The following is a 57,671-nucleotide window of genomic DNA, read 5'->3' on the forward strand; positions in this document are numbered from 1 at the left end:
AACCGGAGATTCGTAGTTAGTACCACAGTCCATACAGGCGAATTTCATGATTCAATCCCCATGATAGCCAGACGCTCGGTCAGTGTGGTGTTGGTGATATCAACCAGCTTGTAATACAAGCCTTGAGTGTTGAGGTAGTTAACGAGGCCAGTGTAAGAGCTGAAATAATCCCATTCGCCGGAAATGTAGACAGATACGGAGTGGTCAGGCATTAAGTCGTAGTAGATTTTTTCAGCAGCCATCATTAACGAGCCTCGATTTTTGCGTTAACTGCATGAATAAGGCGGCGTGTCATTTCGCAGTCAGCTAAGGCGCGGTGAGCGCTAAGGTCTGAAACGTCAACACCTTGTTGCTTGCAAGCGTTGGTAAGAGATTGCCAGCGGTAACCACCGTTAACAGTGTCAGGATGCCCCCAAAACTGAGCATACCAACGCATAGCGCAAACACCACCGCCGAAAAAGTGAACGAGGTTAGCAACTGGATAGTCAAATGGGCGTAGAGACTGAGCAAACATGCGATAGTCAAAATCAAGGTTGTAAACGTAGACAGCAGAGTCAGATAGGTAACCTTTGATGTCGTTCCAGACCTTATCAAAGGCAGGCATATCAATAACCATATCGCTAGTAATGCCGTGGATTGCAGTAACTTCAGGAGAGATTAGACATAAAGGATTAACAAGACTGCTATAAAGCTTAATGCCAGTTTGAGCATCAATGATTGAAACTTCACAGATACGAGCGTCAGAGTCTAGGCCCGTGGTTTCGGTATCGAGAATAACAGCGTTTTCTAAATTGAGTGTTTGCATGACAACCCCCTAAAGTTGTTTGAGCGGCCACCCCAGAAGCTTAGGGAGCGACCAGAGCAGCCTAATATCGAATTTTGGATAGTGTAGTTTCCATAAAGCAGGATTGTAAATATGCAAAAAACAGTATTAGTAAGCTAGAATTGAGAAATAAACAGACAGCAGGAGTGATTGAAAATGTATGCCAACGAGCTGCTAGACGCCTATAAAGACGCTAAAAGATACATACAAGATAAGCAAATAGCGCATGATTTGAACTTATCACCTCAAAAGCTAAGCAACGTAAGGAAAGGAATTCGCTATCTCACTGAATCAGAAGCAATTTTTATTGCAAATGAAATTGGAGCAGAGAAAGAAACTGTATTGGTATATTTAGCGGCAGATAAAGCAAAAACGTACGAAGCGAAACAAGCTTGGGCGAACATAACAAAAAAGTATAACGGGCTAGGATTAAGAACAATATCAATGGGTTGCGGAGCATTGGCGTTAGCGATTAGCACGCCTAAAGAAGCGGCATTACAGTGCGCATTATGTATATTATGTTAAATTGCAAATGATCATATTTTAGTGTACGAATATTTCTTTCCTCTTTTCTATCTATCCTCATGATATTAAACATAATCAGTATTTACCATAAAATACCTAATAACTAGTCTGATAATCGAAGATTTCATTCTAGTTATTATTTATGCTGATCAATCCAAGAACCAGATTGGGTTCATGTTTTATTTTTGTAAGAGTTTATATCGAGGATCTTTTTCCAATTATCTTGAAAGTTATAGGTTTATTGGGTGAATTTGGTTGGATTATCCAGTGGTCGGAATGTTGAATAAGTGTTCCATTTGTATGTATTTCTAGTTCAGGAATTCGTGGCCCAATTATGTATTGATTTGGGTTTTTATCATCTTTAATCACTATAATTTCCTGTTCATTTACAAATACAGAACAATTTGGCGTTGGAGTGCAGCTCGTCATGTCGACGTTTTGATAAGAAAAAGTCCTCCAGAAAAAAGCGACCAAAAGAATGAGTGATGTGATTAGTATTTGAGCAAACCTGTGTTTTGTAAGCTTTTCTGAAGCCATGATGCTTCCTTCCTCGTGTAACAAACTTCAAAGTTTTGAAATAAAAGGCCAAATCCTGAACAACTGTAAGGTTACTACTCTGTCATTGAATTGTTAATTGCAGTATAGTTGACGGTTGAAAATGCCACTTTTTTTTAAAGTCAGCAATAGATAGTAACGTTCTGATAAAGCAGTATTTCTATTGTGGATTTGGGGGGCATTACGACATGTGTCGTGTTGGAAGTAAAGTGTAGTTAATTAGAAATTGGAAGCATGCAAATGAGCCAAGAAAAGCAGCTTGAACAAAACTACAACTATACAGTTGTTCGGCAATTTACCTTAGTGACTATTCTCTGGGGTATTGTTGGTATGGCTGTAGGTGTTTTGATTGCCGCTCAATTAGTTTGGCCACAGCTAAACTTTGATACGCCGTGGTTGACGTACAGTCGCTTACGTCCTCTGCATACTAATGCGGTTATTTTTGCGTTTGGTACAAGTGCCCTCTTTGCAACATCTTATTATGTTGTTCAGCGTACTTGTCAAACTCGTCTATTTGGTGGTCCTCTTGTGCCCTTCACCTTTTGGGGATGGCAAGCCATTATTTTATCTGCAGCAATAACTTTACCTTTGGGTTATACCTCCGGTAAAGAATACGCGGAATTAGAATGGCCAATTGATATCGCCATTGCTCTTGTATGGGTATCTTATGCGATAGTGTTTTTTGGAACACTCGTCAAGCGTAAGACGGCACATATCTATGTGGCAAACTGGTTCTTCGGAGCTTTTATCCTTACTGTTGCTGTATTACATATTGTAAATAGCATGGCAATCCCTGTTTCTATGGGTAAATCGTATTCAGTTTACGCTGGGGCGGTGGATGCTATGGTTCAGTGGTGGTACGGTCATAATGCGGTGGGTTTCCTGCTTACTGCCGGCTTCCTTGGTATGATGTATTACTTTGTACCAAAACAAGCTGAACGCCCTGTTTATTCATACCGTTTATCGATTGTTCACTTTTGGGCTTTGATCTCTCTTTACATTTGGGCTGGTCCGCACCATTTACACTACACTGCTCTGCCTGACTGGACTCAGTCACTTGGCATGGTGATGTCGTTGGTGTTGTTTGCTCCTTCATGGGGCGGGATGATCAACGGGATCATGACGTTATCTGGTGCTTGGCATAAACTGCGCTATGACCCAATCTTACGATTCCTCATCGTTTCATTGTCATTCTACGGAATGTCTACGTTTGAAGGACCAATGATGTCGATTAAGACAGTTAATGCACTGTCACACTACACCGACTGGACTATTGGTCACGTGCATTCTGGAGCTCTAGGTTGGGTGGCAATGGTGTCGATTGGTTCGGTATACCATTTAATCCCTCGCCTATTTAACCAAGAGCGTATGTACTCTGTTAGTTTGATCAATGCTCACTTCTGGTTAGCGACTATTGGTACGGTGCTCTACATCGTTGCGATGTGGATTTCAGGTGTTATGCAGGGCTTGATGTGGCGTGCTGTTAACTCTGACGGTACGTTAACGTACAGTTTTGTTGAGTCTGTCCAAGCCTCTTACCCATTCTATACCGTTCGATTCATTGGTGGATTTATCTTCTTAGCAGGTATGTTCCTGATGGCTTACAACACGTATAAAACGGTTTTTGCACCAGATAATAGCTTAAAAGCTATTCCTCAACCGGCATAAGGAGATGAAAGAATGAGTTCTAATAATCGCCATGAAATCATCGAACGTAATGTCGGTTTACTGGCTATTTTCATTATTTTTGCCATCAGTTGGGGAGCCTTGGTTGAAATCACGCCATTGATTTTCCAAAAGCAAACTACTGAGCCTGTTGAAAATCTTAAGCCCTACACTGCGCTGCAACTTGAAGGCCGTGATATCTATATTCGCGAAGGTTGTAACGTTTGCCATAGCCAAATGATTCGCCCATTCCGTTCCGAAACGGAGCGTTATGGTCATTATTCGGTGGCTGGTGAAAGTGTTTGGGAGCATCCATTTGTGTGGGGTTCGAAGCGGACTGGGCCTGATTTGGCTCGTGTTGGTGGTCGTTATTCTGATGAATGGCATCGAGTTCACTTGACTAATCCTCGCGAACTGGTTCCTGAATCAAACATGCCCGGTTTTCCTTGGCTAGCAAAAAATGTGTTGGACGGCAAGCTTACGCAAAGCAAACTTGAATTATTCCGTAATCAGTTTGGTGTGCCGTATACCGATGAACAAATCGCGAATGCAGCAAAAGATGTCGAAGGGAAATCAGAAATGGATGCAATCATTTCTTATCTTCAATCTCTTGGTCACGCAATGAAGTAAGGGGTAGTTATGGATATCGGTACTATTCACAGTATTTGGACCATAGTGCTGTTCGTCTGTTTTATAGGCGTAGTGTGGTGGGCCTATGGCAAAAACCGTAAAGCTCGTTTCGATGAAGCGGCTAACCTCATTTTTGCCGATGAACAGCCCAAATCCTCTAAGGAACAAGGAGTGACTAAACAATGACGACATTTTGGAGTCTATGGGTCATAATCATTACGGTGGGAACTTTGCTGGGCTGTGCGATTCTGCTCGTTTGGTGTTTAAAAGACAAAATGGGAGTGGAAGAAGGCTCGGATATGGGCCATGAATACGATGGTATTCGTGAGCTCAACAACCCTCTGCCTAAATGGTGGACCTATCTTTTTATTAGTACGTTTATTTTTGCCGCTATCTATCTGACCCTCTATCCTGGGTTAGGTAGTTTTAAAGGTGTACTTGGTTGGCAAAGTTCAGATCAAACCATTCGCTCTCTTGATGAGTCCAAAGCCTCGATTGCAAATGCGCAAAACAATAAAGTGTTAGTACAGTATGCAAAAGAGTTAGATGACGCAAACACCTACTTTGGTGAAGCATTTAAACGCTTAGCTTATACTGGCGGCGGTTCGGATTTACGCCCTATTCCTGAAATTGCAGCAGATTCTGATGCATTGAAGGTTGGTCAGCGTTTATTCTTACAAAACTGCTCTCAGTGTCATGGTTCTGACGCTCGTGGTCAAAAAGGCTTTCCGAATCTAACCGATAATGCTTGGTTATATGGTGGTGAACCAGAAGCGATTGTGACCACTATCCGACATGGTCGTATTGGACAAATGCCAGCTTGGAAAGATGTCCTCGGTGAGCAAGGTGTGAAGGAAGTGGTGAGTTATACCCTAAGCCTTTCTGGGCGTTCTGTGAACGTTCGAGAAGCGGAAGCAGGTAAAGCTCGCTTCGTCGTTTGCGCCGCTTGTCATGGTACGGATGGTAAAGGTAACCCTGCGTTTGGAGCACCTGATCTTACTGATAACGATTGGTTATTTGGTGACTCAAGAGCCGATGTTACTCAAACGGTCATGCATGGCCGATCAGGTGTTATGCCTTCTTGGAATGACATTCTCGGTGAAGATAAAGTTCAACTGGTTGCTGCTTACGTGTGGAGTTTAAGCAATACAGAGAACTAATTGCACAACAAAGGCAGCTCTTTATTAGGGCTGTCTTTCTTCTCTTTTTAATAAGCCTTCTTTATTTTGTTGTTGAGAACTTTTTTATGGTAACTCCTTGGTATAAACAATTCTGGCCGTGGTTTCTGATCATCTTACCGTTAACTGTGGTGATATGGACGATTGCAACGGTTATCGTCTTTTCTCAGAATTCAGTGTCATTGGTGACAGAGGATTACTACAAAAAAGGCAAAGGCATTAATATTGACCTATCAAAAATTAACGAAGCAAAAGCATTAAAGCTCAGCTCGGAAGTCTACTCTGAAGGTAATGATATTATCTTCAAATTTAATAAAGGTGAGCTTGAACACTACCCCGCGATTAAAATGATGTTTGCTCATCGGACACTGCCAGACCGTGATTTCACACAACTTGTCGCATCGGATGCACAAGGTATATATCGCATTACCCTGCCTGCCCCGTTACAAGGCCCTTGGTTCATCGAACTCACTCCTCACAATGAGGAGTGGTTAATCCAAGGTCGAGTAACGTTTCCAATGCCAACTTCTACTCAATTAATGAATTAAACTATGTGCAAAGCGTGTTACCACTGTGGTGAAGATGTACCAGCCAACACGGATTATAAAGTTGATATTCTAGGTGAAAGCAGAGATATGTGTTGTCCCGGTTGTGAAACCGTGGCTAAAACCATTGTAGAGAGTGGCCTAGTATCTTATTACCAATACCGAACGACCACTGCAGATAAAGTGGAGCTTGTGCCAGAGCAGCTCAAAGCACTCATTCATTATGATAATGATGATGTACAAGCAGAGTTCGTTCGTAACGACAACGAAACGTCCGAAGTAACGTTATCGTTAGAAGGTGTTTCCTGTGCGGCTTGTGCTTGGTTAATTGAAAAACAACTCTCTCATAAAAATGGGGTAATTTCGATAAGGGTCAATACCACTACCAACCGTGCTTTACTCAGTTGGGATAAGACACAAACACGACTCAGTGAATTACTCTCCACTATTCATAAATTAGGTTATAAGGCTGCCCCTTTTGAAGCAGATGCACATGAGGCAGCCTACCATCAATCAATGAAGCAATATCTTTATCGCTTGGGTATTGCAGGTCTAGCCACCATGCAAGTGATGATGCTTGCTGTGGCGCTCTATCTTGAGGTCTTCGGTGATCTTGATTCTGAGTTTCGCAATTATTTTCGTTGGGTTAGCTTGATCTTTGCAACCCCCGTACTTTTATACTCTGCCCTTCCCTTTTACCTCAATGCTTGGCGAAGCATTAGAGGCAGAACATTAGGTATGGATGTCCCTGTTTCTATCGCTCTTATTTTTGCGTATGTTGCTAGTCTGATAGCGACAGTGACTGAACAAGGCGAAGTCTTTTTTGAATCCATTTCAATGTTTACCTTTTTCTTACTGGTTGGACGATTTTTAGAGATGCGGGCGCGTAGAAAAGCCGCGGCGGCTAGCGGCAATTTACTGAAATTGATCCCTGCGGTTGCAACTACGTTGGATGGCCGTCAAGTACCTGTAAAAACTCTAGCTCTTGGTGATCGAATTCGCGTGTTGCCTGGAGAACACGTCCCTGCTGATGGTCGAGTGTTGAATGGGCGTATTCATATTAATGAATCAATGTTGACCGGTGAATCAGTACCAGTTGTCAAAACAGTCGGTGATGCTGTTTTTGCTGGTACATTAAATGGCGATGAGTCTTTCGAGTTGGAAGTCACTGCATCTAAAGCGGATTCCGTTATTTCCAATATTGTTAGACTGCAAGATGAAGCTCAAATGTCTAAGCCTAAGATTGCAGAAATTGCTGATATTGTCGCGAGATATTTTGTGGCTGTAATTTTGATTATTGCAGCAGCCACTTGGTTTTATTGGCACCAGACAAAACCTGAAGATGCATTTTGGATCATGTTAGCGGTCTTGGTGGCAACCTGCCCGTGCGCGCTTTCTCTTGCCACCCCCACAGCCATCACTTGCGCTACATCACGAATGGGTGACTTTGGTATTTTATTGAGAAAAAACCATGTCTTTGAAACACTTTGCAAAGTTAACCATTTGATTATTGATAAAACGGGAACGTTGACCCGTGGTGATATCGAAATTAGTGACGTTGAGTTGCATGGTGATATAGACGAAAACCATTGTTTGGCGCTAGCCGCTGCTTTGGAGCATCATGCCAATCACCCCATTGCCAGAGCGTTTGCGCAATATCGTAATGACGAGTTTCGTGTTGAGCATGTGCAGAATATGATTGGGTCTGGTATTCAAGGTAAATATTTAGGCGGCGATGTTCGTATCGGCAGCGCCGAATTTGTTTTGAACGACATCAGTGATGATCGAGCAAATCGTATTTATCTGTCGCTCAACGGGCAACACATTGCGACCTTCACGTACCGCGATCCTATCCGTAGTGAAGCGAAACAATTTATCGATCGTTTCCATCATGAAGGAATTAAGATCACGCTATTAACGGGTGACTCTCAACTTAATGCACAAAGTGTGGCCGCCGAAATGGACATCGATATTGTCGTATCGAATGCCAAACCAGAAGATAAACTGAGTTACTTAAAGTCGTTACCAGATGATGATATCACCATGATGATTGGTGATGGCATTAATGATGCGCCAACGCTTGCTGGTGCACACTTATCAGTCGCTATGGGTGGTGGAACCGATGTCGCAAAAGCATCCGCTGATATGGTTTTACTTGGTGATAAACTCGACAGATTATTGGAAGCCAGAAGCTTAGCGTTAAAAGCTCGCAAAATCATTCGGGAAAATTTAGCGTGGTCACTTGGATACAATATTATTGTTTTGCCACTCGCCGTTGCGGGGCTGGTTGCTCCTTACATTGCCGTTGTGGGCATGTCGGCGAGTTCGATTATTGTGGTATCTAATTCTCTTCGACTACTCAAAAATAGGGATAAGTAGATGGAAAGTATTTATATATTGATCCCCATAGCGATCGTTTTGGTTACGATCGCCGTCATCATCTTTTTATGGGCAGTAAAAAGCGAACAGTTTGAAGATTTAGAACGCCAAGGACACAATATTTTGTTTGATGAAGATGAACTTACCTCATCAAAAGAAGAGAAAAAATGACCGCAGATTGGATTGGTGCTTTCTTTATCGGTTTACTTGGAGCTGGCCACTGTATGGGAATGTGTGGCGGGATTGCTTCTCTTTTGACCTTAGGTGAAAAACGCAGTGATCGACTCCCAATACTGCTTGTTTTTTACAACCTTGGGCGTATTGCCAGCTATATGCTGTTTGGCGGTTTATTAGGAGGCCTCGCCGCCTCGCTATCCGAATTTTCTACACTTAATCATGCGTTGATTTGGTTGCGGCTCATTGCGGCAGGCCTAATGATTGTACTTGGATTGTATGTTGGGCGTTGGTGGTTTGGGCTGTTGAAGCTGGAGAAGGTTGGGCAAAAAATCTGGAGTTTTATTTCGCCTTTTGGGCAATCATTGCTCCCGCTTAGGAAAACGTGGTTCGCTCTCCCTTTTGGGTTTATCTGGGGGTGGTTACCTTGTGGGCTAGTTTACTCGGTACTGACTTGGTCTGTGGTGTCCGGTAGTGCACTGTCAGGGGCATTGGTTATGGCCTCTTTTGGTCTGGGAACCTTACCTGCGATGCTTCTTGTTGGTTATGGCGCGACCCGTTTGAAGAACATTCAACAATCACTCATATTTCGTCATTTTGCTGCGATTTTTATCATACTCTATGGTCTATACACGGGTTATGGAGCAGTGAGTATTTTATCATCTACGTGGTAGCTGTCTGATTTATGGCATCTTTTTTCGCTATCCTTTAGGGGTAATGGGTGCTAAAATATTGATGTACATCAAAAAGTGAAAGGTTGTTATGATTTCTGATAAGCCAGCGGCAAAGCGCATTCAATCTGGTGGTTGTGCAATTCACTGTCAAGATTGCAGCATTAGCCAGCTTTGTATTCCTTTTACTCTCAATGAATCTGAACTTGATCAACTTGATCAAATTATTGAGCGTAAAAAACCTATCCAAAAGGGCCAAGAGCTATTTAAAGCTGGTGACGACCTTAAGTCTCTCTACGCTATTCGCTCAGGTACAATTAAAAGTTATACCATTACTGAGCAAGGTGATGAACAAATCACTGCGTTTCATTTAGCGGGTGATTTAGTTGGTTTTGACGCGATCACTGATGATTCTCATCCTAGCTTTGCTCAGGCTCTAGAAACATCAATGGTATGCGAAATACCCTACGAAATTCTTGATGATCTTTCGGGTAAAATGCCTAAGTTACGTCAGCAAATTATGCGCTTGATGAGTAATGAAATTAAGGGCGACCAAGAGATGATTCTTCTGCTATCTAAAAAGAATGCAGAAGAAAGATTAGCGGCTTTTCTTTATAACTTGTCGACTCGTTTCTCTCAGCGCGGCTTTAGCCCTAGAGAGTTTCGTCTGACAATGACTCGTGGTGATATCGGTAACTACCTTGGTCTCACTGTTGAAACGATCAGTCGTCTACTCGGCCGTTTTCAGAAGTCTGAAATCCTTAGCGTTAAAGGCAAATACATCACAATCCTTGACCATGACCAACTGATGGAACTGGCAGGCGTATCTAAAGAAACTAAGTAACTTCAATGAGGTAGCTCTTAAATGAGCTACGTCATACTTCTGTTAAAAACTCTCTTTTTTTCTAAAATTCTCGCTGGTTATGAGCTAAAGTAACTCTAACGCCCTCCTCCATAATTAAGGAGTCGATATGAGTATTTATAGCAAGATTCTGGTAGTTGCTGACATCAACCACGATGAACAACCCGCCCTTGCCAGAGCCATACAGTTAGCGCAGCAAAGCACGTCTTCTAGCCACATTACATTTTTTCTATCTATTTATGATTTCTCTTATGACATGACGTCGATGCTCTCTGTTGATGAACGTGATGCTATGCGACGTGGTGTTATCCATCAGCGCGAGCAATGGATGAGGAAAGTAGCTGAACCGTATATTGATAGTTCGATCCAATTTGAAGTAAAAGTGGTGTGGCATAACCGCCCTTATGAAGCGATTATTGCTGAGATATTTTACGGAGAACATGACATTCTGATCAAAGGGACGCGCAAGCATGATGTCCTGGAATCCGTTATTTTTACACCGACAGATTGGCACTTATTACGTAAATGCCCAACTCCAGTGCTATTGGTTAAAAATTCAGATTGGCCACAGAATGCGAATATAATCGCTTCGGTACATGTGGGGTCAGAAAATCCGGCTCATATTGATTTAAATGATTGCATGGTTGAACAACTAAAAAGCCTCACCACTCGTTTAGGTGCGACACCTTATCTGGTGAATTCATACCCTATTACGCCAGCGAATATTACCATTGAGCTGCCCGAGTTTGATCCAATGACCTACACTGATGCTGTTCGTGGTCACCACTTGATGGCAATGAAGGCATTGCGACAAAAGCATGGTATAGATGAATCGCAAACACTTGTAGAACAAGGCTTGCCTGAAGACGTCATTCCTCAAGCAGCCGAAAAGCTCAATGCGGCGATGGTTATTCTTGGTACGACGGGGCGTACAGGGTTATCGGCAGTATTTATTGGCAACACGGCAGAACAAGTCATTGATAAAATTAACTGTGATGTTTTAGCATTAAAGCCGCATGGCTACGTGAGCCCTTTAGATCCTAAAACCTCTATTTAAAATAGCCTGATCTATCATCGATCCCCCTTGTCATAGACGAGGGGGATTTTTTATCTTCCTTACTTGTTAGATCTGGCATCTGCGCTATTTATCCGTATCATACGCACTCTATTTTGTTTTAAAGATTAAAGACCAGACACTGATGACTGAGCAAATTCAAGAGCGCACCAAAGCTCAACAATATAATTTCAATAAACTTCAGAAGCGTATCCGTCGTAATACGGGTCAAGCCATTGCTGACTTTAATATGATTGAAGATGGCGACCGTATTATGGTATGTCTTTCTGGCGGTAAAGATAGCTTTACCATGCTGGATATTCTAATGAGCCTTCAGAAAAGTGCCCCTGTTAGCTTTGAGCTTATTGCCGTGAATCTTGATCAAAAACAGCCCGGATTTCCTGAACACATTCTGCCGCAGTACTTAGAGCAGCTAGGCGTTGAATATAAAATTGTCGAAGAAGACACGTATTCTATTGTTCAAGATAAGATCCCTGAAGGGAAAACCACCTGCTCACTTTGTTCACGCTTACGCCGCGGCATTTTGTACCGTACAGCCAAAGAACTCGGTGCGACGAAAATTGCGTTAGGCCATCACCGTGACGACATTCTAGAAACGCTATTTTTGAACATGTTTTATGGTGGAAAGATCAAAGGAATGCCACCTAAACTTGTGTCTGATAACGGTGAACATGTGGTAATTCGCCCTCTAGCCTACTGTCGTGAAAAAGACATTATCAAATATGCGAACATGCGAGAGTATCCGATTATTCCATGTAATCTATGTGGCTCTCAGCCAAACATGCAACGTCAAAACATTAAGCAAATGCTAAATGGCTGGGATAAACAGTTCCCTGGGCGCATCGAGACCATGTTTAGTGCAATGCAAAATGTAGTGCCTAGCCATTTGGCTGATTTCAAGTTGTTTGACTTTAAGTCGATTAACCGTGATTCAGGCGTTATTAATGGCGGCGACATTGGTTTTGATAAAGAAGAGATGCCAATCCTAGCGCTCGAAGATGAGGATAGCGTGATGGAGTTTGATCCTAGTTTGAAGTTGGATGTCACCAATCTTTGATGTTCCTACAAAGATAAAAAGAATAAGGGCTGCGAATGCAGCCCTATTGATATTAGCCCAACATGTCTAATGTTTCGCTTTGGGAAGATAAGGTAACACGCGAACCGTTTCTTGTGGTAACTGCATCGATCCACCTTCACCCAGTTGACTGAGATCCACTTGGGCTTTGCCATTTTCTATGTTAATGGTTTCGCCGTTACTCAACTGAATGGCCGAATTCAAATTATTGGCAAATTCGAGTGTGACACCAGAAACATCGGGTGTGAACCAACTCGCAAACATCCCGCCGAGCTCTTCCAGTAATTTTTGCATCTGAGGTAATAAGATGGCGACCTGTTGGTAAGATATTTCTCCTTTGAACTGCTCTTTTGCCATGACAACAGTCGAAAAGTCACAACGCATATCTTGAGGAGTATCGACAAACACTAACGGATTCGCTTGCCGTAAATGATCGTCTAAAGGAAGTAGTAGCTCGTGGTTGCTACTGACTTTCAACGCTTCATAGTGCTTTTCTTTTTCCATCCAAGCCTTCTCTATTGGGCAGAGCTGCTTGGTATTGGCATTAAGGAAATAATAAGCGACTTTGACATTGGGGTACTCTTCTTTCACGTTATTTTTCATTGCTGAAAACAACTTGGAGTATGTAAACATATACTCTTGAGCGTTAACGGGAAATGCGTTAGCAAGGCATAGCGTTGTCAGTAATAAGGTAAGTGTTCTTTTTTTCATTATTATTCTGTCCAGAAAGGCTGATTGTGACGCATCATAGATTGAAGATCTTGCACATAAGCTTCTCCGCGCTCTGAGTATTTCAGTAAGCCATTGGTCATCTCCATGGCACTGTCGGCACTCAATAAATCGGCATTATTTTTTCTTAATCGAAAACGAATCTCTCGTAAATCATGATAAGCGGAGTTGCGGTTAACATTCATGAAGTAACCGTGGATTGACTCTTGAACAGAACCAAAACTCGCCACTTCGTGAGTCATACCTTCCACTCGTTGCAAAGGTACCAACCCACACCCTACACTGTAACACCATTGACCGAAATAGTTGTTTCCTTCAGTTGCAAAGCGAGAGGTTCCCCAAGCCGATTCATTCGCTGCCTGGGTCAAGACTAACGCTTCGGGTAAAACGTCAACTCGATGCAGCATGTTTTCTAGCCATGCGCTAGTGATGCCTTCTGCAGGAATCGGTACTTCATATCGCTTAGAGAGTTTTTGCGCCTCACTATAGTCACTTTTGGCTATCTGATTGCTTAGATGATGTTGTGCAATCCTCTCTAATATTTCACGCTCTCGCAAAACACGTAAATTTTCCCAAGCTATCCCTGGTTTTAAGAAAGAAAAAAAAGCATGCTTTTTCTCATTCACATCATCGATGGCTGAGAAGTCAGGCGCTTTTCCAACAGCTCTAGCACCTTGCAAAGATGGAATGTCGCTTTTGTAAGTCGTCTCAGTTGAGGTTTGCTTGACGTAATAAACGCTGCAGCTCACAACCACGAGCGAGATGGCGGTAAGTAAGATTATTTTACGCATTGAACACCTGAGAATTTGGATTATTGTCGGATTGATTAGTCGCTATGATCTTTAGTTTGATGCCAAACATATTGCGATAAATAATCCCTTTAGCATGGAAGAAGAAAGGTAATACAAAAATGAAACCTATCCCATAAAAGAGCGCGGCGGCAACGAACATCAGCATGATCACGGAATAAATCACGGCAATAGGAACGATTTTTTTATTGACTGCGCGTAAGGATAATAGCAGTGATTGCATAGGTGGAACCCGTTTTTCGCAGATCAATAAGATGGATTGGCTAAACGCAATACTCAAATACATTGATAGCAATGGGAAAATCATTCCTGCTACACCTTGCAGTAATAAGCTGAATAGCGTTGCTAAAATCACTGGGATGGTGAACTGTAATCCCTTACCTATGTGTCTTGGCTGTGTTCTTAACCCAGCGACATGACTCATCGCCATTAAGCTCACGCCAGCATAAATAGGTGCACTAACGACCTCATAGCTAAAATTAGCCACAAAAATAGCTTGTACAATATTGCCTGTGAAAGCTTCTGGTGTTTCTAACGCATCCAAGATTAGTGATGGATCACCCAGTTGCAATTTTAAAGCAATATAGAAGATCGCAAGCTGCACAAATAAAAGAATCACGATGGAAGGAGAAAAGGAGATAAATTGCTTGATCGTACAATCCCATGCCTCTTTGAGCACGGCGTTGACTTTTAGCTCGTAATCTCCCTTGAGCGCATGCTCTACACTACCGCCTAAATTGAAATCTTTTTCAATATCATTATTCATAAAATGTCCTAGGCAACGGAAAAGCAAGTTGCCTGTATTTGGGTCACAAAGTTATTGTCATTATACTGCAATACACTCTAGTCCAAAATCAGAAGCCTAAACTGATCTTGCATTATTATGTGTTTGGTTGATAATTAACCACTTGAAAGCATTGAACAGTTAGTTAGTTCTGTATGGTAATCAATCTTTACTGCTACCTACAAAACTTTTTCTGTATCAATATAAGAAAACGCTTTGAATTCACTCTTTTGGTGATTATGATGCGCGCCTCAATTGTGTATAGCGACAGGTCGTAAGATAGGCATCCCTATAGACCAAGGTGGGAGAAAAACAGACGTTGAACGTAAAAAAATCAGTAGGAAAACCAGTAGTTCGTCTTTCTGGTATCAGTAAAAGTTTCGATGGTAAGGAAATCATTGGCAACCTAAACCTTGATGTTAATCATGGCGAATTCTTAACGATACTTGGTCCTTCTGGCTGTGGTAAAACAACAGTACTAAGAATGATTGCAGGTTTTGAAACCGCAGATCAAGGTTCAATTACTCTTGATAATCAAGATGTTACAAAAGTTCCTGCTGAACAGAGACACGTTAACACCGTCTTTCAAAGCTATGCACTTTTCCCACATATGACCGTATTTGAAAATGTCGCGTTTGGTTTGCGTATGCAAAAAGTGCCAACGGCGGACATTGAACCCCGTGTGATGGAAGCACTGCGGATGGTACGCCTCGACGCGATGGCCCAGCGTAAACCAAGTCAACTTTCTGGTGGTCAACAACAACGTATCGCTATCGCGCGTGCCGTTGTTAATAAACCTAAGGTTCTGTTGCTTGACGAATCTTTATCCGCGCTTGACTATAAACTGCGTAAGCAGATGCAAATGGAGCTTAAGCAGCTTCAACGTCAGCTTGGGATCACCTTTATCTTCGTTACGCACGATCAAGAAGAAGCCTTATCAATGTCGGATCGCATTATTGTTATGCGTGAAGGGAAAATTGAGCAAGATGGCTCTCCACGTGAAATTTACGAAGACCCTAAAAACCTATTTGTTGCTCGCTTCATCGGTGAGATCAACGTATTTAATGCTGAAACGATTGAACGAATTGACGATAAGCGTATTCGTGCACATATCGAAGGTGTTGAAGCGGTGGTTTACCACGATCAAAATGTACAACCCGGACACAAACTACAAGTTTTGCTGCGTCCTGAAGATCTTCGCATCGAAGAGATTAAAGAGTCAGAAGAAAAAGGCATTGTTGGGCACGTGACAGAACGTACCTACAAAGGCATGACTCTAGAATCTGTAGTCGAATTGGAAGAATCAGGCATGCGCGTGACGGTTAGCGAATTCTTTAACGAAGATGATCCTGATGTGGACCATTCTCTCGGCCAGAAAGTCGCTATCACTTGGGTTGAAAGCTGGGAGGTAGTACTCGATGATGAGCAAGAAGCTTAATCTTCAAAATGCTATTATCACATTGATTGTTGGGTGGTTAGTGCTGTTTGTGCTAATCCCTAACGTTATGATCATTGGTACTAGCTTTTTGACTCGCGATGAAGCCAACTTAATTGAAATGACCTTCACGCTTGATAACTATACACGCTTATTGGATCCACTTTACGCCAAAGTGCTCATGCACTCTTTCTATATGGCAATTGTGGCTACCCTTCTCTGCTTGGTTATTGGTTATCCATTTGCCTACATTGTCGCAAAAATGCCACAAAAATGGCGTCCAATTATGCTGTTTTTGGTGATTGTTCCTTTTTGGACGAACTCTCTTATCCGTACCTACGGATTAAAAATAGTGCTGGGTACGCAAGGCATCCTAAACCAAGCTTTAATGGCTTTAGACATCATAGACAAACCACTGCGTATTATGTACACCGAGACAGCGGTAATGATTGGCTTGGTTTACATCTTGCTGCCTTTTATGATTCTTCCGCTCTATTCTGCTATTGAAAAATTGGACGATACCTACATTGAAGCCGCGAGAGATCTAGGGGCAAATAAGCTTCAAACTTTGCTGAAGGTAGTGTTGCCATTGACCATGCCGGGTATCATCGGGGGCTGCTTATTGGTGTTACTGCCAGCATTAGGTATGTTCTATATTGCTGACTTACTCGGTGGCGCGAAAAACCTACTGATTGGTAACGTGATTAAGAGCCAAGTATTGAATGCTCGTGATTGGCCATTTGGCGCCGCGACCAGCATTGCCTTGACTCTGGCGATGGCTGTAATGCTTTATGCATACTATCGTGCTGGTAAGTTATTGAATAAGAAAGTGGAGCTAGACTAATGGGCAAAACAGTTAGATTTAGCTTTATGAGTTTAGTGTATGTATTTCTATACCTACCGATCATAGTGCTGATTGTAAACTCATTTAATGACAACAAATTTGGTATTAAATGGGGCGGTTTCACTACCAAGTGGTACCACGCTTTAGTTGCAAACGACAGCTTAGTTCAGGCCGCATGGCACTCGCTGAATGTAGCGGTTTTTTCAGCCACAGCAGCGACGCTGATTGGCAGTTTAACTGCTGTAGCCCTTTTTCGTTATCAATTTAAAGGTAAACGTGCAGTTAATGGTATGTTGTTTGTTGTGATGATGTCCCCAGATATTGTCATGGCAATTTCGCTACTTGCGCTATTCTTAGTGTTAGGTGCTCAGCTAGGTTTTCTTACTTTGTTGATTGCACACATTACATTCTGCTTACCTTTCGTTGTTGTGACTGTTTACAGTCGCCTCAACGGATTTGATGTAAAGATGCTCGAAGCTGCCAAAGATCTCGGTGCTGGCGAATGGGTGATTTTGACCAAAATCATTTTGCCATTAGCGAAACCGGCAGTTGCGGCTGGTTGGTTGCTGAGTTTCACACTGTCATTAGATGATGTGATCATTAGCTCGTTTGTAACCGGCCCTACTTACGAAATTTTACCATTGAAGATTTATTCTATGGTTAAAGTTGGCATTTCCCCAGAAGTTAACGCTCTGGCGACCGTGATGTTAGTTGTCTCATTGGCTCTAGTAATCACATCACAGTTGTTAGCAAGGGAAAAAGTGAAGTAGAATCGATATCTTGTAATACATTACGCGAAACAGAATGACAAATCGTCATTCTGTTTTTCTATCTAACGCCTAAAAATAGGCAACGTTTGGTTTGGAGCTAACGTCAATGAAAAAATGGGCTACTCTATTAGCTGGTAGTGCATGTGCGCTTTCTTTGTTCTCTGGAGCAGTAACAGCGGATGAAAACAAGGAACTAGTATTCATGAACTGGGGGCCGTACATTAACAGTGGTCTTCTAGAGCAGTTTACGAAAGAGACCGGCATCAAGGTCATTTATTCAACTTATGAATCGAATGAAACCCTGTATGCAAAGCTAAAAACTCACAACCAAGGTTATGATCTTGTTGTTCCATCCACCTACTTCGTTTCTAAAATGCGCGATGAAGGTATGTTACAAAAGATTGATAAGTCTAAATTAAGCAACTTTAAAAACCTTGATAACAACTATTTGAATAAACCTTACGATCCAAATAATGATTATTCAATTCCACACGTGGTTGCTATCACTGGGCTTGCGGTTAATACCGATATGTATGATCCCAATGATTTCCAAAGCTGGGGTGACCTATGGAACCCAGAGTTGAAAGGCCAGCTAATGTTGATGGATGATACTCGTGAGGTATTCCACATTGCCCTTCGTAAGTTAGGTTACTCAGGTAACACTACGGATGAAAAGCAAATTGATGAGGCCTACGCTGAGCTGCAAAAACTAATGCCCAATGTATTGGTATTTAACTCAGATAATCCTGCCGCTCCTTACCTCTCTGGTGAAGTTGGCTTAGGTATGCTGTGGAATGGCTCTGCTGCAGCGGCGCAAAAAGAAGGCTTGCCAATTAAGCTTGTTTTCCCTAAAGAAGGCGGTATCGGTTGGGTTGACAACTTTGCTATCAGTTCTGGTGCCAAAAACGTAGAAGCCGCACATATGATGATCGACTTCTTGCTACGTCCAGAAATTGCAGAACAAATTTCTCGCGACACGGGTTATTTAACCGGCGTGAAAGCGTCTAATGAGAAATTTAAAGACAGCCCTGCTCTTTTCCCATCTCAAGATGATTTAGATCGTGTTGAATGGCAATCTGCCGTGGGTGAAAAAACTGTGCAGTATGAAGATTACTTTATGAAGTTAAAAGCGGGTCAATAATTCCGCAAAAAGTATGAAATAGGCAGCACTAGCTGCCTATTTTCGTTAAAACTGGTATACTTTGCACTTTCGTATCACGCACCCTTGCCTAGTTAAGCTTTGGCACCGACTAAAATGGAAACGTAATGAAAAGCACACTGTATGCTGGCGCTATTTGCGCAGCAACTCTATTCACTACGCCTGCAATGGCTGCAGATCAAGAGCTTTATTTTTACAACTGGTCTGAATATATCCCCCACGACGTTCTCGAAGATTTCACTAAAGAGACAGGAATTAAAGTCATTTACTCAACCTATGAGTCTAATGAAAGCATGTATGCCAAGTTAAAGACTCAAGGTTCCGGTTACGATCTTGTCGTGCCATCCACCTACTTTGTTTCTAAAATGCGTAAAGAAGGCATGTTGCAGGAGATTGACCACGCTAAGCTTTCTCATTTTGCTGATCTTGATTCTAACTATCTCAATAAATCGTTCGACCCAAACAACAAATTTTCTATCCCTTATATCTGGGGCGCAACGGGGATTGGTATTAATACCGATATGCTTGATAAATCACTGATCAAAAACTGGGGCGACTTATGGGATGCCAAATGGGAAGGTCAGTTGATGATGATGGACGATGCTCGTGAGGTGTTCCATATTGCACTGAGTAAGCTTGGTTACTCACCTAATACGACGGATCCTGACGAAATTAAAGCGGCCTATGAAGAGCTTAAAAAACTGATTCCAAACGTGTTAGTGTTCAACTCCGACTTTCCGGCAAACCCTTTTTTAGCGGGTGAAGTTTCTTTAGGTATGTTATGGAATGGCTCGGCGTATATGGCCCGCCAAGAAGGCGCTTCAATTGACATTATTTGGCCAGAAAAAGGCGCGATTTTCTGGATGGATAGCATATCCATTCCGGCTGGGGCCAAAAACGTTGATGCGGCTCATAAGATGATTGATTTCTTATTGCGTCCTGAGAATGCAGCAAAAATCGCATTAGAAATTGGTTACCCAACTCCCGTTAAAACAGCCTATTCACTGTTACCCAAATCTTTCGCCAATGATCCTAATATCTTCCCTCCACAATCTGTGATGGACAGCGGGTTTTGGCAAGATGAGGTGGGAGAAGCGAATGTGTTGTACGACGAATACTTCCAGAAGCTCAAAGTAAATAATTGATCATATTCAATGTTTAGATAACACGCCTACTCTAGGCGTGTTTCTTTTTTGGCATTTCTAACCCTAATATCTCTTCCACTAACCGCGGAACTTCAATACTGGCTTTACCGTAGCGTTTTTCCTCAAACTCACTTTCAACGGCACTCGGTTCTAAGTTGATCTCAATGGTGTGCGCGCCATGCATTCTGGCATCATGAACAAAGCCTGCAGCAGGATAAACAACGCCCGATGTACCGATAGAGATAAAAAGATCAGCCGTCTCGAGTGCTGAATAAATATCGCCCATGCGCAGTGGCATTTCGCCAAACCAAACAATATGAGGTCGCATTTGAGCTGGAATTTGACAGCAATGACAAAGCTCTCCGCTCAGAATGTCGTCTTTATGCTCTATTACTTGGTTAGAAACGCTGCAGCGTGCTTTAAGCAGCTCACCGTGCATATGAATCACCTGTTTGCTACCACCCCGCTCATGAAGGTTATCAATATTCTGCGTAATAATCGTTACGTTTCCCTCTAGCTCTTGCTCTAATTTACCAAGCGCGATGTGGGCGGCATTAGGTTGTATTGATTCAGATTGGAGTTTTCGACGACGCTGATTATAGAAATCCTGTACGAGATCGGGATCACGTGCGAAACCTTCAGGGGTCGCGACATCCTCTATTTTATGGTTTTCCCATAATCCGTCTTGGGCACGAAATGTTTTAATGCCTGATTCCGCTGAAATGCCTGCCCCCGTGAGGATCACGATATTCTTGTAGGGGAAATTCATACTATGTCCTTATTGCACGCTTTTTTGCTAGCTTAGCACCGATGCAATAACAACAGTAGTTTTGAGGGTTAGACCATAGTATAAAATGGCCATTGATTGCTTATTTTCTGTGACATAAACCGAGCTATGAAATAGACCGAAGTACCCCGCGACTTCGGTCTATATGTAATCAATCTTCGTTAATGGCGGAGATTTTATGGATAGCCAAATCCGCGCCGTTAAATTCGTCTTCTTCAGATAAACGCAATCCAGTCAATACATTGAGAGAGCCATAAACGATTGCGGCACCCAATACTGCCACTGAAATACCCAATAAGGTTCCTAGTAGTTGAACGGCGAGGCTGACACCACCTAGGCCGCCGAGTGATGATTGGCCAAAAATACCAGCGGCAATCCCACCCCATGCGCCGCAAACACCATGTAATGGCCATACACCTAATACATCGTCTATTCTCGTTCGGTTTTGTAGTTGAGTGAACAACCAAACAAATAAAGCACCCGCTACCACTCCCGTCACTAAGGCACCCAGTGGGTGCATCAAGTCCGATCCTGCACACACCGCGACTAATCCCGCTAGAGGACCATTGTGGATAAAGCCAGGGTCATTTTTTCCGACAATTAACGCTGCTAAAATACCACCAGTCATGGCCATTAAAGAGTTCATCGCGACTAATCCACTAATTCCATTTAATGTTTGCGCTGACATGACGTTAAAACCAAACCAGCCCACACAAAGAATCCACGCGCCCAATGCTAGGAACGGAATGTTGGATGGAGCAAAGTTGGTGTGCTTTCCTGCACGTACTCTTCCCTTACGCATTCCTAGAAACATGACAGCGATGAGTGCAATCCATCCGCCGACCGCATGCACGACCACCGAACCAGCGAAATCGTGAAAAGCAGCACCGAATTGAGCTTCAAACCAGCTTTGCACGCCATAATTGCCATTCCAAATCACTCCCTCAAACAGCGGATAAACAAACCCGACGGTGAAAAAAGTAGCAATGAGAATGGGGTAAAACCGAGCGCGCTCGGCAATGCCTCCAGAAACGATAGCAGGAATAGCGGCGGCAAACGTCAATAGAAAAAAGAACTTAACTAGATGATAGCCGTTCCCTTGGGCAAGGGTTTGTGCATCAGCAAAGAAATGAGCGCCGTAGGCTATCCAGTAACCGATAAAAAAATAGGCGATCGTAGAAATACCGAAATCGGCGAGAATTTTTACCAGCGCGTTCACTTGGTTCTTTTTACGCACAGTCCCCACCTCAAGAAAGGCAAATCCGGCGTGCATTAAAAACACCATGATTGCACCGAGCAGCAAAAATAGCGTATCAGAACTTTGAGTCAGGGCTTGTACGGCACCTTGAACCTGACTTACGGTTTGAGTCATCTTAGTGATTCTCCATTGAAATGTTGTGCACCAATCCTGTGCTACTTGATTATTTTCTCACCAATATAGTGAGTTATTGGTATTGAACAGCCTTAAAGCAAAATACATTCCAAAATAAACAAATGAATCAATAACTTTTCAATATCAAATAACTTATTGAAATAGAGTGAATTATATAAATATCAAGGGAGTTGTTGCATGATGGAAGAATAAACGCATTCATAAGAAGCGCACCAAATTGGAACGTGCGCTCCATTTTAATGCACTCTATTTTTTGGCTCGTTCCAGATTGCAGGCATTAAAAAGGCCTCCCGCAGGAAGCCTTTTCTTAAGAGTAAACCGTGGATTAGTTTACGCCACGAGATTTCAAGAATTCAGCATAAGTGCCTTTGAAATCGGTCAGTTTGTTATCACGGATTTCAATGATGCGCGTTGCCAGTGAATCCACAAATACGCGGTCGTGAGATACGAAGAACAGAGTCCCTTTGTAGTTCTCCAACGCCGTGTTGAGCGATTCGATCGATTCCATGTCCATGTGGTTGGTTGGCTCATCCATCAACAGCATGTTTGGCTTATGCATCATTAGCTTACCAAGCAACATACGGCCTTGTTCACCACCAGAGATGACCTTAACAGATTTCTTGATGTCATCTTGGCCAAACAACATGCGCCCTAAGAAGCTGCGGATCACTTGCTCGTCATCCCCTTCTTGACGCCATTGGCTCATCCAGTCAAACAGGTTCATATCTTCGGCAAAATCGTGCGCGTGATCTTGAGCGTAGTAACCAATGTTCGCGTTTTCAGACCATTTGTAGCTGCCGCTACGAGGCTCAAGTACACCCGCTAAGGTGTTAAGCAGTGTTGTTTTACCGACGCCGTTTTCACCAATGATCGCTACGCGTTCGCCTACTTCAAAAATGGCGTTGAAGTTACTGAATAGATCGTTTTCAAAACCTTGGCTAAGGTTTTCAACTTCTAACGCGTTGCGGAACAACTCTTTCGATTGTTCAAAACGAATGAAAGGGTTTTGGCGGCTAGACGCTTTAACTTCGTCCAATTGGATCTTGTCAATCTGCTTAGCTCGTGACGTCGCTTGCTTCGCTTTAGATGCGTTCGCAGAAAAGCGTGCAACGAAAGTTTGCAGTTCAGCAATCTGTGCTTTCTTCTTGGCATTATCAGAGAGCAGACGAGCACGCGCTTGCGATGCCGCTGTCATATACTCGTCGTAGTTACCCGCGTACAGACGCAGTTCACCGTAATCCAAGTCAGCCATATGTGTACATACGCTGTTTAAGAAGTGACGGTCGTGCGAGATGATGATCATGGTGCAGTTACGTTGGTTTAGCGTATCTTCTAGCCAGCGAATGGTATCCATATCCAAGTTGTTGGTTGGTTCGTCAAGCAGCATGATGTGTGGTTCAGCAAACAAAACTTGCGCCAATAGCACACGCAGTTTCCAACCTGGTGCCACTTCGCTCATCAAACCAAAGTGCTGTTCAAGAGGAATGCCTACCGCAAGCAACAATTCACCGGCTTTAGACTCGGCCATGTAGCCGTCCATTTCCGCGAATTCAGTTTCGAGATCCGCAACCTTCATGCCATCTTCTTCGGTCATTTCAGGCAGAGAATAGATACGGTCACGTTCTTGTTTAACTTTCCACAACTCTTTGTGGCCCATGATTACCGTGTCGATAACCGTGAACTCTTCGTAAGCGAATTGATCCTGATTCAGTTTCGCCACGCGTTCGTTAGGATCATAGCTAACGTTACCACTCGAAGGTTCAAGCTCTCCGCTTAGAATCTTCATAAATGTTGACTTACCACAACCGTTAGCGCCAATCAGGCCATAGCGATTACCTTCGCCAAACTTAACGGAAATGTTTTCAAACAGAGGCTTTGCGCCAAATTGTTGAGTGATATTCGCGGTGGAGATCAAAACCAGTACCTTAATAAATGTGAATTGTATAAAAAACTGCGCAACGTTACTTGTTCAAGGCTCGAACTGCAAGCGATGTTTTTGTTTCACTGCCCTCGTAGTGCGAGTAACTCGCTCATTTAATGCCTACCTGCCACTGATCATAAGTTTCGAGAGAGCAATCACATCCCCTGCGCTGGTTTTTGATACTTATTGATACATCTGCGACTATCACTGCAAACCTATAGGATACCCGTATGATTTCAGTTGCTTTGGTGGATGACCACCTCATGGTTCGCTCTGGTTTTGCACAACTGTTATCGGTTGAACCAGACATTCATGTCCACAGTGAGTATGGTAGCGCGCGCGAAGCATTTCGTGCGCTGGTGAACGCTTCTATCGATGTGGCAGTTATCGACATTTCAATGCCCGACGAAAGTGGGCTTGTGTTGTTAGAGAAACTGCGCCGCGCTCAGCCGGACTTTAAAGCCATCATTCTCTCTATTTATGATTCAGCGTCCTTTGTCAGTAAAGCGTTAGAAGCTGGCGCTTGTGGTTATTTATCAAAACGTTGTGGGCCTGGAGAGTTAGTGAGCGCCATTCGTACCGTGGCTAATGGTGATCGCTATTTGTGTGCCGATGCCTTAATTAACCTAAGCAATGCTTCAGGTACGCCATCTGTCCTTGAAGGGTTAACTAAACGCGAAAGAGAGGTGTTTGATCACCTGATTTTAGGCAAAGACGTCAAAGAGATTGGTTACGATTTATCAATTAGCCACAAAACGATTCACGTGCATCGGGCAAATATTTTAAGCAAACTGGGGCTTACCAACAATGTGGATCTCATCCGCTTTGCTATTACTCACCAACTGTTGGTTAACGAGACGTTATAGAAGCGACTATGCATTTTCATCATCGATTTTCTGAAGCTTTACCTCGGTTGTCTCTTTCCTCTGGCTTTAGCTATGCATTTGCATGCGTTTTGTATTCAATTGGTTGGTTTTGTTTATGGAACATCAGCCGCTACTTAACTCCTGATTTATTGCTGGCTGGTCTGTTTTTGCCCACAGGCTTAAAGCTGGCCACACTCGCTCTTGCACCACGTCGTTTTTGGCTTGGGATCACTTTATGCGAAATGGCTATAGTGGTGTCGCTCGGGCATGTGTTGGCTATCGCTGCTCATGAATATCTATTACTGCTGTTTGCATTGATCGCTTATTGGCTGGCGATTGCCTTTCAATCTCTCTGGACATCACTGCACGTTTATTGGAAAAAACTGTTGGCGCTTACCGGGTTGACGGTCGTTTACGGCATCTTATGTGGGAGCTCGGTTTTGCTGTTGGTCAAACCGCTCAACCTCGAACTGCATTACGTGGCACAAGCGACCGTTTCAGCTCTGACCGGCGGTATACTGCTCACTCCGTTCTTATTTCTCCTGTACGATTATCTACATCAGCAGATCTGGAGACCACTGTCACCCGATCTTATTCATCAGGACGTAACACTTCGCCCCTCTGCGTTGCTGTGGTGTTTGCTTTTTTTTAGTGGCGGATTGATCGCGGAGTTAACCTTGCTAGAGCAGCTCAAACCGATCGCCCTGCTCATTTTCCTGCTTCCCAATATTTTTATGGCTTATAAATACGGTTGGCAAGGCGGCGTATTGGCTAGCCTAATGAACAGTATTTTGCTTGCTACGGCACGGCAAATGACAGGTTCATTTGAATCCGATATTGAACTACAAAGTTTTATAGCGACGCAGGCTTTTGTTGGTTTAGGGCTTGGTATTGCGATTAGCCGTCAATATTTCTTGGCGCAACGCTTAGCTAAAATTAACCAAAAGCTGGCAATCGAACTCGCGAACAAACAGCAACTGGCTCGGCAATTAGTCAAGGTTGAAGAGCAAATCCGAAAATCAGTTGCACGCGAACTGCATGATGAAATTGGCCAAAATATCACCGGGATACAGATCCAATCCATGCTCGCTAGTCGCTTGGCACAAAATGAAAAACAAACCAACATCGCTGAGACGATCAACACGCTCGCGCTACGAATTCACTCATCGACACGTCAATTATTAACCGATCTTCGCCCTCATGCGCTTGATGAGTTGGGGCTTGAGAGCGCAATTCGGCAGCTTGCAAGTGAAATGAAATTTGCGGAACGACACGTCGATTTTCGTCTGAATTTCGGAATTTTTGCAGAGCGTTTAGATGACATTACGGCCGTTACACTGTATCGAATTATTCAAGAGCTGCTTAATAACGTGTGCAAACATGCACAAGCATCAGCCGTGCAATTAAGCCTTGTTCCCGGTGACATGTTCAGTGTCGAGCTGCGTGATAATGGCATTGGTTTAGCTTCCGATTGGCGCAGCAAAGGCCAAGGCTTACTCGGCATCGAAGAACGCGTCAGCGCACTGGGTGGCACATTTTTAATTGAATCGCAGCGTAGCCAAATACCGCTTGGGACGCGCATAACTGTTAACTTGCCCACAAAACCGCTCACAACATCAACAAACTAGGAAAATTTCCTAGTCACTTATAACTTTGTCTCATTCATTTGGTGAATCACTCCGATACCATCTCTTAGCACTAGGGAGAAACATAGCATGCTGGGTTTTCTGATTTCAAAACCGACATCAGCACCTATAGAACCACAGGACATTGATGCAACCTATCGTTACTGGCGCTTGCATTTAATGTTATCGATGTACGTCGGCTATGGGGTGTTTTATTTCACACGCAAAAGTCTCAATTTTGCCATGCCTGCGATGCTCACTGATCTCGGGCTTGAACATTCCGATGTTGGTCTGCTTGGTACGCTCTTTTACATGACTTACGGTTTGTCAAAGTTTGTTTCTGGCATGGTCAGCGACCAATCAAAACCGAGTTACTTCATGGGTTTGGGGCTGGTTGCAACGGGCGTAGTTAATGTGCTGTTTGGTTTGAGCTCTTCCCTAGCCGCATTTACCGTGCTTTGGACATTGAACGCTTTTTTCCAAGGTTGGGGATGGCCGCCGTGCGCTAAATTGCTCACTACTTGGTATTCCCGATCTGAACGTGGGTTTTGGTGGTCTATCTGGAACACTTGCCACAATTTAAGTGGCGCGCTCATTCCGATCAGCATTGGTTTTATCGCTGTGACTTTTGGTTGGCGGTACGGATTTATTGCACCGGGTTGCTTGGCGATCATCGTTGGTTTAGTGCTCTGCTTTCGCATGCAAGATAAGCCCACAACGTTAGGGTTACCCCCAGTGGGTGAGTGGCGTAACGATGAATTAGAAAAGCGCCATGAGTCTGAAGGTAAAGGGCTGCCATTTCGCCAAATTTTACGTCGTTACGTCCTAGGGAATAAGTACATTTGGCTGTTATGTAGCTCCTATCTACTGGTGTATGTGGTGCGTATCGCGCTAAATGATTGGGGTAATTTATACCTCACTGAACGGCATGGTTATGAGCTTTTTTCGGCCAACGCTGCCGTATCAATGTTTGAAGTCGGAGGATTCTTAGGATCGCTATTTGGTGGTTGGGGCTCGGACAAATTTTTTAAAGGCAATCGAGCGCCGATGAACTTGATTTTTGCGCTAGGCATTTTCATTTCAGTGGCCGCGTTATGGCTAACACCGATTGACAACTTTGTGGTGTTGTCGGGCTGCTTCTTTTCCATCGGATTTTTTATTTTTGGTCCGCAAATGATGATAGGAATGGCCGCCGCTGAATGTTCGCACAAGGATGCGGCTGGAACCGCGACCGGTTTTGTCGGCTTATTTGGCTATCTTGGTGCAGCGTTAGCCAGTTACCCATTGGCTGTCATTATTGAACAATTTAGTTGGGAAGGATTTTTCAGTGTCATTACCCTCTCAGCCGCACTGATTGGATTACTGATTTTGCCCTTTTTAAAAGCGCAACAGCGTGCAGGGAATGCCGTCACTATGTCATAACCTTTCCTCACGTTGTTTTCTGATTTCGCTGTGTCATGCAGCAAAAACGAAATCACAGGAATGTGATGAAACTTAACGCTGCCCTACGTCTACGTTAAGTAATGAAAATAACAAGAGGAAACAGACATGAAAGATAGATTACCTCGCAGTGTACTTGCTACCTGCATTCTCGGTGCTTCGCTTGCCGCGCCTCAAGCATTTGCTGAAGGCCGACTCGTGGTTTATTGCAGTGCCACTAACGCCATGTGCGAGACAGCGACTAAAGCCTTTTCTGATAAATATGACGTAAAAACCTCTTTTGTTCGCAATGGCTCTGGCAGCACGCTGGCCAAAATCGAAGCAGAGAAGAAGAACCCACGCGCGGATGTTTGGTATGGCGGCACGTTGGATCCTCAATCACAGGCGGGTGAAATGGATCTCTTACACGCTTACCAATCTCCGCAGCTTGAATTCATTATGGATGGATTTAAAGATCCAGCGAAACGCAAAGGGAACTACTCTTCGGCCGTTTATATGGGTATTTTAGGTTTTGGGGTGAACACTCAACGTTTGGCTGAAAAAGGATTACCGATCCCGCGCTGCTGGAATGATTTAACCAAACCTGAATACAAAGGAGAGATTCAAATCTCTGACCCACAAAGTTCGGGGACTGCCTACACCGCATTAGCCACCTTCATTCAACTTTGGGATGAAGATAAAGCCTTTGATTATTTCAAAGCACTCGACAAAAACGTCTCTCAATACACCAAATCAGGTGTTACCCCTTCACGTAACTCAGCGCGTGGTGAAATTGCGATTGGTATTGGTTTTTTGCATGACTACTCACTCGAACAATCGAAAGGAGCACCGCTGGAGCTGATTTCGCCTTGTGAAGGTACAGGTTATGAAATTGGTGGTGTGAGCATTATCAAAGGGTCGCGTAACCTTGATAACGCGAAACGGTTTGTTGACTGGGTCATGTCAAAAGAAGGACAAGAGCTGGCATGGAAAGAAGGTCAATCTTTCCAAATTTTAACTAACACTCAAGCGGAACAATCCCCCAACGCCCTCGACCCTAAAAAGTTAACCTTGATCGATTATGACATGGATACCTATGGATCCTCTGATGAACGTAAGCGATTGATTAATAAGTGGGTTAATGTCGTAAAAATGGGTGAATAGCCAACGCATTCCCTTATCTTAGCCTCGATGGGCAGTGCCTACTGCCCTTTTTATAAAGCCAATACCAGGCTTATCACCGTGTGGCTACAAATAACTTTGGTACAGAAAAATGAATGAATTTACAGCAGGCACTGCACCACATCGGCCGCGAAAAACCTCGCATAGGGACCCGATTTTTTATTGGATCCTGACGTTATTGTGTGCGTTTGTGCTGTTGCCCTCTTTTGCACTTGATTACGGAGTGTTTGATTCAACATCGCAAGAGTTTTATGCCGCTATGGGTTGGAGCCGTGCCAATATTTCTTGGTTATGGTTTGCGCTTCCGGGTGTACTTCTCATTCGCCCTTGCTATGCAGGTAATAAGTACGCCAAACACCGTCACTATTTTGATATCGGTTATTCAGCGGCATGCATGTTTTTCGTGTTGGTCAGCTCTTGGTATACCCAGCAAGGTTTAGGTTATTCAACCATTGCACTATTTATTGCCTTAAGTGCTGTCATGACATTGGCATTGGCTCGTCTTGAGTTTTTGGGCGGTGACAGCTTCGTGATTGGTGCTCTGATCTCGATTGTTCTCTTGATCACGATTTTTATTATCTTTCCGAGTATCGCCATCTTTGTACCGATGTTCCAAGATGAAATGGGGAACTTTGTTGCGTGGCAATTCATTGAAATTTTGAGCCGAGCGCAGATCATACAAATTGTTTGGAACTCCGTACTGCTTGGCGTATCTGTGGGTATAGGTGCCACTTTCTTTGGTTTGATCTTTGCTATCTATACCACACGCATTGCCACTCGCTCCGCTTTCATTGCGCGAATTTTTTCTATTCTTCCCATTGTGACTCCCCCTTTTGTCGTTGGGCTTGGGGTGACTTTAATGCTTGGGCGCTCCGGTTATATCACCGAACTCATGGTGGATTGGTTTGGGTTACAACAGACAAACTGGCTGTATGGTTTTACAGGCATTTGGATGGCACAAGTGCTCGCCTTTGCTCCTATGTCATTCATGATTTTAGATGGCGCGATGAAATCCCTACATCCATCATTGGAAGAGGCGTCCTACACGCTGCGTGCCAATCGTTATCAAACTTTTTTTAAAATTGTCATGCCATTGCTCAAGCCTGCTTTGGCCAACAGTTTCTTAATCATCTTTGTCCAATCACTGGCCGACTTCAGTAACCCGCTTGTACTTGGGGGCAGTTTCGATGTGTTAGCCACTCAGATTTACTTCTACATCGCAGGAGCTCAATTAGATTACGCTTCCGCCAGCACACTTGGGGCCGTCTTGCTGCTATTTTCGTTGGCGATCTTTGTTGTCCAATATCTGTGGATAGGAAAGCGTTCATACGTCACCATTTCCGGCAAATCATATCGTGGCGATGTGCAAGCGCTGCCTACCTTACTTAAACATACGGTTTCGGCACTGCTCTATTTTTGGATGGCATTTAACATCTTGCTTTATGGCAGCATCATCTTCGGCAGCTTCACTGTGAACTGGGGTGTAGATTACAGTTTAACGCTTAAAAACTATATTCATCTGTTTGGCATGGGAATGAGTGAAGGTGCTTGGCCATCACTTATCACGACGATGATTTATGCCGGCGTTGCAGCGCCATTAACCGCCTTCTTTGGTCTGTTGATTGCGTATATCGTTGTCCGTCAGCAATTTTACGGTAAGAAAGTGATTGAGTTTGCAACCATGCTTTGCTTCGCCGTTCCGGGCACGGTTGCGGGGGTATCTTACATTCTTGCATTTAATGATGCGCCTATTTACCTCACTGGTACCGCGGCCATTGTTGTGATTTCCATGGTGATGCGTAACGTGCCAGTAGGTATTCGCGCAGGTATTGCAGGGCTAGGCCAACTTGATAAATCGCTCGATGAAGCGTCACTCAGTTTGCGGGCTAACTCCTTTAAAACCATTACTCATATTCTGTTGCCGTTATTACGACCAGCAATTCTCTCAACACTGATTTACAGCTTTGTTCGAGCAATGACGACCGTCAGCGCCATTATTTTCTTGGTGACACCAGAAACACGGGTGGCAACGTCTTACATCCTGAATCGTGTAGAAGATGGTGAGTATGGCGTTGCGATCGCATATGGCTCGATTTTGATTGTTGTGATGTTGGCTATTATTTTAATTTTTGATTTTATCGTTGGCGAGGCACGTGTTTCTCGTTCTAAAGCCAATAACCAAGAATAACCATTGGAGATATCACCATGGAAAATGAAAACTTTGTTGTTTTAAAGAATGTCTGCAAGCGTTTTGGCGATAAAACCGTCATTGGTAATTTGGATTTAGAAATCAAAAAAGGCAGCCTTGTAACACTGCTCGGCCCTTCAGGATGTGGAAAAACGACCGTGCTGCGTTTGGTCGCAGGGCTCGAAAAACCAACCAGCGGCCAAATTTTTATTGATGGTGAAGATGTCACGAGCACCTCCATCCAGCAACGTGACATCTGCATGGTGTTTCAATCTTACGCTCTGTTTCCTCACCTTTCCTTACATGACAACGTAGGTTATGGCCTAAGAATGATTGGCTTGAGTAAAGATGAAGTGAAACAGCGAGTGGATGAAGCCTTGAAATTGGTTGATTTAGAAGGCTTTGGAGAACGTTACGTTGACCAAATTTCAGGAGGTCAGCAACAGCGAGTAGCGCTCGCTCGCGCGTTGGTGCTTAAGCCTAAGGTATTGCTATTCGATGAGCCGCTCAGTAACTTGGACGCCAATTTAAGACGCAGCATGCGTGAAACTATTCGAGAGTTGCAACAGCGTTTTAATATCACCTCTTTGTATGTGACGCACGATCAGGCGGAGGCCTTTGCCGTTTCTGATACTGTGATTGTGATGAAAGATGGCGACATCATGCAGCAGGGCTCACCAACTCAACTGTATAAGCACCCAACCTCGATGTTCATGGCCAACTTCATGGGCGAAGCCAATATTTTTGAGGGTCAATATGATGGTGAATACCTGATCATCAATGGCTATAAGATCCCCGCTAATGATGACAGTGTCACGGCTTTGCCTGCGGGGAATTATCAAATTGGTGTTCGACCAGAAGCTATTTTGCTCTGCGCGGACGGTGATGCCTGCCAACAGTGTCAAATTACCAGTATTGCTTACATGGGGTCGATGTATGAAGTGTTGGTTAAATGGCACAACAAAGAGCTGTTACTGCAACTCAACTCGTCACAATTTGACCCCAGTTACGCTGATCACCCTTACCTGACGATCAACCCCGTGGGGTTATTCCTACTACCTGAAGATGCTTAATACTGCCTAGCTTGACCAAACGCCTCCAAACTAATGGAGGCGTTTGTGTCTTAGTGAGAGCAATGAACAACTTAACGAGAGCAATGAAAAAGATCCACCCGCACAAGTGAGATTGGTTATAATCATCAGCCAGTTAGCACCAAGGCATGAGTTGGGTTATCATCCTTACCTTGGTTTGTCGCCACTAAAAATGGGCGAGTGATGCTCAATCAATGAGTTTAACTTGTCTGTACGGCGCTCTTCTCATCGCACAATTAAGAGACATTTCATGTTACTTCCCACACAAACAAGTTGGGTTATTTTAGCGGGTGGGCAAGCCAGCCGTATGGGTGGACAAGACAAAGGGCTGATTGAACTCAATGGCCAATCTTTGATTCAACATGTCATGAATAAGCTTAAGCCGCAATCTACTAGCCTGACGATTAACGCTAATCGTAACCATGCACAGTATCGTCAGTTTGCGCCTGTCATTTCCGATACCATGGCTGATTATCCCGGGCCACTCGCTGGAATTCAGGCAGGGTTAACCCATGCACAAACCGATTGGGTCGGATTTGTCCCTTGCGATTGCCCGTTGATCAATGACGATCTTGTTGCGCGTTTTTGTCATGCTGCTCAAGACTCGCATGATATTTTAGTCGCCCATGATGGTCACTTCGCTCAACCCGTATTCACCCTTATTCACCAACGTGTGCTGCCAACACTGACTGCATTTTTAGAACGTGGCGAGAGAAAAATCACCCGTCTTTATCAAGAATGCCACACAGATTACGTTGACTTTAGCGACTCGCCAAACTGCTTTTTGAACCTCAACACGCCTCAAGATCTGGCACAATTTGGAACTTTGACATCATGAAATATCAAGCGCCTTCATGCCCTTTACTTGGTTTTGCGGCCTACTCTGGCACAGGAAAAACGACCCTGCTTGAAGCCTTATTGCCCAAGTTAAGGGCAGCAGGCCTAACATTAGGCGTACTTAAGCACGCGCACCACGATTTTGATATTGATAAACCAGGTAAAGATAGCCATCGGCTGCGTAAAGCGGGGGCAAGCCAGATGTTAGTTGCATCGCGCTATCGTCATGCCATGATGACTGAAACGCCAGAAGCCGAACCCGATTTCGAATATCTTTTATCTCGCTTTGATTGCGATAAACTCGACGTAATTTTAGTTGAAGGGTGTAAAAACCTCGCCTTTCCAAAAATTGAATTGCACCGTGCTGAAGTGGGTAAACCTTGGCTATATCCAAATGATGAAAATATCATCGCTATCGCCGCGGATGAAGTTGTGAAAAGTGCTTTACCACAAATGGACATCAATGATCTCGATGCAATCGCGGCATTTGTGATTGAATATGTACAGCGTTGTAAATGAAATATCCTGCGCTATTTCGGTGGTGAAAGCGTGACAATTATCCCACTTAAAGGCAAAATCTAGCACATTACATGTTGGTTAGTCATGTTTCAGCGCAACCAACGCCCCCATTTTCAATTGGTTGATAGTAAGCGATCAGCCTTTGTTTATTTTCCCGAAATTGGGAATGACGATTTTAGAGAGATGATCATGGCTCGCACCATTTTGTACACTTACAAAAATGAAGATAAAACGCTGACTTTTTCTTACGAAAAGCATCACAACATTCAAGAAGCAGTAGCCGAAGCAGAAGGTATTGATATTACTGATTTTTTAAAAATGGAACAGCAGCTGGAAATGATTTCTGACGCAAAAGCGGTACGCAATTACCGCGATAACCACTTTAAAAAGTTAGGTTTTAGCAAGCTAACACTGCAACAAAAAGAAAACGTAGGTGTGGGTAAAAAAGGCGCTAACACCAAATAAACAGAACTTAGGTTAAAGAGTTAACTTTTGACTGATATAAAAAAGGGCCCGTTTGATTATAGGCCCTTTTTGTTTGATTTTATGATTTGATATTAAGGAAAGCCGCACCACGTACGCCGCCTGAATCACCATGTTTTGCTTTGATGATCTTCGGACATTTCGCGACAGAAAGCAGGTATTTCGGTACGCGTTTAGGCATCTCTTGGTAGATCAATTCAAAGTTTGATAAACCGCCACCGAGTGCAACAACGTGTGGGTCATTGGCTGTGAAAATGTTGGCAAAACAGATGGCAAGTAGTTCCATAAAGCGCTCAACATGCTCAACGGCTTTCGCTTCACCTGCTTCATTGGCGTGAATGATATCAATCGCTTTTTTGTGCTCGCTATAATAGTGCTCGTACAATAGCTCAAAACCGCGGCCAGAGAGATAACTGTCTAAGCATCCTTTCTTGCCACAACCACAGCCGAGCATCGGCGCGTTATCGCCAAGATGTAACCATGCATCAAGAGGCAGACGCATATGACCAAACTCCCCTGCTACGTGGTTACGACCAGAGAATACTTTCCCTTCATAGATAAGGCCGCCACCAAAACCTGTGCCGAGAATTAGGCCCATAACCGAAGGCTCATTTTTCAGCTCATCGTCCCATGCTTCAGAAAGCGCAAAGCAGTTTGCATCGTTTTCAATCTTCACGCTGCGGCCAATTTTTGCTTCTAAATCAGCGCGTAACGGCTTGCCTTTTGCAGCAGGAACGTTGACGGTTAATACCGTAGCATCATCAGCATCTTCCATACCCGGTAGGCCAAGGCCTATTTTGCCTTCCACACCCAATTGCGCGTCATATTTACTCACCAACTGCGCAATGGTTTCAACTAGCAGATTGTAGTCGTTTGTTGGGGTAGGAACGCGCTCCGTTGCTACGCGTTCTAACTTCTCATTAAACGCACCAAACTCAATTTTAGTGCCACCGACATCAAAGCCGTAGTACATGCAATCTCTCCTAAAATTTGCTCATCAATGAGCTAAAAATAAAACTTTGGGCATTATCCACAGAGCTCAGCCTACAATCCGTGACCGAGTACCAATTTATCTGGTCTATAGGTTCGATTGAACAATTACTCATCACCGAATCGATCAACTTTAGAGTCACGTCTCGCTTTGCTGCTGGTCGATGAAACGTTTCAAGACTGGCCTGCTCAAATCATGCTTTAGGCGGGTTTTGCTCAGCAAGTAACTTTCTCGAAACACTTCAAACCATTGGCTTAATAGCAGAGAGGCTTGATGCTCACCCACTTCAGCCAATACCAACGACGCCACTTCAGCCGTTGATAAATGCTGCTCATTATCAGATTTACGCATCATATATTGCGATACGCTTTTAGGTGCGATAGACATCACCGGAAGCGCATCCAAATAAGGTGATTTACGAAACATTCGTCTTGCCTCGCGCCAGCTTCCATCAAGTAATATCAACAGTGGTTTGCGTTTATCGTGCGCGCTGGGAGGGCTTTGTATTACTCGAGGCTTTTCATCCACATACTCTTCGGGAAAAATGACGACTGGTTGATAAGCGGGATTATTCAACAGTGCTAGCATTTCCGCGTGAGGTTCGGTGCGGTTCCACTGATAAACGTAAGTTTCTTTAATCACATCGGCAATTAGCCGACCAGTATTACTGGGTTTAAATACTTCATTTTCAGAAACCAGCAGTAATACTGCGATATCCGTATCCATATCCGGTTGATGACCACATAAGCAGTATTGCGTGGCGACCTGACAATAGGCGCAACGTTCAACTTTCGCACCACGAGCTTGAAAAGGTTTGGTCGATAACGCTAAGCGATGTTGGAACAAATGGTTAAATGCGTGGATTCTCATAAATCAGGGCGGCAAGCTGGAAAGTGCTGCCGATTGTACTTACAGTACAAGCAGATTCCTAGCACAAGACCATTGAAGATGAGCCATTAAGCATGAACCTGAACCCTGAATTGATCCGTTTGAGCGTATTTTTCGCTGTATTTATGCTTTGTGCGCTGTGGGAATGGTCTTGCCCACGTAAAACACTCACCCAAAGTAAAGCCACTCGCTGGCTGAATAATTTAGGTTTGGTTGGTTTAAATAGCGTGTGCTTATCGCTATTGATGCCAGTGTTAGCCATTGAAGCGGCTTATTGGGCGCAGCAAGACTCGATTGGTCTTTTTAATTGGGTGGATTTACCACAAGTGGCTGAAATTGCGCTGTCAGTTATTATTCTTGATGGCGTGATTTACGCCCAGCATGTGCTTTTTCACTTCTCTCCTTGGTTATGGCGTTTACATCGCATGCACCACGCTGACCAAGATATTGATGTGACCACTGGCTCGCGGTTTCACCCATTCGAAATGATTCTCTCTTTGTGGATCAAAATCACTTGCGTGATCATGTTGGGTGTCAGCCCATTCGCGGTATTGATATTTGAGGTTGTGCTCAATGCGAGCGCGATGTTTAACCACAGTAACGCAAAATTACCGTTGAAAATGGACCGTTGGCTTCGCTGGTTGGTGGTGACACCTGACATGCATCGGGTGCATCATTCAGTCATTGTGCGAGAAACTCACTCCAATTTTGGTTTTTTCTTGTCATGTTGGGATCGGCTATTTCGTACTTATCGTGCGCAGCCAGAATTGGGCCATAAGCAGGTCATTATCGGCCTACCACTCTTTCGAGCGAAGCGTGAGCAGTGGTTGGATAAAATGCTTACCCAACCATTTAGAAAAAAGTGACAACGTCATGAAAATACAGAAATTCGCACTGGATAAGCTAGTTGAGCGTATATTTATGCAACATAGCCTGCTGTTCACCCGCCACTTCAGCCACCTGCTCTGAGCTTTCGACCATGGCTTCAAGCTGTAATTTGGTTTGCTCGCCTTGCGATGAGACTTGGCTGATAGATTGACTTACATCGGCCGTCGCTCGCTCTTGCTCTTCTGTTGCAACGCTTATCTGCTCAACTCGAGCACGAATCTGTTCCACTGCTTTTTCTATCTGCTCAAATGTTGTTTTGACTTCTTGACTCGATTGCAGCGCATTACTCATCTCTTGGCGCGAATCCGATACCGCTTGACGAGAGCGCTGCGTTGCATTGGTGAGCTCATTCATCATGTCCCGGATATTGGTGGTTTGCTGTGATGTATCGCTGGCTAATTTGCGTACTTCATCGGCTACAACCGCAAAACCACGCCCTTGTTCGCCAGCTCTTGCTGCTTCAATCGCGGCGTTCAACGCCAGTAAGTTGGTACTGTCAGCAATACCGCTGATCATATCCACCATCTCGCGAATTTTCTTCACGCGCTGGTCAAGCTCGTGCATTGCTTCATCGTTTAAATGCAGTGTATTTTCAAGAGATTCCAAGCGAACACGGTTTTGTTCCACTACTTTCACCCCTTGCGTAGAAAACTGGCTGGCAGCCACTGATTCTTCATAAGATTCACTGGTCACAAGCGCGATATTCCGAATCGCCGATTCCAACTCACTCACGGTGGAAACCATGTTAACCAACGAATCATTTTGTGCGGCTAAACTGCGGTTGGATTTATCGGCTGCATCGTGACTGGTTTCGGCATTTTGGTAGAGCATTTCACAATTGCGCGTTACGGTAGAAATTGAATATTTTGTTGATTCAATAACTTGGTTTAGTTGTAGAGCAACTTCTTTAAATTCACTCGGGCCAATCAAGCGAGCGGGTTGAGAAAAATCGTGTTGAGTTAATAATGCAAGCTTGGCCAATAAGTTATTCAGCCCCAGCTTTAGCCAGTGGCGTAACCCTAGCCATGCAAGTAAAACCAAAGCGACCAGAATAATGCCGCCAGTATATTGTACTTGCTTAACCATTAGCATTGCGTCATGAACCACGTTCTCACTGTGTTTGATCAACTCACTTGCGGTGGCAGAAATCGTATTTAGCAGTGCTACCGTGTCTTTGGCTAGCTGCGCAGCTTGTGCCATTTCTTGTCGCTGCTGCTGTGCTTGCTCAATTTTATTTAAGATCAGTGCTAAAATGCCATGCTCAACAAAACCCGCTTTAACCATTTCATAAGGTGCCGTCAGGCTCGCAAACTCCATAACATCAGGATGCCACTCTTTAAAATCATCAAAGGCTAGCTCAATTCCCGCCATGCGATTACGGATTTCCTTAAATTGCACTTTGGCCTGTTCAGGATCGTTTTGCATCATTAACAGTAAGAAGGTACTTTCCATCGAACTTGCACTGGCAATAAAGCGGTTAGCCGCATCCATCGATTCCGGGTTATCTAATGCGAGAAATGAACTGATCCGGTTCATCTCCGGTCCAATGGAGCTTAATCCGTAACGAAACGCGGTGGCGGCGTTATCGATAGCATTCTGCTGTTCAAGCAAAGAGGCCTGCGTTGATAAAATAGAATAGGTGAGCTGCTGAAATGCCGCACTTTTGCTGCGTAACGACACTTGATGATCTTGAGTAATCGCGTTACCGATACGAGTAGCGATGGAGAAAAGCTGGTCAGTAAGTTGGTCAGTCTGCTGGTTTAGGTGGCTTAATTGCTGGTTTACCGCTTCTAATTCTGCCGATTCCGTTGTGCGGATGCCATCTCCGAGAGATTGTACTTGTTCTAATATATTTTGCGTCAACCTTGCATTATTTAATGCCAAAGGTAGTGTTTGTTCAGACAATCCAGAAAACTGTAGCCCTACCTTATCGATGCTTTTTAAACTGGTGATGGATAAAAGGACCACCAGTAACGTCATCGTGATGAAAATGGCACTGATGGTTTGAATCAACGACAGTGAATGTCGATTATTTATTGAGGAATTCATGATAAATGCAACTAAGTGATTAGAGAATGTGTTAAGGCTCAACCATAGTAGGAATGAAATATTTCAAAAATGTTTCAGTTACATTTCATTGGGATGATAAATGATTAAAAGTCCAATACTCTTCGCATTATCAATAACTAGTGTGCTAACGGGTTGCGTAGGATCGCCTATTTCGTCCAATTCTGGCCCTACTTATGTTACTCAAGAAGAGATTCTGTCAATTGTCCAAGATAAAGACGATGGATTAGGCACGGTTTTTCAGCGCTGGCAAGGAGTGCCGTACCGATTAGGTGGTGAAACGTTGAACGGAGTCGACTGCTCAGCATTTGTGCAAATAGCGTTTAAAGATGTATGGCAGATCCCTCTACCACGAACTACACGCTCACAGAGTCAAACGGGTTTTGAGGTAAATTATCAAAATGCGCAGCGCGGGGATTTGGTCTTTTTTAGAACATCAAGGACGAGCAATCATGTTGGAGTCTATCTAGGAGACAAAAAATTTATGCACGCCTCTACGTCTAAAGGTGTGATGATCTCAAGAATCGATAACCCTTATTGGGCTTCTAAATTCTGGCAATTTAGGCGGATTATAAGCCCGCCTAACTCTGATTAGTCATACTTCAATTAGTCGTACTTCGCAACGGCAGTATCGAACAGATTCTTCACTAAGGCGATGTATTCATCAAGAAAAAGGATCTGTTCATTGGTCGCAGGTTTACTCCAAACACCCGCCAATACTTCACCAAGATCTTCCACTACAGAATCGGCTTCTTTGAGCAACTGGAATCGAACACTGGAATGTAGCTCAGGGTTTTGTTCAAAAATAGCCATGATGTTGCTTGAAACCATGTCGGTCACAACATCTTCTACACTTTCAGCGCCAATATCTCCGCCTGATGTGAACACATCCATATTAAAAGAGAGATGCTCTATCAGAGCCAAATAACCATCGGTTTCTACAACCACTTTAATTCTCCGCTTTACCGCTAAATTGCTAGTAATCACTGTACCTTCAATAATACTAAGCCATGTCAGCCCATTTTCACAGATTTGATAGTTTAGACGTTCAAATTTCCCGCGATTTCTTGATAAGCATCTATTTCACGAACATTTATTTTCCCCAAAGTAGGATACGCCATCCTATAAATTGGGTTACTAGCACCTAAGCAAGATCAACTTATGAAAAATATAGCGTTATTTTTAATACTATTTCTGTATTCGCATCTGCAAATTCTTGCACTTAATCACATTTATGAGCATTGGTGCTCCCTCAAAAGGAAAGTGGCTAAATTATGTGTCACGCACTTCTGAAATATTCGTAACCATGACCTAAACTACGAATTATTAAGTAAATCAAGGCAGAGGTCGTTATGTGGCAAACTCTCATTCAGCAGTTATCCGATACGCTCATGTTTGAATTTAACCCTGTTGAAAAAGAAAAAGTCAGCGGTGGTGACATTAGTGATTGCTACATGATCAGCGATGGCGAGCAACGCTATTTTGTTAAAGTGAACACACGAGACTTCTTAGCTAAGTTTGAGATTGAGGGTGAAAACCTACGTTCGCTTCGTGAAACGTCAACAGTACAGGTTCCCGAGCTAGTGATGATTGGAACCAGTAAAAATCATGCTTTCATTGTTCTAAACTATCTACCAACCAAACCCCTAGATAACGCGACGAACAGCTATGAGTTCGGTGTACAACTGGCCAAACTGCATCAATGGGGAGAACAAAAAGAGTATGGGTTTGATGCAGACAATTATATTGGTTCCACTTTGCAGCCAAATCCGTGGGACAAAAAATGGGGTCGTTTTTTTGCGGAACAACGTATCGGCTGGCAATTGCAATTGTTACGTGAAAAAGGGATTGAACTGTTCAATATCGGCGAGTTGGTCGACGTTGTCCAATCTCGCTTAGCTAACCATAGCCCTCGCCCATCTCTGCTGCATGGAGATTTGTGGCATGGGAATGTGGCAAACTCGGTATTTGGTCCAATTTGCTACGATCCTGCTTGTTATTGGGGTGATCGTGAATGCGATATCGCAATGACAGAATTATTTGAAGGTTTTCAACCTGAGTTTTACCAAGGCTATGAGAGCATCTTACCTTTGAGTTTGGACTATGTGGAACGTAAGAATATTTATAACCTCTATCATGTCCTCAATCACTACAATCAATTTGGTGGCCACTATCTGGTCGAAGCGGAAAGTTTGATCAAGAAAATCCTCTCCTTTTAACGGTGTAAACAACCGAACTGTATAGACAACAAATGAGCCTTAATAAATGGCTCTTTTGTTGTTTTATGGGCCAATTCAAAGTTTGAACTTAATTTGCCGCTTAAAGGAACTTAGCGACTTACTATTAAGGTATCTCCAAGGATGTAAGGAAAGAGATATGAAAAATTATACGGAAAGAATGGTCAACTGCCCTCACTGCGGTCATTCCATTAGGATCACCCTAGATGCATCAAATGGTAGCCAAGAGTTTTATGACGATTGCCCCGCCTGTTGCCATGCGATTCATCTCAATATGATGGTCGATGAACGTTTAGACAAAATAGAGTTGTTTGTTGATGCCGATGATGAACAAATCTTTTAAAAAGTGAGCGCTTGGCAAGCGCTCTTCTTAATGGTTACGTGCAACACGCCAAGCCCTCCTATCTAGCCTAATCAAGCTTTATCTAAAATAGATTTCACCACATACAGCGCGACGAGCAACCTTCCCAATAAACATTAGGTAATTTCATCAGTTTTTCATGGAGCTTAGTGTGACATTTCTTTATCATCCATGCCTACGCGATAAGTTGATTATTGGTCGCGATTTTTGCTTGTCCTTCCTCTGGAGATATTTGTGCATCGTTATAAACAAGAAGCTTCAAATTTAATCAAATTGGCAACACCTGTGTTGATTGCCTCTATTGCTCAAACTGGAATGGGCTTTGTAGATACTGTCATGGCTGGTGGTGTGAGTGCGATTGATATGGCTGCGGTATCGATCGCGGCGAGTATTTGGCTACCTTCGATTCTGTTTGGTGTTGGGTTGTTAATGGCGTTGGTTCCTGTGGTAGCGCAACTCAACGGATCAGGGCGGCAAAAGAAAATTCCTTTTGAAATACAGCAAGGCGCAGCGCTAGCTTTGTTTGTCTCTATTCCCATTATTGGTGTTCTTTTTCAAACTCAATGGATTTTGGGGTGGATGGATATTGAGCCGTTGATGGCTGAAAAAACTAACGGGTACATGTACGCCGTGATGTTTGCCGTACCTTCTTATTTACTATTTCAAGCATTGCGCAGTTTCACGGATGGTATCTCACTGACTAAACCCGCTATGGTGATTGGTTTCGCGGGCTTATTAGTTAACATTCCACTTAACTGGATTTTCGTATACGGAAAATTTGGCGCACCAGAGCTAGGCGGTGTAGGTTGTGGTGTGGCGACGGCAATTGTCTATTGGTTGATGTTTTTTATGCTGCTGTTTTATGTCGTCACTTCTAAACGCATGGCGCACATTAATATCTTTGGTGAATTCCATAAACCACAATTGAAAGCGCAAATTCGCTTATTCAAGCTTGGTTTTCCTGTGGCGGCAGCGATATTTTTTGAAGTTACTCTATTTGCTGTGGTCGCATTGTTGGTCGCTCCACTCGGTTCATTGGTGGTGGCGGCTCACCAAGTCGCTTTGAATTTCTCATCATTAATTTTTATGTTACCGATGAGTATCGGCGCGGCAGTGAGCATCCGTGTTGGCCATAAGCTGGGCGAAAAAAATATTGAAGGGGCAACCATCGCTTCACAGGTTGGCTTGTTAGTCGGTTTATCTACTGCAATTATCACGGCGACGTTAACGGTCCTATTTCGTGAATATGTGGCTTTGCTTTATACGGAAAACCAAGCCGTTGTAGCCATGGCGATGCAGTTGCTTATTTTTGCGGCTATTTATCAATGTATGGATGCGATTCAAGTCGTTGCAGCAGGAGCGCTACGTGGTTATAAAGACATGACGGCTATTTTTAATCGTACCTTTATCGCTTATTGGATGATTGGCTTGCCAACGGGCTATGTATTAGCAATGACAGATTTCATTGTCGAACCTATGGGTGCCAGTGGGTTCTGGATAGGATTTATCGTTGGCTTATCTTCTGCTGCTTTAATGCTGGGTATCCGCTTACACTGGATGCATCAACAAGCCGATAGCGTGCAACTCGATTTTGCATCGAAATAACAGCTTGATTCTCTGAATTTCAACGTGGCGAAAAGGCGTTGTGATGCAATAATAAGGTCAGACATTGTCTGGCCTTATTTATATTGCTGGCCTTTCTCTCATAAAACGTGCAAATCTTGGTTTTCCTTCTGCAGTGAGATCATTAAAACGAAAAGTAATAATGGATCCGATCTTTGGCGGATTATTTCTGATCTCATCAGAAAAACCGCTGCCGATATAGAACTCAACACCGTTTTCTAAGCGCACTAGCACTGATCCCATCATACCTTGGTACTTGCCAGAACCCAGTTTATAACCAATGACCGTAGCTTCAGCATCTTGGTGTTTTTTAAGCTTAAGTAAATCGTTACTGCGGCCGGCTTGGTAATGGGCATTAATTTTTCGCAGCATCACCCCTTCACCCTGCCCATCACTTACGTTGTCTAAATACCCAAGCAGCTCTTTTTCTGAGTGAATTGGTGAATGTTCAATATAGGTAATGTGCTGAGCATTCATGAGTGAGGATAAGTGGATGAGATTGCGGTATCGCTTTTGGTAGTCACCGATCGCTTCAGGCATATCAAACAACATAAAGCGGATGCTTTGCCACGCTTCATCGGTTGGTATGGTATCCAATACCGTTTGTTGAACGTGATGAAACTGACCTCGTCCAGCCCAAAGCTCTCCTTCTAATGCTTTATTAGGTAATGGTGCAGTAAACCAAGCAGGCGCATTGATCTTATTACCATTACGCGTATGAAGATATTGTCCATTCCAGACAGCGCGAATTCCATCCAGTTTTTCACTTTTCCAGTACTCAGCAACATCAATGCCATGTTGGTAACTATTGGCTGCTGTGACCGGAATAAACATCTGAGAGTTTTCCGTTGCAGTGACAGAAATTGTGTTCAATAAAGCGATGGAGAGTAATGATAGTTTTAGTTGCATGCCATCAGGCTCGATCAATCAAAATGTGGTACATACTTAGCACGTACCACTCATATGAAAACCATAAACAAGATAAATTGCGATGAAATTCATACTCAATCATCTCTAAAAAACAGCTTATTACATAGACAGCTACGACATGTAGATAGTGTTTTATCAGCCTTTTGAACCTAAGCGTTTTTAGGCTGCACGTGTGTATTCAAGCCACTCCAAATGATTTTGCCCTGCTTTTAAGCCCATGTCATAGCCTATGTTGAGCAACGGTAACTTCATCGTCAATCTCTTAACGGGAAACCCTTCAGGTGGCGCGATTACTCGAATGATGGCATCAGAAGGTGGGTTACGAATAAATTCAAGTGATTGGTTGTAATGTTTCGCACGAAATAGCATTGATTTAGCCATATTTGGATGACGTGAAAAGAGTTTTTTCATCATCCACTTACTTTTAGGGGGCGACATGATATAGCTAAGTGGATGTGATAAAACAACCGTAATATCTCGTGCTCCACGGCGATACGCTTCTTTAACAGGGATCGAGTCAGCAACCCCTCCATCAGTGTAGCAACCACCATGGAAACAAGGCGTGTGCTTATAAACTATCGGTAGAGCGGATGTGGCTTCAATGGCCGTGCTCAAGTTTTCTTGAGTCACTCGATAATAATCGGCTTTACCCGTTTCGATATTGGTTGCAACGGCAAAGAAAGGGACTGAGTTAAACAGTTTGTCTTCATTAATCGGATAACGTCGGTTGGACTCATCGATTAGCCAACGCACATCGACGAGATTTCCCCCCTTAATAAAGCGAATTGGGTTAAAAAAAAGACGGTCGGTGGCAAGCTGAGTTACAACGTGATAACTGCGTCTCGGTTGCTTCGCAAGGTAGCCGATTAAGTTTGAAGCTCCAGCTGAAACACCTAATACAAAATCAAATGGGTTATGCTGATGTTGTAAAAAACTATCCAAGACTCCACTGGCAAAAATGCCGCGCATCGCACCACCTTCAACCACTAACGCTTTCATCATGATTCTCTCTCTGTACTTCATCGTTAAACGTTATGGTACGGAAAAAATCAGAAAGACAATAATAGGTTCTCTTTATCACTAAGATAGGCAAAACCGAACCAATGTCAGTCTTGATAATGACGATTCAAAAATCGTAAAAGGTCAGACGCCTCATCATCGGGCAGATGAGGCGCTATGATCAGATATTAGCCGTTTGCGCTTGCTGAACTTTTTGTAAACGAGAAAGGAATTTGATCCATCCTTTGGCATGGCTTGATGGGTTTAGGTTTTCAGCTTGCTTGGCTTGGTATAGAGCATTATCGAGTTGATTGAGTTTGTACAGCGCATGAACTCGCGCTAACGCGACATCGGCTTTTTTCTCGCGCGTGGTGACTTTATCCAACGCCTGTAACGCTTCTTTAAATTGCCCTTGCTGGTTGTACAGCAGCGCCACTTGCCAATAATATTGCTCATCCTGTTCAGCTGCTTTTGTCCATGTTCTGATCGCTGATTGCCATTCTTTGGCTTGCTGCCAGTAAGTGGCTTGCTCTTTCAGTAAAGTTAAGTCTTGATCAGCATCAGATAATGTTTGCAGAACTTGCGCCGCACGTTCTGGAATGCCGTTTTGCGCATACAACTGCGCGAGCAAGTGTTTATCCTTATCGGTTAGTTCCACACCTTGTAATTTGGCTAACGCTAAACTGTTTAATGCTTGACGACGCTGATCTAAACGCAGATGTAAACCGACTAACTGTCGCCACCAACTGGCTTGGTTAGGCTCCAGCATGATCAGCTTTTCTAAAGTTGGAATGGCCGCATTCCACTGTTCTAGCTGAAGCTGCGCACCTAATTTAAGTGATAATGGATTTTTAGTATTAAGTGGTGTCACGGTTTGGTATTTATCCAACGCATGCAGCACTTTTTTCCATTGTGCAATTTGGTAGTGGGTCTGTGCGATACGCAACCACAGATCGTCTACTTTCTGTGAAGGCGGAACGGATTTCAATAATTGGTAGTAGTGCGGTAACGCCTTTTCAAATTGTTGTTCATTGACATACAGATCAGCCAACATACGTTCGGTGGTCCATGCCTGCTCATCTTGCAGCTCTCCACTCTCTACAGCATACTTGATCTGTTTGACTGCCGCTTTGGGCTGACCACTTTGCCAATAAAACACACCAAGCATCCGGGCGACAAATGCTTTATCGTAAAGACGTGACGTTTCAACACTGCTCAGTACCTCAATGGCTTGAGTGAGGTTCTCTTCTAATGCAAATTGTTGTGCTTTTTGCACTTTCAGGACTGTTGTCGCACTTAATTCGCTCGCATTTAAAGAGAGCGAGCCGATAACAAGTGATAAGCCAATCAATATACGTTTCATCATTTGGCAATTTTAAACTCCACAGTCACGGTTTGTCCCGGCTGCTCAATGGCTTTGCCGTCAACAATCTGAGGTTGATACTTCCATTTTTTCAGCGCTTGCATCGCTTCACGCTCAAACATACGTTTAGGATTGGCATCGACGACATTGATGTCGATGGCTTTTCCTGTTGTATCAATGGTAAAGCTTAATGTAACGAAACCTTCTACACCTCGCTTTAGAGCTCGGCTTGGATAAACAGGCTCGACACGATATAACGGCATTGCTTGCTGGTTTGAGCCAAAATCACCAAAGGTTGGTGCGCTAATCGCCACCCCATTAAGCGCGGTATCCAAACCCAAAGCTGGTAAACTAGTGAGTGATGTAGCGGCCGTAGCAGTAGTTTGTGACTGTGTCACTTGTGCTTGCGGTGGCGGCTCAGGCAACTTTAAAGGTTCCGGAACGCTACGTTGGCGACGCTGTAAATCGTGTTCTTGTTCCATCATCACCATGTTAAATCGCAGTGCTTGAGTTGGTTTTACAGCGCGTTGGTTACCGTTATCCACCATCCACGCCATAAAACTGAACAACGCCAGCGAAATCGCTCCTGCAATTGGCAAAGCAAGCAGTAAACGTCCCATTAACGTTTCTCCGCCGCCAATGCGATATTTTTCACTCCGGCCCCTTTGGCCGCATCCATCACTTTAACAACCGTACCGTTATAAGCATGTTCATCCGCTTGAATCACTAACGCCGCATCTGGTTGTTCGAGCAGCAGATGTTCTAGGGTGGCCTCTACACGTTCAACATCAATCAAGCGTTTGTCGATGTAAATATCATTGGATGCATTGATAGCGACAAAAATACCCGCATCTTTCTGACTCACCGCGTGAGAAGCTTGAGGACGGTTAACCTCAACACCTGATTCACGAACAAATGAGCTGGTGACAATGAAAAAAATCAGCATGATAAAGACGATGTCGAGCATCGATGTTAAGTCTATCTGCGCCTCATCATTTCTTGGTTGGCGTCTGCCTAATCTCATCGCAAACTCCTTAACGATTTTTCTAATTTTAATTCAAATAGATGACACTTTTTTGCAAGACGAGCATGCACAAACATGCCCGCAAGGGCCGCGACCATTCCGGCCATTGTCGGTAATGTGGCCAATGAAATGCCAGATGCCATCAATTTAGGATCGCTACTGCCTTGATTTGCCATCACATCAAACACAGAGATCATTCCGGTGACTGTGCCGAGTAGCCCTAACATTGGGCAAAGTGTCACGAGCAGTTTGATCATGTTAAGGTTGTGGCGCAGCATCTGCTGTGCTTCACCAAGCCAACCCTCGCGAATGGCATGGGCATACCATGAATGGTGTTCCGCGCGTTGATGCCATTGCTCTAACCACCCTTTTCGATATTTAGGAAAGCTCAATACCACAAACAGTACGCGTTCGATGATCAACAACCAATAAAGCGCCACCACCCCAGCTAGCCACCATAAGACGATACCCCCTTGCTGCATAAACTGCTGTAAGGTTGTTAGCCAGTCATTGCTGAGCAGTGCGCTTGGCAATACGCTGTTCATTACGCCGCATTCCTCATTGAAGCTTGGCATTCTTGTTCTGCTTGCGCAGCAACGAGGCCAATACCCTGTTTTTCTAAAATAGAGCGAATATTTTCGGCTTGAGAGCTTAAGATATTATGAGCTAATAATAGTGGAATCGCAGAGACTAAACCCAGAACGGTAGTCACCAAGGCCATTGAAATACCGCCCGCCATTACTTTTGGATCACCGTTACCAAATTGTGTGATCACTTGGAAGGTTTCAATCATGCCGGTTACCGTACCCAATAGCCCAAGCATCGGCGCAATCGCAGCTAATAACTTCAGCATCGATAAACCTTTTTCCAAATGCGCTTGTTCATCGACCACCGCTTCCAGCAAGCGCAGCTCCAACGCTTCTACGCTGCGATTTTGCTCTTTGTTATAGACGCTGAGTACACGCCCCAATGGGTTATTACCAATTTTCTGTACATCTTTAAGCTGCGCTTTGATCTTGTGGTGAGTCATCACCAATGCGAAGCCGCGATAGAAAGCGATGATTAAACCAATACCAAGCAGTACCAAAATGATGTTACCAACCGCACCACCCATTTGTAGCCGTTCGGCTAATGTTGGTGTAAGGGCTAGCTGTTCAAGCATGATGCCACGCGAAGGATCGACCACTAAGCTTTCGATTTCCCCCGTATTTAGGCCAGAGAAAATCGGTCCATTGTCCGGTTGTTTCAAATAAGCGGTGGCGGCTTGTTTATCCCCGTTCCATTTGACATAACCTTGCTCTGTCACCAAACCAAAGGTTCCAATACGATAAGCGGCCACATTTTTCGTGACACCGTCACCATTGATAAATGCGATCTGAACGCGGCTTAGCTCACCACTGGCGATGATCTGTTCAACATAGCTGTGCCATAACCCCGTCAGCTGCGGCATCGAGGGTAAAGATTTTGCGGCGACAATTTCTTGTACCCGCGATGTATACTGATGGCGATCAACCGCAGTGATGGAAGATTCCAATTCACTGCTTAATGCTTTGGCATTTTGGCGTACCACACCAAACAGCTCTCCAAGGCTTCCTGTTTCTAAGCGAAGCTGCTCTTCTAAACGTGCTAGTCGGTTTTCATTATTACTGAATTGCGTGCTTAGCTTATCCGCTTGCGCTTGTAAATCTTGGCGCTGAGCTTCTAGCTCTGCTTTGGCGCGGCGTAGCTGCTGTTCGGTTTGTTTAAAACCCGCTTCGCGTTCGATATTGTGCTGCTGCTGCTGTTTGTTTTCCACTTTGGCGCTGCTGACTAATTCCGTAGAAGCAAAGCTGTTGAAAGCCAATAGTGTTAAACAGAGTGATGAGAGAGAGAAAACCATCTTCATTTGCTTTGCTCCTCTACTAACTCAAGTGAAACAGGAACCGTCATTAAGTTCGGTGTGATTAAATTGTTGGCCATTTTGAAAGCGGTATCTAAATCGGCATATAGCCCACTATCGACATTGGTCCATTGGTGCGAGTTTTGGCTCCAGCTCCAATACTGTTTGCCATTTAAGCTACGAGCCACCAGCGATAAACGGCCAACGTACAAAATGTCAGCTTCAATGGTTTTGTTTTCATTGAGCACCACTGCGCCTTGATAAACACCCAGTTTAGTGCCGTAATCAATTTCGATTTGGTACGCTTCAAGAATACGGCGGTATTTTTCAGCATCGCTGACATCCGATCGTACCATCATCGATTCCAGCTTTTCTAAACGCTCTAAACGCGTTTCGCGCTTTAATGGTTTGTCGTTTTCGATTAGGGTACGTAGCCCGTCGATCATCTGATACATCAAAGGAACGATGCCTTGGCGAGTCAGTTTTATCTCATCAATTTGTGACGATAGACTTTGCGCTTCCTGATTCTGGTTTTCCACCAGCGATGCCAAGTGATTACGATAAATAGTGAGATTTTTCACTTCTTCTTTTAACTGATCGATATCAGCTTGCATCAGCAACGCTGATTGAGAACTGTGATTGATGTTCTGTTGGCTAGCGACTGAAGCCGAATTGGTTTTATTTTGGATGGCATTCGCGTCACTGAGTGTAGAAGCATTTACTGCGAACAAACTGGTAGTCGCCACCAAGGACAAGCTGATTTTTAAAAGATTCATAGACGTTATTCATTACCTTCAACGAAGTGTTATCACCTTGTTGATAAAAGCTCTCATTATCATCAAGGATCGCATTCTAACGATTTTTTCCGGTGCAAACAACCACAGTATGCGGCGAACACTCTTTGTTGATGAGTTTTAAAGCCACCTACCCTTTATTTACCTTTACTGACCCCAAATTGCCAAACAGACTTCATTAAACTTTTGACTTTTATTTTGACCACTCGCCAATGTGTGATGGGCCGTATAGGTGCGGTATTTAGCAGGTGTTGGTAGGTTTTTTCGCTCAAACGCCCCTCTTTGCCGTGTGCAAGAAGCAGTGTTTCTGGGTTGAGCTTGAAGATCCGTTCAAGTGACTGGCGATATTGATTGGGATGGAAAATAGGAAAAGGGGCAATCAACTGCTTTTTCACTTCAACCATTAAATCGGCAACATACACAATGCCTTGCTGTGCATGGTAGACAGATAAATCTCGGTCGGTATGCCCTGGAGTTTCTAAGATTTGCCATTCGTTAAAATGAGGAATAGTCTCGCCATCGTTGAGCTTAATGTCAGGCTTTAAGACACGTGGATACCATAAATTCTGCCGCGGGCGGCCTAGGCGATTCGCCATCCAACGCGCAAGCGCAAGATCGGCTAGATGCATACAAAATCCGTCCAAACCACGATACCAATCATGATCTTTATTGGCAGAGATGATTTTACAACCCGTTAATGCACGCAATTGATGAGCTGCTCCAGCGTGATCTGGATGCATGTGAGTTACCACAACGGTATGAAGATGAGAAAAAGGACGGTTCAGTTCATTCTCAATGAAGTACTGCAACGTAGGAATGTCCGCTCGACTTGCACCGTCTAGCAGTAATAATCGTTCTGGATATTCAGCCAGATACATATTCTGAATATAGCCTTTGATCGTATGCAGCTTCACCGTTATCCCTACTTGACAGATCAGACCTCCTGCCTGATGTTGGATAAGCATAGCATTAGCGAAAGTGATGTCCAAAGCGCGTCGTCTCTCATTTCCATCAATTTGAAGACAAAATAGAAGGCGCGCGCTATGCTGAGCCGGTTTTAATTGTGTAGAGATAACGCTATGAAGCCTATGATTATTGGCCACCGCGGAGTGGCTGGCCATTACCCTGAAAATACGCAAGTGAGTGTGCAAGCCGCTATTGATTTAGGCCTAAAGTGGGTTGAAGTGGATGTGCAACCGACTCAAGATCACATATTGGTTGTTTGCCACGATCACACCATTGATCGTTGCAGTAATGGTAAAGGGCGCATTGATTCTTATACGCTTGAGCAATTACAACAGTTCGATTTTGGCGCTTGGTTTGATCCTCAATTTGCAGGCGAACCCATCATGACATTAGAGACGTTGCTGACACTCGCAAAGCAGCACAGCCTTGGTTTAAACATTGAAGTCAAAGTGGATAAACACGATGTTGCTCAAGTCGCTGCTCAACTTAAAGCGCAACTGGATCAATGTGGATTACCGAATGAACAGATTGTTCTCTCCAGTTTTAGCCACGCTATCATGCGCGAGCTTTATCAGCATTGTCCGGGTTATAAATTGGCGGTGTTGAGCGAGCGATTAACGCGTAAAGATAAGCAAGTGTTAGCCGAAATTGACGCCTTTGGCTGTAACCTTAATTATCAATGGATCAGTGCAAAACACATTGCCGAGTTACATCAAGCGGGTTACCAAATTTGGTGCTACACGGTGAATAATCCAAAAAAGTTCAAACATCTTAACTCGGTTGACGCCATTTTTAGTGACGCTCCACAGTGCTTTTTGTAAGCCTGCAAACGTTTAGCTGACTGGTAGAATCTCTTTATTGAGAATGATTCTTCATAATGCGCCACTCTTCCACTCTGTCATCACTAAATAATATGGATGATTTCCTAAGGTACTCTCTATGATACTTGACTCATCGTTATGGATTTGGATCCCGCTGCTTTTTGCCATTATCTTCAGTTTTCAAAAGCAGTTACGTCCAGCATTCGCCTTGCTAGCACTGTCGTTAGTGGGCGGATGGTTCACAGACCGATTATCGTTAATGGCCCTGCTGTATGTCACCATTGGATTATGTGGTGCTTATTACATTCCACAACTGAAAGGCCGCTGGAAATGGTTTGCTCATGGTGCGTTGCTATTATGGGCAATTGCACTGCTGCTGCATGCTATTCCTGGTTTTAATAATCCTAAAGTGCTGGATAATGTGCTTGCTGGTGCAAATAGTGCCCCCTTTCGTCTCTACTTGAACCTAGATAAACCTATGGTATTTTTTGCTTTGCTACTCGCTTGGCCGCCACTCCTTGGCAACCATCAAACCATTCGTTGGGCCGCGATCGGTAAAGTGTCGATTCCTCTTTTTGCTTTGCTTTTTGTCGCATGGGCGCTTGGCGCGATTAAGCCCGAGTTATCTTTACCGACTTGGTGGTGGCTCTTTGCTCTCAATAATTTACTGTTAACCTGTGTGGTGGAAGAAGCATTTTTCCGGGGCTATTTACAAAAAGCCGTTAGTGAAAAATTCGGTCTATGGCTCGGTATTGCGCTCGCTAGTACCCTATTTGGTCTTGCGCATTTTTCTGGCGGCGTGACTTTGGCGCTATTTGCTACATTAGCTGGTATTGGCTACGGCGCGATCTATCATCTAAGCGGGCGTTTATGGACGGCTGTACTCTTCCACTTTCTCTTTAATTTTTCCCACCTTATTTTCTTCACTTATCCAGTATGGGTACAGCGTTAAAACCTCTAAGCCAGCTGAAGTTTTCGCTGGCTTTTTTCTTTTTATCAGTCGATGAAATACCTTATTGATAGTTTAGTGACAACCGTTATGAACAACTGAGTATAAAACGAATTGTTCTCATTATTCCTATTTTTGGCCTAGGGTTTATGGTCAACGTCATGTTGATAATAATACTCCAGGGAGGAGAGAATGAATCAGAAACAAACGTTATTGGCGATTGCGCTAGCAGGCTGTTTCAGTACCGCTTATGCAGAAGAAAAGGTGTGGATTTCCATTGGTGGTGACGCGACGCAAACGGCGCTTCGCTCTGGAGCCCAAAGCCTATTACCTGAAAATCTTATCAATCAAACATCAGTATGGGTTGGGCAAGTACCAGTAAGCGAGTTAGCGACGCTTTCACATGAAATGCACGAAAATCATCAGCGATGTGGTGGTTATATGGTGCACCCTTCTGCACAAAGTGCGATGAGTGTCAGCGCAATGCCGCTGAATCTAAACGCTTTCAGTGCACCGGAGATCACTCAGCAAACCACCGTTAATGCTTGGTTGCCATCAGTATCAGCGCAACAAATCACCAGTACCATCACCACCTTAACCCAGTTTAAAAATCGCTTTTATACCACCTCGACTGGTGCTCAAGCATCGAATTGGATTGCAGATCATTGGCGCTCACTCTCTGCGTCACTGCCCGCAAGCAAAGTAGAACAAATCACACATTCAGGCTACAACCAGAAATCGGTAATGCTCACAATTACAGGCTCTGAAAAACCTGACGAATGGGTGGTGATTGGCGGGCATTTAGACTCGACACTTGGTTCTCGAACCAACGAAAGCAGTATTGCGCCGGGTGCGGACGACGATGCATCAGGTATCGCGGGCGTGACAGAAATCATCCGTTTGTTGTCTGAGCAAAATTTTCGTCCTAAACGCAGCATCGCTTTCATGGCTTACGCTGCTGAAGAAGTGGGCCTTAGAGGTTCACAAGACTTAGCCAATCGTTTTAAAGCCGAAGGTAAAAAAGTAATGTCTGTGATGCAGTTAGACATGACTAACTACCAAGGTTCACGCGAAGATATTGTGTTTATGAGCGATTACACCGACAGTAATTTTACCCAGTATTTGACACAACTATTGGATGAATATTTACCGTCATTAACCTATGGATTTGATACCTGTGGTTATGCCTGCTCTGATCATGCCTCTTGGCATGCGGTTGGTTACCCAGCTGCGATGCCTTTTGAATCCAAATTTAATGATTACAACCCTAATATTCATAGCCCGCAAGACACTCTGCAAAATTCCGACCCAACAGGATTTCATGCGGTGAAATTTACTAAACTTGGATTGGCTTATGTGGTTGAAATGGGTAACGCCTCAACACCTCCTACACCGAGCAATCAACTGAAAAATGGCGTACCTGTGAACGGTTTATCGGCCAGCAGAAATAGCAAAACCTGGTATCAATTCGAACTGCAGGAAGCGGGCAACTTGAGTATTGTATTGTCAGGGGGAAGCGGCGATGCCGATTTATACGTTAAGTATCAAACTGATGCCGATCTACAGCAATACGACTGCCGTCCTTATCGCAGTGGCAATAATGAAACGTGTCAGTTCTCCAATGCTCAACCGGGCCGCTATTCTATTTTGCTGCATGGATACAACAATTACAGCAATGCAAGTTTAGTGGCGAATGCTCAATAAACAGCGCAAAGAAAAGCCAGCCGCAAGGCTGGCTTTTCGATTAACTCTCAGCATCGGGCTGGTTTTCTGGTGCAGCGGCAATAAACGCCGGATGAGCACGAAGCTCAGCAGTGATTCGTTTGATGATCGGAAACTGCGCCATATCAAGATTAAAGCGCTCCGCGTTATACACTTGTGGTACTAAACAAACATCCACTAAGCTCAGTTGATCACCAACACAGTACTCCCCTGATACTGTCGCCAATTTCTTTTCCAAGGCATAAAACCCCGTGGCTATCCAATGCCGATACCAGTCTCCTTTTTGACTTTCATCCACGGCCAGTTCACGCGTTAAATATTGTAAAACTCGTAGATTGTTCAGTGGATGAATATCAATAGCAATGTCTTGCGCCAGTGCTTTAACCTGATATTTCTCTTTACCTGATAGCGGAACCAAACGTACTTGGGGATACTGGTCATCCAAATATTCGATGATGGTTAACGACTGAGTAATGCAATGTCCGTTATCTTCCAGTACCGGAATTAACTCACTCGGATTGAGAGCGCTAAACTCGGCTGAATGTTGCACTCCGCCCTCCTTAACTAAATGGATAGCAATCGACTGGTAATCGAGCGCCTTGAGGTGAAGTGCAATGCGTACTCGGTAAGCGGCTGAAGAGCGCCAATACCCATATAACTTGAGGCCACTCATGACCCTTTCACCACGCGTTGATCGATTAAACCAAACAGGCTGTTCCCTTTATCATCACGCATTTCTAACGTTATCCTGTCACCAAATTTCATAAATTCGGTGCTTGGTTTACCGTCCCGAATGGTTTCAATCATTCGCACTTCTGCAATGCATGAATAGCCGACTCCCCCTTCAGCAATCGCACTGCCAAAATCGGTTCCCTGTTTATTGGAAACTGTACCAGAACCAATAATAGTGCCCGCGCACAAGGGGCGCGTTTTTGCTGCGTGAGCAATTAACTGTGGAAATTCAAACGTCATGTCCACGCCAGCATTGGGGCAACCAAATGGTTTATTGTTATAGGTTGATAGCAATGGCAGGTTGAGTTTTCCGCCGTCCCAATAGCGGCCTAGTTCATCGGGTGTCACAGCGACAGGAGAGAATGCTGAAGACGGTTTGGATTGAAAAAAACCAAATCCTTTAGCAAGCTCTTGAGGGATCAAACCACGCAGCGACACATCGTTAACCAACATCACCAATCGAATCGCTTGCGCAGTTTCACTTGGGGTTGCACCCATTCTGACATCATCGGTGATCACGGCCACTTCGGCTTCAAAATCAATTCCCAATGCCTCATCTTGCATTTGAATATCATCACGCGGTCCAAGAAAAGCATCCGAACCACCTTGATACATTAACGGATCACTCCAGAAGCTTTCAGGGATCTCCGCACCTCGTGCTTTTCGTACCAACTCGACATGGTTGACGTAAGCAGAACCGTCAGCCCATTGATACGCTCTAGGCAGCGGCGAATGACACAAGGTTTGATCAAACGGCATCTCTTGCAGCAATTCGCCTTCATTCAGCGCCGTATAAATTTCGCTGAGCATCGGTGCGGTTTCCTGCCAACGGTCTAAGGCTTGCTGTAAATGCTCGGCAATCTCAGGCACAGCAACGCATTTTGATAAGTCATGGCTGACCACTACCAATAAACCATCTCTTGTGCCGTTTTTTAGCGTAGCTAACTTCATGTCACTTCCTTATTCGCTCTTCCAACTGTAGACGTACTGTTGATTTTCAACCTGCTGCGCCGCCTCACTAAAGTGTAATGCATGCCGCGTATCAATCATCACAGCCACTTCATCGGTAAATTTTTTCTTATGCTCTTGCCCAGCTTGGAACGCTTTCGGATGTGGGCCATGGGTAAACCCGGCAGGATGAAAAGTGACCATGCCAGCTTCAATATTATCGCGGCTAAAGAAATCACCCGCATGGTAGAAGAGCACTTCATCGTAATCATCATTGTTATGATAAAACGGAACCTTTAAAGCGCCGGGGTCACTCTCAATCGGCCGAGGCACAAAGGTGCAGACCACAAAACCTTGGCCAACAAAGGTTGTGTGAGCAGAGGGCGGCAAATGGTAGCGATGCGACATCAACGGCCGAATGTCTCGCCAGTTGAGTTTCACCACGGAAAGATCACCGTGCCAACCTACTGCATCCAATGGGTTAAATGGATAAGTAATGACGCTGATTTTCTCATGACGTTTTAAATGAACTTGGGTGGTCTTTTCTGAATACTGCGCTTTAAACTCTGGGTTAATCGACGGGACTTGCAAAACCGCAGGATCGAATATGGCGTGGTTCCCTACTAGCCCTTTTTCTGGCAAAGCATACGCCGCATCCGTATTCTCTATCATTAGAATGAACATCGGCTCACTTGGCTCAAGCCGCCAATTGGTTGAGCGCGGGATCAACACATAATCTCCTTGTGAAACGCTCAAATGCCCGTAATCGCAATAAAAATCAGCGCTTCCTTGATGAATAAAAAGTAACTCATCCCCATCGGCGTTACGCACTAAATGATCCATCGCTTGAGCCAGCCTCCATACTCGGACTTTACATTGTGCATTATGCAATAGATGCGGCACGCTCCACGGTGAACTTTGTTTGGCTTGCTCGATCAAATTAAAATTAAAGGCTCTCGGCCTTAACTCACCTTGCCATTCACTCCACCCTGTCGGTACATGTTGGTGATGGAAATGGGCCGCAGGGCCAAAAAAGCCACTGCGTCCTGCTTCTCTTTCATAGATGGCCTCTTGCGGGAAGTCGGCATGAGCTTGGTTTGAACATACCCCTTCTCGATGAGGAAATGTGATCCATTTATGCATCGCTGAGTACTCCTCGTCGAATTTGATCTTCTTCAATCGACTCAAATAACGCTTTGAAATTACCTTCCCCGAACCCTTCATTGCCTTTGCGTTGAATGATCTCAAAAAAGACTGGGCCAATGACGGTTTGAGTAAATATTTGCAGCAAAATTCCATCTTTCATCGGTGCACCATCAATCAGGATCCGCAGCGCTTTTAACTGA

58 protein-coding genes and 1 pseudogene (1 of these 59 running past the window's edge) are annotated in these 57,671 nt (G+C 44.0%); 34 read left to right on the plus strand and 25 right to left on the minus strand.

The window, feature by feature from the left end; all coding sequences use genetic code 11:
- Positions 1–44: 44 nt before the first annotated feature.
- Both AACV32_RS13750 and AACV32_RS13755 read right to left on the minus strand, forming a co-directional pair.
- Complete coding sequence (locus AACV32_RS13750) at positions 45–245, minus strand: hypothetical protein (RefSeq protein ID WP_249339504.1); 201 nt, start codon at positions 243–245, stop codon at positions 45–47.
- Positions 245–805 (minus strand): 3'-5' exonuclease, encoded by a 561-nt coding sequence (locus tag AACV32_RS13755; protein ID WP_094144786.1) that lies wholly within the window; start codon positions 803–805, stop codon positions 245–247. The genes AACV32_RS13750 and AACV32_RS13755 overlap by 1 nt, the downstream gene beginning before the upstream one ends.
- Positions 806–979: 174 nt before the next feature.
- Here AACV32_RS13755 and AACV32_RS13760 point away from each other — a divergent pair, with 174 nt between their 5' ends.
- From AACV32_RS13760 to ttcA, 12 genes are all read left to right on the plus strand, one after another.
- Positions 980–1,348 carry a DUF3693 domain-containing protein gene (locus AACV32_RS13760; RefSeq protein WP_170895289.1) on the plus strand — a complete coding sequence of 123 codons (369 nt, stop codon included), beginning with the start codon at positions 980–982 and terminating at the stop codon, positions 1,346–1,348.
- 795 nt (positions 1,349–2,143) lie between these two features.
- Entirely contained in the window at positions 2,144–3,571 is a 1,428-nt protein-coding gene (gene ccoN, locus AACV32_RS13770; protein ID WP_026028003.1) for a cytochrome-c oxidase, cbb3-type subunit I, read from the plus strand.
- Positions 3,572–3,583: 12 nt separating this feature from the next.
- Entirely contained in the window at positions 3,584–4,198 is a 615-nt protein-coding gene (gene ccoO / locus AACV32_RS13775) for a cytochrome-c oxidase, cbb3-type subunit II (protein WP_013856896.1), read from the plus strand.
- Positions 4,199–4,207: 9 nt separating this feature from the next.
- Positions 4,208–4,384 (plus strand): CcoQ/FixQ family Cbb3-type cytochrome c oxidase assembly chaperone, encoded by a 177-nt coding sequence (locus tag AACV32_RS13780; protein ID WP_010320252.1) that lies wholly within the window; start codon positions 4,208–4,210, stop codon positions 4,382–4,384.
- The gene (ccoP, locus tag AACV32_RS13785) at positions 4,381–5,358 is read left to right on the plus strand and encodes a cytochrome-c oxidase, cbb3-type subunit III (protein WP_170895290.1); all 978 of its coding nucleotides are present in this window, start codon (positions 4,381–4,383) and stop codon (positions 5,356–5,358) included. Before AACV32_RS13780 ends, ccoP begins: the two co-directional genes overlap by 4 nt.
- A gap of 86 nt (positions 5,359–5,444) precedes the next feature.
- On the plus strand, positions 5,445–5,924 hold the full coding sequence (locus tag AACV32_RS13790) for a FixH family protein (RefSeq protein ID WP_017042885.1): 480 nt from the start codon (positions 5,445–5,447) through the stop codon (positions 5,922–5,924).
- Positions 5,925–5,927: 3 nt separating this feature from the next.
- Positions 5,928–8,300, plus strand: coding sequence for a heavy metal translocating P-type ATPase (locus tag AACV32_RS13795; RefSeq protein WP_170895291.1), 2,373 nt, complete (start codon positions 5,928–5,930; stop codon positions 8,298–8,300).
- Positions 8,301–8,471 (plus strand): cbb3-type cytochrome oxidase assembly protein CcoS, encoded by a 171-nt coding sequence (ccoS, locus tag AACV32_RS13800; protein WP_170895292.1) that lies wholly within the window; start codon positions 8,301–8,303, stop codon positions 8,469–8,471. It abuts the gene before it with no gap.
- Positions 8,468–9,148: a sulfite exporter TauE/SafE family protein gene (locus tag AACV32_RS13805; protein WP_064625189.1), complete on the plus strand. Its 681-nt coding sequence runs from the start codon at positions 8,468–8,470 to the stop codon at positions 9,146–9,148. The genes ccoS and AACV32_RS13805 overlap by 4 nt, the downstream gene beginning before the upstream one ends.
- Before the next feature lie 88 nt (positions 9,149–9,236).
- Positions 9,237–9,989 (plus strand): FNR family transcription factor, encoded by a 753-nt coding sequence (locus AACV32_RS13810; protein ID WP_010320258.1) that lies wholly within the window; start codon positions 9,237–9,239, stop codon positions 9,987–9,989.
- A gap of 127 nt (positions 9,990–10,116) precedes the next feature.
- Positions 10,117–11,064 carry a universal stress protein UspE gene (uspE, locus tag AACV32_RS13815; protein WP_013856890.1) on the plus strand — a complete coding sequence of 316 codons (948 nt, stop codon included), beginning with the start codon at positions 10,117–10,119 and terminating at the stop codon, positions 11,062–11,064.
- 142 nt (positions 11,065–11,206) lie between these two features.
- Positions 11,207–12,139, plus strand: coding sequence for a tRNA 2-thiocytidine(32) synthetase TtcA (gene ttcA, locus AACV32_RS13820; RefSeq protein WP_013856889.1), 933 nt, complete (start codon positions 11,207–11,209; stop codon positions 12,137–12,139).
- Between the two features lie 66 nt (positions 12,140–12,205).
- On the opposite strand, the gene AACV32_RS13825 is transcribed toward ttcA, so the two are convergent.
- From AACV32_RS13825 to AACV32_RS13835, 3 genes are read right to left on the minus strand one after another with little or no spacing between them, the layout of a single operon-like run.
- Positions 12,206–12,868, minus strand: coding sequence for a DUF2987 domain-containing protein (locus AACV32_RS13825; protein ID WP_094123673.1), 663 nt, complete (start codon positions 12,866–12,868; stop codon positions 12,206–12,208).
- Positions 12,869–12,870: 2 nt separating this feature from the next.
- A complete protein-coding gene (locus tag AACV32_RS13830; protein ID WP_013856887.1) occupies positions 12,871–13,677 on the minus strand; it encodes a glucosaminidase domain-containing protein in 807 nt (268 codons plus the stop codon).
- Positions 13,670–14,461 carry a membrane protein gene (locus AACV32_RS13835; RefSeq protein WP_026028002.1) on the minus strand — a complete coding sequence of 264 codons (792 nt, stop codon included), beginning with the start codon at positions 14,459–14,461 and terminating at the stop codon, positions 13,670–13,672. The genes AACV32_RS13830 and AACV32_RS13835 overlap by 8 nt, the downstream gene beginning before the upstream one ends.
- A gap of 319 nt (positions 14,462–14,780) precedes the next feature.
- Between AACV32_RS13835 and potA the strand changes: the two genes are divergently transcribed.
- The 5 genes from potA (at position 14,781) to AACV32_RS13860 (ending at position 19,832) form a co-directional block, all read left to right on the plus strand.
- Positions 14,781–15,917, plus strand: a complete 1,137-nt coding sequence (potA, locus tag AACV32_RS13840) for a spermidine/putrescine ABC transporter ATP-binding protein PotA (protein WP_010320264.1) — start codon at positions 14,781–14,783, stop codon at positions 15,915–15,917.
- Positions 15,901–16,758 carry a spermidine/putrescine ABC transporter permease PotB gene (potB, locus tag AACV32_RS13845; protein ID WP_026027331.1) on the plus strand — a complete coding sequence of 286 codons (858 nt, stop codon included), beginning with the start codon at positions 15,901–15,903 and terminating at the stop codon, positions 16,756–16,758. The genes potA and potB overlap by 17 nt, the downstream gene beginning before the upstream one ends.
- The gene (gene potC, locus AACV32_RS13850) at positions 16,758–17,528 is read left to right on the plus strand and encodes a spermidine/putrescine ABC transporter permease PotC (protein WP_013856883.1); all 771 of its coding nucleotides are present in this window, start codon (positions 16,758–16,760) and stop codon (positions 17,526–17,528) included. Before potB ends, potC begins: the two co-directional genes overlap by 1 nt.
- A 106-nt stretch (positions 17,529–17,634) precedes the next feature.
- Positions 17,635–18,669, plus strand: coding sequence for an extracellular solute-binding protein (locus AACV32_RS13855; protein WP_026027330.1), 1,035 nt, complete (start codon positions 17,635–17,637; stop codon positions 18,667–18,669).
- 125 nt (positions 18,670–18,794) lie between these two features.
- The gene (locus AACV32_RS13860; RefSeq protein WP_013856881.1) at positions 18,795–19,832 is read left to right on the plus strand and encodes an extracellular solute-binding protein; all 1,038 of its coding nucleotides are present in this window, start codon (positions 18,795–18,797) and stop codon (positions 19,830–19,832) included.
- A 31-nt stretch (positions 19,833–19,863) separates the two neighbouring features.
- Here AACV32_RS13860 and cobB read toward each other — a convergent pair whose 3' ends face one another.
- The 3 genes from cobB to AACV32_RS13875 all read right to left on the minus strand — a co-directional run bounded on the left by cobB (position 19,864) and on the right by AACV32_RS13875 (position 23,927).
- Positions 19,864–20,601 (minus strand): Sir2 family NAD+-dependent deacetylase, encoded by a 738-nt coding sequence (cobB, locus tag AACV32_RS13865; protein WP_013856880.1) that lies wholly within the window; start codon positions 20,599–20,601, stop codon positions 19,864–19,866.
- Between the two features lie 169 nt (positions 20,602–20,770).
- On the minus strand, positions 20,771–21,991 hold the full coding sequence (locus tag AACV32_RS13870) for an ammonium transporter (RefSeq protein ID WP_170895293.1): 1,221 nt from the start codon (positions 21,989–21,991) through the stop codon (positions 20,771–20,773).
- Positions 21,992–22,337: 346 nt separating this feature from the next.
- On the minus strand, positions 22,338–23,927 hold the full coding sequence (locus AACV32_RS13875; protein ID WP_017042874.1) for an ABC-F family ATPase: 1,590 nt from the start codon (positions 23,925–23,927) through the stop codon (positions 22,338–22,340).
- Between the two features lie 236 nt (positions 23,928–24,163).
- Here AACV32_RS13875 and AACV32_RS13880 point away from each other — a divergent pair, with 236 nt between their 5' ends.
- From AACV32_RS13880 to AACV32_RS13920, 9 genes and pseudogenes are all read left to right on the plus strand, one after another.
- A complete protein-coding gene (locus AACV32_RS13880) occupies positions 24,164–24,799 on the plus strand; it encodes a response regulator (RefSeq protein WP_013856877.1) in 636 nt (211 codons plus the stop codon).
- Between the two features lie 8 nt (positions 24,800–24,807).
- The gene (locus AACV32_RS13885) at positions 24,808–26,427 is read left to right on the plus strand and encodes an MASE1 domain-containing sensor histidine kinase (RefSeq protein WP_170895294.1); all 1,620 of its coding nucleotides are present in this window, start codon (positions 24,808–24,810) and stop codon (positions 26,425–26,427) included.
- 87 nt (positions 26,428–26,514) lie between these two features.
- Positions 26,515–27,846 carry an MFS transporter family glucose-6-phosphate receptor UhpC gene (gene uhpC / locus AACV32_RS13890; protein ID WP_170895295.1) on the plus strand — a complete coding sequence of 444 codons (1,332 nt, stop codon included), beginning with the start codon at positions 26,515–26,517 and terminating at the stop codon, positions 27,844–27,846.
- A gap of 126 nt (positions 27,847–27,972) precedes the next feature.
- Complete coding sequence (locus AACV32_RS13895) at positions 27,973–29,007, plus strand: ABC transporter substrate-binding protein (protein WP_013856874.1); 1,035 nt, start codon at positions 27,973–27,975, stop codon at positions 29,005–29,007.
- A gap of 109 nt (positions 29,008–29,116) precedes the next feature.
- Positions 29,117–31,213 (plus strand): ABC transporter permease, encoded by a 2,097-nt coding sequence (locus tag AACV32_RS13900; RefSeq protein ID WP_170895296.1) that lies wholly within the window; start codon positions 29,117–29,119, stop codon positions 31,211–31,213.
- Positions 31,214–31,230: 17 nt separating this feature from the next.
- A complete protein-coding gene (gene fbpC, locus AACV32_RS13905) occupies positions 31,231–32,286 on the plus strand; it encodes a ferric ABC transporter ATP-binding protein (protein ID WP_017044718.1) in 1,056 nt (351 codons plus the stop codon).
- 268 nt (positions 32,287–32,554) lie between these two features.
- Positions 32,555–33,142, plus strand: coding sequence for a molybdenum cofactor guanylyltransferase MobA (gene mobA / locus AACV32_RS13910; protein ID WP_170895297.1), 588 nt, complete (start codon positions 32,555–32,557; stop codon positions 33,140–33,142).
- Positions 33,139–33,651, plus strand: a pseudogene (mobB, locus tag AACV32_RS13915) (molybdopterin-guanine dinucleotide biosynthesis protein B); the annotation flags it as partial. The gene mobA and the pseudogene mobB, both read left to right, overlap by 4 nt.
- 198 nt (positions 33,652–33,849) lie before the next feature.
- Positions 33,850–34,125 (plus strand): DUF2960 domain-containing protein, encoded by a 276-nt coding sequence (locus AACV32_RS13920; protein WP_026027239.1) that lies wholly within the window; start codon positions 33,850–33,852, stop codon positions 34,123–34,125.
- A gap of 79 nt (positions 34,126–34,204) precedes the next feature.
- Here the strand turns inward: AACV32_RS13920 and nagK are convergent, their stop codons facing one another.
- Complete coding sequence (gene nagK / locus AACV32_RS13925) at positions 34,205–35,116, minus strand: N-acetylglucosamine kinase (protein ID WP_017050511.1); 912 nt, start codon at positions 35,114–35,116, stop codon at positions 34,205–34,207.
- A 156-nt stretch (positions 35,117–35,272) separates the two neighbouring features.
- Positions 35,273–36,004: a tRNA-uridine aminocarboxypropyltransferase gene (locus tag AACV32_RS13930; RefSeq protein WP_017050512.1), complete on the minus strand. Its 732-nt coding sequence runs from the start codon at positions 36,002–36,004 to the stop codon at positions 35,273–35,275.
- A gap of 92 nt (positions 36,005–36,096) precedes the next feature.
- On the opposite strand from AACV32_RS13930, the gene AACV32_RS13935 reads away from it, so the two are divergent.
- The gene (locus tag AACV32_RS13935; protein WP_017047630.1) at positions 36,097–36,888 is read left to right on the plus strand and encodes a sterol desaturase family protein; all 792 of its coding nucleotides are present in this window, start codon (positions 36,097–36,099) and stop codon (positions 36,886–36,888) included.
- A 37-nt stretch (positions 36,889–36,925) separates the two neighbouring features.
- On the opposite strand, the gene AACV32_RS13940 is transcribed toward AACV32_RS13935, so the two are convergent.
- Positions 36,926–39,001: a methyl-accepting chemotaxis protein gene (locus AACV32_RS13940; RefSeq protein WP_017050513.1), complete on the minus strand. Its 2,076-nt coding sequence runs from the start codon at positions 38,999–39,001 to the stop codon at positions 36,926–36,928.
- A gap of 58 nt (positions 39,002–39,059) precedes the next feature.
- Here AACV32_RS13940 and AACV32_RS13945 point away from each other — a divergent pair, with 58 nt between their 5' ends.
- Positions 39,060–39,572 (plus strand): C40 family peptidase, encoded by a 513-nt coding sequence (locus AACV32_RS13945; RefSeq protein ID WP_017042506.1) that lies wholly within the window; start codon positions 39,060–39,062, stop codon positions 39,570–39,572.
- Between the two features lie 11 nt (positions 39,573–39,583).
- Here AACV32_RS13945 and AACV32_RS13950 read toward each other — a convergent pair whose 3' ends face one another.
- On the minus strand, positions 39,584–39,925 hold the full coding sequence (locus AACV32_RS13950) for a DUF3802 family protein (protein WP_026027237.1): 342 nt from the start codon (positions 39,923–39,925) through the stop codon (positions 39,584–39,586).
- A gap of 404 nt (positions 39,926–40,329) precedes the next feature.
- On the opposite strand from AACV32_RS13950, the gene AACV32_RS13955 reads away from it, so the two are divergent.
- The 3 genes from AACV32_RS13955 (at position 40,330) to AACV32_RS13965 (ending at position 43,180) form a co-directional block, all read left to right on the plus strand.
- Positions 40,330–41,196, plus strand: a complete 867-nt coding sequence (locus AACV32_RS13955) for a fructosamine kinase family protein (RefSeq protein ID WP_013856861.1) — start codon at positions 40,330–40,332, stop codon at positions 41,194–41,196.
- Between the two features lie 157 nt (positions 41,197–41,353).
- Positions 41,354–41,557, plus strand: a complete 204-nt coding sequence (locus AACV32_RS13960; protein ID WP_010320526.1) for a CPXCG motif-containing cysteine-rich protein — start codon at positions 41,354–41,356, stop codon at positions 41,555–41,557.
- 252 nt (positions 41,558–41,809) lie between these two features.
- The gene (locus AACV32_RS13965) at positions 41,810–43,180 is read left to right on the plus strand and encodes an MATE family efflux transporter (RefSeq protein ID WP_026027236.1); all 1,371 of its coding nucleotides are present in this window, start codon (positions 41,810–41,812) and stop codon (positions 43,178–43,180) included.
- A gap of 78 nt (positions 43,181–43,258) precedes the next feature.
- Here AACV32_RS13965 and AACV32_RS13970 read toward each other — a convergent pair whose 3' ends face one another.
- From AACV32_RS13970 to AACV32_RS14010, 9 genes are all read right to left on the minus strand, one after another.
- Positions 43,259–44,107, minus strand: a complete 849-nt coding sequence (locus tag AACV32_RS13970; protein ID WP_170895298.1) for a DNA ligase — start codon at positions 44,105–44,107, stop codon at positions 43,259–43,261.
- A 180-nt stretch (positions 44,108–44,287) separates the two neighbouring features.
- Positions 44,288–45,151, minus strand: a complete 864-nt coding sequence (locus AACV32_RS13975; RefSeq protein ID WP_017050516.1) for a patatin-like phospholipase family protein — start codon at positions 45,149–45,151, stop codon at positions 44,288–44,290.
- Positions 45,152–45,308: 157 nt separating this feature from the next.
- On the minus strand, positions 45,309–46,493 hold the full coding sequence (locus AACV32_RS13980; RefSeq protein WP_017050517.1) for a tetratricopeptide repeat protein: 1,185 nt from the start codon (positions 46,491–46,493) through the stop codon (positions 45,309–45,311).
- On the minus strand, positions 46,490–47,110 hold the full coding sequence (locus AACV32_RS13985; protein ID WP_017050518.1) for an energy transducer TonB: 621 nt from the start codon (positions 47,108–47,110) through the stop codon (positions 46,490–46,492). The genes AACV32_RS13980 and AACV32_RS13985 overlap by 4 nt, the downstream gene beginning before the upstream one ends.
- Positions 47,110–47,514, minus strand: a complete 405-nt coding sequence (locus AACV32_RS13990; protein ID WP_013856855.1) for an ExbD/TolR family protein — start codon at positions 47,512–47,514, stop codon at positions 47,110–47,112. Before AACV32_RS13990 ends, AACV32_RS13985 begins: the two co-directional genes overlap by 1 nt.
- On the minus strand, positions 47,511–48,059 hold the full coding sequence (locus tag AACV32_RS13995) for a MotA/TolQ/ExbB proton channel family protein (RefSeq protein WP_017050519.1): 549 nt from the start codon (positions 48,057–48,059) through the stop codon (positions 47,511–47,513). The genes AACV32_RS13990 and AACV32_RS13995 overlap by 4 nt, the downstream gene beginning before the upstream one ends.
- Positions 48,059–49,399, minus strand: a complete 1,341-nt coding sequence (locus tag AACV32_RS14000; RefSeq protein WP_094124351.1) for a MotA/TolQ/ExbB proton channel family protein — start codon at positions 49,397–49,399, stop codon at positions 48,059–48,061. The genes AACV32_RS13995 and AACV32_RS14000 overlap by 1 nt, the downstream gene beginning before the upstream one ends.
- A complete protein-coding gene (locus tag AACV32_RS14005; RefSeq protein WP_017044732.1) occupies positions 49,396–50,169 on the minus strand; it encodes a DUF3450 domain-containing protein in 774 nt (257 codons plus the stop codon). The genes AACV32_RS14000 and AACV32_RS14005 overlap by 4 nt, the downstream gene beginning before the upstream one ends.
- A gap of 155 nt (positions 50,170–50,324) precedes the next feature.
- Complete coding sequence (locus tag AACV32_RS14010; protein WP_170895299.1) at positions 50,325–51,101, minus strand: MBL fold metallo-hydrolase; 777 nt, start codon at positions 51,099–51,101, stop codon at positions 50,325–50,327.
- 165 nt (positions 51,102–51,266) lie between these two features.
- Between AACV32_RS14010 and AACV32_RS14015 the strand changes: the two genes are divergently transcribed.
- The 3 genes from AACV32_RS14015 (at position 51,267) to AACV32_RS14025 (ending at position 54,627) form a co-directional block, all read left to right on the plus strand.
- Positions 51,267–51,974: a glycerophosphoryl diester phosphodiesterase gene (locus AACV32_RS14015; RefSeq protein ID WP_017050522.1), complete on the plus strand. Its 708-nt coding sequence runs from the start codon at positions 51,267–51,269 to the stop codon at positions 51,972–51,974.
- A 118-nt stretch (positions 51,975–52,092) separates the two neighbouring features.
- Positions 52,093–52,926 carry a CPBP family intramembrane glutamic endopeptidase gene (locus AACV32_RS14020; RefSeq protein WP_017050523.1) on the plus strand — a complete coding sequence of 278 codons (834 nt, stop codon included), beginning with the start codon at positions 52,093–52,095 and terminating at the stop codon, positions 52,924–52,926.
- Between the two features lie 189 nt (positions 52,927–53,115).
- Complete coding sequence (locus tag AACV32_RS14025; RefSeq protein ID WP_170895300.1) at positions 53,116–54,627, plus strand: M28 family metallopeptidase; 1,512 nt, start codon at positions 53,116–53,118, stop codon at positions 54,625–54,627.
- A gap of 40 nt (positions 54,628–54,667) precedes the next feature.
- On the opposite strand, the gene maiA is transcribed toward AACV32_RS14025, so the two are convergent.
- The 4 genes in view from maiA to hppD are tightly spaced (at most 9 nt apart) and all read right to left on the minus strand, a layout consistent with a single transcriptional unit that may run on beyond the window.
- Positions 54,668–55,318: a maleylacetoacetate isomerase gene (gene maiA / locus AACV32_RS14030; protein WP_017050525.1), complete on the minus strand. Its 651-nt coding sequence runs from the start codon at positions 55,316–55,318 to the stop codon at positions 54,668–54,670.
- Complete coding sequence (locus AACV32_RS14035; RefSeq protein ID WP_170895301.1) at positions 55,315–56,328, minus strand: fumarylacetoacetate hydrolase family protein; 1,014 nt, start codon at positions 56,326–56,328, stop codon at positions 55,315–55,317. Before AACV32_RS14035 ends, maiA begins: the two co-directional genes overlap by 4 nt.
- Before the next feature lie 9 nt (positions 56,329–56,337).
- Positions 56,338–57,468: a homogentisate 1,2-dioxygenase gene (locus AACV32_RS14040; protein ID WP_170895302.1), complete on the minus strand. Its 1,131-nt coding sequence runs from the start codon at positions 57,466–57,468 to the stop codon at positions 56,338–56,340.
- Positions 57,461–57,671, minus strand: partial view of a 4-hydroxyphenylpyruvate dioxygenase gene (hppD, locus tag AACV32_RS14045; RefSeq protein WP_094148041.1) — the 3' portion only. Its footprint extends 863 nt past the window's final position; only the last 211 of its 1,074 coding nucleotides appear in the window; its start codon lies off the right edge, out of view; its stop codon occupies positions 57,461–57,463. The genes AACV32_RS14040 and hppD overlap by 8 nt, the downstream gene beginning before the upstream one ends.

Origin of the sequence: Vibrio sp. B7 (assembly GCF_963888765.1) — a bacterium.
GTDB lineage: Bacteria > Pseudomonadota > Gammaproteobacteria > Enterobacterales > Vibrionaceae > Vibrio > Vibrio anguillarum.

Coding starts and splice junctions, on each gene's coding strand:
- AACV32_RS13750 (WP_249339504.1), bottom strand. CDS start 245: ATGATGGCTGCTGAAAAAATCTACTACGACTTAATGCCTGACCACTCC.
- AACV32_RS13755 (WP_094144786.1), bottom strand. CDS start 805: ATGCAAACACTCAATTTAGAAAACGCTGTTATTCTCGATACCGAAACC.
- AACV32_RS13760 (WP_170895289.1), top strand. CDS start 980: ATGTATGCCAACGAGCTGCTAGACGCCTATAAAGACGCTAAAAGATAC.
- ccoN (WP_026028003.1), top strand. CDS start 2,144: ATGAGCCAAGAAAAGCAGCTTGAACAAAACTACAACTATACAGTTGTT.
- ccoO (WP_013856896.1), top strand. CDS start 3,584: ATGAGTTCTAATAATCGCCATGAAATCATCGAACGTAATGTCGGTTTA.
- AACV32_RS13780 (WP_010320252.1), top strand. CDS start 4,208: ATGGATATCGGTACTATTCACAGTATTTGGACCATAGTGCTGTTCGTC.
- ccoP (WP_170895290.1), top strand. CDS start 4,381: ATGACGACATTTTGGAGTCTATGGGTCATAATCATTACGGTGGGAACT.
- AACV32_RS13790 (WP_017042885.1), top strand. CDS start 5,445: ATGGTAACTCCTTGGTATAAACAATTCTGGCCGTGGTTTCTGATCATC.
- AACV32_RS13795 (WP_170895291.1), top strand. CDS start 5,928: ATGTGCAAAGCGTGTTACCACTGTGGTGAAGATGTACCAGCCAACACG.
- ccoS (WP_170895292.1), top strand. CDS start 8,301: ATGGAAAGTATTTATATATTGATCCCCATAGCGATCGTTTTGGTTACG.
- AACV32_RS13805 (WP_064625189.1), top strand. CDS start 8,468: ATGACCGCAGATTGGATTGGTGCTTTCTTTATCGGTTTACTTGGAGCT.
- AACV32_RS13810 (WP_010320258.1), top strand. CDS start 9,237: ATGATTTCTGATAAGCCAGCGGCAAAGCGCATTCAATCTGGTGGTTGT.
- uspE (WP_013856890.1), top strand. CDS start 10,117: ATGAGTATTTATAGCAAGATTCTGGTAGTTGCTGACATCAACCACGAT.
- ttcA (WP_013856889.1), top strand. CDS start 11,207: ATGACTGAGCAAATTCAAGAGCGCACCAAAGCTCAACAATATAATTTC.
- AACV32_RS13825 (WP_094123673.1), bottom strand. CDS start 12,868: ATGAAAAAAAGAACACTTACCTTATTACTGACAACGCTATGCCTTGCT.
- AACV32_RS13830 (WP_013856887.1), bottom strand. CDS start 13,677: ATGCGTAAAATAATCTTACTTACCGCCATCTCGCTCGTGGTTGTGAGC.
- AACV32_RS13835 (WP_026028002.1), bottom strand. CDS start 14,461: ATGAATAATGATATTGAAAAAGATTTCAATTTAGGCGGTAGTGTAGAG.
- potB (WP_026027331.1), top strand. CDS start 15,901: ATGAGCAAGAAGCTTAATCTTCAAAATGCTATTATCACATTGATTGTT.
- potC (WP_013856883.1), top strand. CDS start 16,758: ATGGGCAAAACAGTTAGATTTAGCTTTATGAGTTTAGTGTATGTATTT.
- AACV32_RS13855 (WP_026027330.1), top strand. CDS start 17,635: ATGAAAAAATGGGCTACTCTATTAGCTGGTAGTGCATGTGCGCTTTCT.
- AACV32_RS13860 (WP_013856881.1), top strand. CDS start 18,795: ATGAAAAGCACACTGTATGCTGGCGCTATTTGCGCAGCAACTCTATTC.
- cobB (WP_013856880.1), bottom strand. CDS start 20,601: ATGAATTTCCCCTACAAGAATATCGTGATCCTCACGGGGGCAGGCATT.
- AACV32_RS13870 (WP_170895293.1), bottom strand. CDS start 21,991: ATGACTCAAACCGTAAGTCAGGTTCAAGGTGCCGTACAAGCCCTGACT.
- AACV32_RS13880 (WP_013856877.1), top strand. CDS start 24,164: ATGATTTCAGTTGCTTTGGTGGATGACCACCTCATGGTTCGCTCTGGT.
- AACV32_RS13885 (WP_170895294.1), top strand. CDS start 24,808: ATGCATTTTCATCATCGATTTTCTGAAGCTTTACCTCGGTTGTCTCTT.
- uhpC (WP_170895295.1), top strand. CDS start 26,515: ATGCTGGGTTTTCTGATTTCAAAACCGACATCAGCACCTATAGAACCA.
- AACV32_RS13895 (WP_013856874.1), top strand. CDS start 27,973: ATGAAAGATAGATTACCTCGCAGTGTACTTGCTACCTGCATTCTCGGT.
- AACV32_RS13900 (WP_170895296.1), top strand. CDS start 29,117: ATGAATGAATTTACAGCAGGCACTGCACCACATCGGCCGCGAAAAACC.
- fbpC (WP_017044718.1), top strand. CDS start 31,231: ATGGAAAATGAAAACTTTGTTGTTTTAAAGAATGTCTGCAAGCGTTTT.
- mobA (WP_170895297.1), top strand. CDS start 32,555: ATGTTACTTCCCACACAAACAAGTTGGGTTATTTTAGCGGGTGGGCAA.
- AACV32_RS13920 (WP_026027239.1), top strand. CDS start 33,850: ATGGCTCGCACCATTTTGTACACTTACAAAAATGAAGATAAAACGCTG.
- nagK (WP_017050511.1), bottom strand. CDS start 35,116: ATGTACTACGGCTTTGATGTCGGTGGCACTAAAATTGAGTTTGGTGCG.
- AACV32_RS13930 (WP_017050512.1), bottom strand. CDS start 36,004: ATGAGAATCCACGCATTTAACCATTTGTTCCAACATCGCTTAGCGTTA.
- AACV32_RS13935 (WP_017047630.1), top strand. CDS start 36,097: ATGAACCTGAACCCTGAATTGATCCGTTTGAGCGTATTTTTCGCTGTA.
- AACV32_RS13945 (WP_017042506.1), top strand. CDS start 39,060: ATGATTAAAAGTCCAATACTCTTCGCATTATCAATAACTAGTGTGCTA.
- AACV32_RS13955 (WP_013856861.1), top strand. CDS start 40,330: ATGTGGCAAACTCTCATTCAGCAGTTATCCGATACGCTCATGTTTGAA.
- AACV32_RS13960 (WP_010320526.1), top strand. CDS start 41,354: ATGAAAAATTATACGGAAAGAATGGTCAACTGCCCTCACTGCGGTCAT.
- AACV32_RS13970 (WP_170895298.1), bottom strand. CDS start 44,107: ATGCAACTAAAACTATCATTACTCTCCATCGCTTTATTGAACACAATT.
- AACV32_RS13975 (WP_017050516.1), bottom strand. CDS start 45,151: ATGAAGTACAGAGAGAGAATCATGATGAAAGCGTTAGTGGTTGAAGGT.
- AACV32_RS13980 (WP_017050517.1), bottom strand. CDS start 46,493: ATGATGAAACGTATATTGATTGGCTTATCACTTGTTATCGGCTCGCTC.
- AACV32_RS13985 (WP_017050518.1), bottom strand. CDS start 47,110: ATGGGACGTTTACTGCTTGCTTTGCCAATTGCAGGAGCGATTTCGCTG.
- AACV32_RS13990 (WP_013856855.1), bottom strand. CDS start 47,514: ATGAGATTAGGCAGACGCCAACCAAGAAATGATGAGGCGCAGATAGAC.
- AACV32_RS13995 (WP_017050519.1), bottom strand. CDS start 48,059: ATGAACAGCGTATTGCCAAGCGCACTGCTCAGCAATGACTGGCTAACA.
- AACV32_RS14000 (WP_094124351.1), bottom strand. CDS start 49,399: ATGAAGATGGTTTTCTCTCTCTCATCACTCTGTTTAACACTATTGGCT.
- AACV32_RS14005 (WP_017044732.1), bottom strand. CDS start 50,169: ATGAATCTTTTAAAAATCAGCTTGTCCTTGGTGGCGACTACCAGTTTG.
- AACV32_RS14015 (WP_017050522.1), top strand. CDS start 51,267: ATGAAGCCTATGATTATTGGCCACCGCGGAGTGGCTGGCCATTACCCT.
- AACV32_RS14020 (WP_017050523.1), top strand. CDS start 52,093: ATGATACTTGACTCATCGTTATGGATTTGGATCCCGCTGCTTTTTGCC.
- AACV32_RS14025 (WP_170895300.1), top strand. CDS start 53,116: ATGAATCAGAAACAAACGTTATTGGCGATTGCGCTAGCAGGCTGTTTC.
- maiA (WP_017050525.1), bottom strand. CDS start 55,318: ATGAGTGGCCTCAAGTTATATGGGTATTGGCGCTCTTCAGCCGCTTAC.
- AACV32_RS14035 (WP_170895301.1), bottom strand. CDS start 56,328: ATGAAGTTAGCTACGCTAAAAAACGGCACAAGAGATGGTTTATTGGTA.
- AACV32_RS14040 (WP_170895302.1), bottom strand. CDS start 57,468: ATGCATAAATGGATCACATTTCCTCATCGAGAAGGGGTATGTTCAAAC.